We start from the raw sequence: 52,288 nt of genomic DNA, 5'->3' as shown, positions 1-52,288 counted from the left end.
CATTATACATGAAAAAGGGGGGTCATTGCTTTTTTATTCGTAAAAAGTGATGAAATCCTTGAAAATATAAGGTTTTAAAGAAAAATAGGACTGTAAAACTTTACAGTACCATAGTCTATGGGAGGATGAAATTATGAAAAAAAGACTAATGAGCATACTGTTGATCACTTCGATGATTGGTGTCATGCTTACCGGATGTGGCGGAAAGAGCGGAAGTGGTGACAGTGAACAAAAAGAAGAGGAAGGAACAGCCAAAGAAACGATTACCTTTATGGCACCGGATTGGGCAATCCCGACGGACGATCAGCTTGCGGCTTTCACAGAGGAAACCGGAATTGAAGTTGAGATTTCTGAAGTGGGATGGGATGATATCCGCGAAAAACTGGCGACTGCATCATCAGCAGGACAATGCGCAGCGGATGTAGTAGAGGTTGATTGGTCCTGGGTAGGAGAGTTCTATGCGGCAGACTGGCTGGAACCATTGGAAGTATCAGATGCGGACAAAGCAGACATGCCTACTCTTGAGACATTTACAAAAGACGGACAAGTCCTGGCGATACCATATGCAAATGACTATCGTCTTTCATACTACAACACGAAACAGTTTGAAGAGGCCGGTATCACTGAGGAGCCGCAGACATGGGATGACGTATTGGAAGCCTGCAGAACTTTGAAATCTACCGGAACGGCAGAGTATCCGTTTGCAATCGCTTTAAATGCGGAAGAAAAGACATCAACATGCCTGATGTGGCTTGCCTATACCATGAACGGCGTTGTATGGAACGAAGACGGAACCTTCAACGAAGAATCCGTAATGGAAGCTCTTAAGTATATGGAAACGCTTGTAAAGGAAGAGCTGGTTGCACCGGAAGACAAGACATCTTCAGGAATGGATGCTTACAAACGTATTTGCTCCGGAAGCGCAAGCTTTCTGACCGGACCGACTTCTTTTGTATCCAGAACAAATAATGAAGAAGAGTGCAGCGTTGTCGGTGAGATCGCGCCGATTCTTGTCCCGGGAAAAGATGCAAAAGCAACGCAGACAATGGCATTGCCGGAGGCTATTGGTGTAACAAAAACTTCAGAACACAAAGAAGCTGCAAAGAAATTTGTGGAATGGTATACCTCTGCTGATATGCAGAAGCAGTTAAATGAAACAAATAGTGCAATTCCAACACGTAATTCGGTTTTGGAAGAACTGATCAATGACGGAACGATTCAGAATGCGGGAGCAATGCTGGAACAGGCACAGTTGATCGCTTCTCCGTTCCCGAACGGTGTACCTTCTTACTATGCAGAAATGAGCAGTGCAATGTATAATGCAATCAACAAAATGGCACTCGGCGAACTTACAGCAGAAGAAGCTTTCAATGAAATGGAAACAGCGCTGGAAAAGTTAATTAACGAATAGTTAGGAAATAAATAATGAAAAAAAAGATATTACCTTATCTTTTACTAACACCCATGATTCTCATCATGGGTGTATTAGTATTTTATCCGATTATTGCGACATTTTCATATAGTTTAAAGAAATGGAAACTGACGGCCCCGGGAGATATCCATTTTGTGGGAATCAAGAATTATCTTGATATAATTCAGTCGGACTCATTCTGGTACAGTATGCAGAATACGATATTTATTCTGGTCTTTGTTGTGGTCTTTACTACTTTGATCGGATATCTTGTGGCATCATTTTTGAATGTAGATGTGAAATGGTCAGGCATTTTGCTATCATTGTCTATATTGCCATGGGCGTTGCCGCCGTATGTAAATGGAGTATTGTGGAAGTTTGTATTTTTCTCCGGATATGGATTCTTGAATAAACTTTTGATAGGCCTTGGGACCACTAGTAAACCAATCGAATTTCTTGGATCGAGATGGACGCTTCTGCTGGTGATTTCCATTGTGGTGGTCTGGAGGAGCATTCCTTTTATGGCCTTGGTTTGTCTGGCGGGAAGACAGTCGATTCCGGTGGACTTTTATGAGGCGGCTAAGATGGACGGCGGAACACTGGGAATGACTTTCAGATATATTACTATGCCTCTCATGAGACCGTTTATTGCGGTGGGTATCACATCGACATCCGTAACAGCGATCAATGTATTTGATGAAATTGTTGCACTTTCAGGATATAGCGATCTGGGGAAAAATATATTGATGGAGAGCTATCTTACGACATTTACGTTCCTGAATTTTGGAAAAGGAAGTGCCATGACCTATATCGTCATGTTTTTTGCGTTGATTCTTGGAGTATTCTACTTGCGCAGCCTGAATAAGGAGGTGGAATACTAGTGAAATATGTAAAAAGAGCAGGGTACTTTCTGGCAACGATTCTGTTTCTGATATTTACAGTCGGCCCATTCGTCTGGACATTCATGATATCTGTTACACCGGATTATGCGATTTTTGCTCCGACTTCTAAAATGCTGCCGGAGAGTATTACATTTGCTAATTATGTAGAATTGTTTTCAGGAAGTCGAAGAGGGAATGCGTTTTTTAAAGGAATGTATAATTCGATGAGGGCAGTAGGTATTACACTCGTTATTGGAATCCCGATTGCAATGATGAGTGCCTATGCTTTAAGCAGGATGGAGTTCAAGGGGAGAAAGGTGATCAAGAATCTTTTCCTGATCACGATGGTGATTCCGGTAATGGCAACGATCATTCCCCTTTATCGTATGTTTGCAGCAGGAAAAATGCTGGATCATATTTTCTGGCTCAGCATGGTGTATGTCAGTTCCTATCTGCCGATGGCTTCATGGCTGATATCCAACTATTTTGCGACGATTCCAAAAGAGCTGGAAGAGGCAGCTATGATAGATGGATGTGGAAGAGGAGCGGCATTTTTCCGGATCATCTTACCTCTTTCCCGCCCGATTATTCTTTCCGTGACATTGATTATGTTTTTGAATACATGGAGTCAGTTTCAGATACCGCTTATTCTGGCTTCATCCATGGAGACAAAGCCGATGGCGATTGTTGTGTCGGAATTTATGACGAAAGACTCTATTCAATATGGATTGATTGCCGCGGCCGGAATGACCGCATTGATTCCACCGGCGCTCACAGCTATGCTGTTCAGGAAATATCTGATTTCCGGAATGATGGGAGGGTCTGTGAAGGGATAAGCGAATATGATACATGCAAAAGGCTGCCGTTTGGCAGCCTTAATTCTATTCAACAATAATTGCATTTGGATAAATCCGTTCCATTCGCTCATCTGGGAAATGTTCATCCAGAAAATATTCGAGCCCTGTCGATGCTTTCACACCTTCGGTCTGCCGGATGGAATAGCGCGCCATCGCAAGCCCGGACATGATCATATCAAAAATCATAAAGACAATCATCACCCAAGTCAAAGTTACGCCGATTTTCTTCGGAATCTTTTCAATCCAGCCTGAGAACAGCGGGTAGAGGATTTTCAGCCACACAACGGCGGCGATACCCCAGAAAAAGCAGTACAGCAGGTTGATTCGGCCACCCAGATTGAACGGGATATGGCTGTAGTCCCAGAATACCGTGCCGAAAACAATCTCAGTGAAGACACTGCAGATGTATTCGTAGGCCCCGCCGAGTATAGTGCCGAATACGAAAATATAGCTGTCGCTGCGGGTCCGGTACTGATATAAAATGGCTGTAAGCAGCACGCATCCGAGTCCCCAGACAATGCTGAACGGGCCATAAACCACACTGCTTCGGCTCATTAGTTTCCCGGCAGTGATCAGACAGAAGATGGTTTCGGTGATATCCCCCAGGAAAGCCCCGAGAAAGAACAGGCATACCAGTTTATAGAACGAGCATCCAACGGCAAATACGCCGGCTTTCTCTTTGGCTGCTTCCAGTTCACGTTCTTTCTCAAGTTTCGCCTGCAGCAGAGCTTTTTCGTCCAGATTCGGATAGGCTTTTTTCAGATGCTTCAGTGTCCAGCCGGTCAGATCTTCTCCCAGTGTGTCCGCTGCATTCTGGAGGTCTTCAGAAATCCTGTATACAATAGACGCTTTATTTACACGGGAGCGCACGGTCAGAATGCCGCTGATGGTTCCGATCAGGTCAATGCCGAGAATGATTCCGGCTATGATCAAGATCAGTTCGCCGATGCTTCTTGGGATCAGATGCATCAGATCTGTAAGAAGCGGATTGGCAAATGAAACGCAGAATACAGCGATCAGTCCCCAGAGAACTGTGTAAGGAAGTGTGACGTAGCCTCCGAACTGGAAACGCTTTCTGGAATAGTCCCACCATTTTCTATGGAAAATACGTTCTAAGACAAAACCGGTTCCAATCGTTACGAAGAAAGAAAGGACGGTTCCTCCCAGAAACAGGAAGAACAGATTATTTTTCAGCTCCGACAGAAAGACCGCAAATAGTAGGGCGCTGATACCGTAGGACGGACAGTAGGGACCGAACAGAAAACCGATATCGACAAACTTCTTCTCTCTTACAGCAGCCGCGGCTGTGCCAAGCGTCCATCCTGCCAGGGAATACAGAATAAAAAACCATAGCAGTTCATACATTGAATAACTCATCTTTTGTGCCTCCATTTCTTCCTATCACTATAGCAGAAGAGAGAAGGAAGTGCAAGAAGCGGTGATTAACGTTCCTCCCGAATCAGTTTAAGAACAGCGGTATGTTCATAAGTCATTGCCTCATCGTGGACAAAAGCGACTGTCCCATGCACCGGAGCGCAAAGTGTGCTGCGCACCGTGCCAAGATATGGATCATGGATCCGTGCAAGAACTTGCCCTTTTTTGATTTCATCACCGGCTTTTACGAAAGACTCAAAGAAACCTGCATCCGCCGCCCGCACCGGTATAAAGTCCTCGCTTTCGATGACCTGTGAGAGATATCCGTTCTTTCCGTTGTAGCGAATGATGTGCTGCTTGGACATAAAGTTCAGGATGCCCTGCAGTGGATCGACGATCTGACCGATTTCGTCTCCCTTCCGGACAAAACCGCCATGAGAGCGTGTCTTTACGAAAATGCCGGATCATCTGCAATACCCCAGAACGCGAGGATATTGTCCATGACTTTTTGAAGCTCGATAAGCGGTGACTGTGAAACGCGCGCCTTGTTCAGCTCATAAACTGCAAGCTGAATATAAGAAAGTGTTTCGCTTCCGATGGATTCGCGCAATGTGATGCCATTGTCGTACGCGCGCATCAGATTGGAATAAATGGAATTCATATCATCTGCGTCAAAGCAGTAACGCTGGATGAAATTCTCGCTCATGGAATACGTTATTTTTATAAATACCAAACTTGACACCATACCGGGCGAGCAGTTCGTTTACCGTATCGGTGTGCCTGTAAAGATCCATTTCCTGCATAATTCTCCTCCTCCTTTGTAATTCCTAATAGAAAAGGCGCTTTGCATAATTATGCAAAACGCCTTTGTTTAATACAACTCTTATAGTACCGGAGAATGCCGGGAGTCAATCTGTTTTTTTCTTTTCTTATAATTTGGCAAAAACCGGTCGTTTCTTTATTCCTGAAGATCATGAATCAGGGCGTTGATCTGCATGCGGGCTTTCGTACGCTGCATGCCGTCGCAGTATTGTTCCGCCATACGCAGAAGATGTTCACGGCAGGCGGTTACGATTTCCGGTCTTTTCAGCTCTATGATCAGCGTCGGAGCAGTATTGCGGACAAGAAGAGCCATTCCTTCTTTTTTGACGAAGAGATTGTAATCATGTCTGGTGTCCGGTTTAGAAGGAATGAAATAGTAATTTTCATAGGTATCCATCAAGCGAAGAATGTTCTTTAAATGAAGCACATAGGTTTCCGGGGTATACATAGACTGCCCGTCGTATGTTTTGTAAGGCGCTGCAATCGGAATCATCCCGGAACGAATATCCTTCGGGTCGGACAGCTCGCATATGTCGATAAAAGGGGTATGCTTCAAATGCTCTTCAAAAGAGGATAGTTCGTTTAAATTCTTTTCATAAGCAGTCTTCCATAATACATGATCGGTCTTATCTCGAAGCTGTTCCAGAATCTCTCTCGGGATTGTAGTTGCTGAAATAGGAAAGACTTTCTGGACGATGGATCCCGGCTGTGAAAAGAAATCCTCAAAACAATCCATAAGTTCTTCCAAAGTGTTGTGTACAGTCAGTGCCGGCTGGCAGAGGGACAGATAATCGTTATACTGTCCGGTGTATGCGTAAACGAGAGACGGATTGGTGGTAAGTAGTGTGATTGGGTTGCTTGTCATCCCGACACACGTAGAGAAGATTGCAAAATGACCGGGCAAAACGATCATGGAATGACGGTACAGATTATCGCGCAGTCGGGGATAATAATATACCTTCGTCTGGCCTGTTACATAAAGCGGAAGCCAGTAACGCAGAGATTCGACATAACGATTCATATAATTGATAGATGGCATGATCTGGCATATCGTGAAGCCTCTGGTGATAATTTCCATTAAGCTGGACTGAAGTTCAAGGGTGAAGGAATAGTCCTCGAACAGCTATTCCAGATTGTTGTCATAAGCAAACAGAATCGTAGAAGGTTGCTCAAGCGTTTGCATGAGGCCGAGTAATCGATGAATGGTTTCTCTTTTTCCGCTGTTGCCATAAAAATATTCTGTTTCATCATTAGAAGACGAAATGTGGTTCGATGCTGAAATGTTGTGTTTTGGTTCAGGGACAGCCGGAGTGTGAGATATCCTGCTCAGTGTATTTTCAACAATATCGTAATCATCGGAAAGCCATTTAAAGATATATTCAGCCAACGCAGATGAGGGCATGGAAGAACGCAGAATACTCTGCTCCAGCATTTCAGAAAGCGCATGACGCTGAAAGTCAGCTACACAGTGTTTGGAAAAGAAATAAGCCATACGTGAAATGTGCTCGCGGTTTCGAGGCATTCCTCGTTTTCCTGTGCGAAGAAGGCTGATCAAAGAGCGATCCACCGAAATGGCGGCCGCAAGTTCTTTGTTTGAAGTCTGTGTGAGATTCATTAGAAAATTCAATTTATCCGAAAATAGCATAGTAGTACCTCCCGATTATAATTGTATTGTATCAAAATCGGGGATCCTGTGCCAGTGATTTGACGAGAATTTGTCAGATTATTAAAACGAACAATAACAAGCGCGGATCCGTGTAAAACACATTCAGTAGGATCCGCGCTGCTTTGCATTTCTTAGTTCAAATGCCAGATATCTTTGTTATATTGTTCAATTGTTCTGTCAGATGAGAAAAATCCGGCTTTCGCAATATTTACCAACATCATTTTGGCCCATGCAGTTCTGTCGCTGTAATCGGCGAGCATGCGTTCTTTGGTTTCGGTGTAATCGTTGAAATCAAGAAGGGTCATGAACCAGTCTTTGTGAACCAGCTCATCGTGAAGTCTGGTCAGGTTTTCTTCATTTCCAATCTTTTTCATTTCGTCTCCAACGATGAAATCCACACATGTCTTGATGCGTTCGTCAGAAGAGTAGATTGCGTAAGCATTGTAGTCACTCTTTGCATAGTGCTCAATCACAGCCTCGCTTGATTCTCCGAAGATATAAATGTTCTCAGGGCCTACAAGATCGCTGATCTCTACATTTGCACCATCCATGGTTCCGAGTGTGACAGCACCGTTCAGCATGAACTTCATATTTCCGGTTCCGCTCGCTTCTTTTGATGCAAGTGAGATCTGTTCGGAAATATCGCAGGCCGGAATTAATTTTTCGGCAGCGGTTACATTGTAGTTTTCCACCATAACGAGTTTTATGTATGGAGCAACTTCCGGATCGTTTGCAATCAGCTCCTGCAGGCAGAGGAGAAGATGAATAATGTCTTTTGCAATTACATAAGCCGGAGCAGCCTTTGCGCCGAAAATGAAAGTGATTGGCTGTTCGGGTTTGTTGCCTGCCTTAATATCCAGATATTTATTAATGATGTACAGAGCATTCAGCTGCTGGCGTTTGTACTCATGCAGACGTTTGATCTGAATGTCGAAGATGCTGTTTTCGTTAATTTCGACACCGGTATTTTCCAGAATAAAGTCTTTGCATACTTTCTTCGCATTTGTTTTGATTTCAAGAAGTGTATTTAAAACATCTTCGTTTTCTTTGTATTTCAGAAGGTTCTCGAGAGCGGAGGCATCTTTCTTATAATCTGTACCGATCAGGCTGGAAATATAATCGCTCAGTGCATGATTGCAGTGAAGCAGCCAGCGACGGAAAGTGATTCCGTTGGTTTTATTATTGAATTTTTCCGGGTAAATATCATAAAAAGCTTTTAATTCACTGCTTTTCAGGATTTCCGTATGAAGCGCAGCCACACCGTTAATTGAGAATCCATAATGAATATCCATATGTGCCATATGAACCAGATTGTTTTTGTCGATGATGGCAACGGCTTCCTGCGGATACTGCATCTTGACACGTTCATCCAGGCGGCGGATGATCGGCATCAGGTGAGGAACAACTTCTTCCAGATAGCTGATTGGCCATTTCTCCAGTGCTTCGGCCAGAATCGTGTGGTTGGTGTAAGCACATACGTGTGTCACGATATCGCAGGCTTCCTCGAATTCAATTCCCCTTTCGGTAAGGAGACGGATGAATTCCGGAATGATCATACTTGGATGTGTATCATTGATCTGGACAACAGCATAGTCCGCAAGATCGTGCAGGTTACATCCTTTACTTACTGCTTCATCGAGGATCAGCTGTGCAGCGTTGCTGACCATAAAATACTGCTGGTAGATCCGCAGTTTTCTTCCGGCATCGTCGCTGTCATCCGGATAGAGGAATAAGGTCAGATTGTGGAGAATATCATTTTTGTCAAATGTAATTCCATCGCCGACAATACTTTCCTCTGCGATGTCGATATCAAAGAGGCGCAGACGGATGGATTTGTTTTGATATCCGGCTACATCAATGTCATATAAAGATGATTTGAGCATAAAGCCGCGGTAAGGAACCATATAGGAAATGCCGGTCGGTGTTAACCAGCTTTCGTCTGTCAGCCATGGATTTGGAGTTTCTTTCTGCAGGTGGTTCTCGAATACCTGCTTGAAAAGTCCAAGGTGATAATTGAGACCGATTCCTTCACCCGGAAGTCCAAGTGTGGCGATGGAGTCAAGGAAGCATGCCGCCAGTCGTCCAAGACCACCGTTTCCGAGAGATGGCTCCGGTTCCACTTCTTCGATTTTTGAAATAGATTTGCCATTTTCTTCAAGGAATTTTGCAACCTCATCATAAATACCGAGATTGATCAGGTTATTGGAAAGCAGCTTTCCAATCAGAAATTCTGCAGAAATATAGTAAATTTTCTTTTTGCCATCCTGATAGCCTTTCTCAGAAAGTGCTTTTTTTGTATAAACTAATAATGCATGGTAAATTTCTTCATCTGAACACTGTGAACAGTCTTTTCCAAACATGTCAAAAATTAAATTTTCTAATGATTTCATTGTTGTATCTCCTTTCAGGGGTAAATGTCTGTTTACTGTGTATGTATAGACTATAGCACGCCCTGAAAGGTGAAAAATACAACAAAATTGTTCTGTTATGACATGTTCTTGCGAAATTTGTGGGGAGAGATTCCGTTTGCCTGCTGGAATTTCTTGATGTAGTAGCTTGTGTTGTTAAATCCGCATTCCAGCGCGATTTCTGTGACGGAGTCATCGGAATGCAGAAGAAGCGTCTTTGATTTTTCCAGACGCAGGTCATTGATATATTCAATCAGAGTTTTTCCGGTATACTGGCGGAATAGTTTCATGAAATAGTATTCGCTGTAGTTGGAAAGCCCTGCCAGTTCTTTGGCATTCAACGGTTCATTGTAATGTGAGTTGATGTAGTCCAGCACATTTTTTATAGAAGAAAGACTCTTATTCTGCTCAGCGTGGTCTGAGGTGATGATGTAATTTCCTGCGAGCATTTCATAGAAAAATGCGTAGAATAGTGCCTTGAGACGTACATAATAATAAGGTTCCTTTTTGTCAAGGCAAGAGTGGATTTGACCGAAAATCTCCATAAGGCGGTCGTAGCCGGAGACATCCGGCGTGATACGATGAACAAATTCCGCCTGATTTGCCGCCAGCGGAGCGATTAGACGCTCTTGACATAAGTCCCCGGCGGTTCCTGCAAGATAACTCAGATCAAAAACAATGCTTTTATAGTAGAGGATGTGGCGTGGATCCGTTTTCATGGAATGCAGGACCCCACGGTTCACAATCAGCAGATCACCTTCTCTGACACGGAGTGCCTCTCGGTTTAACCGTACCAGTCCGCTTCCGGATTCGATGAAGATAAATTCCATTTCTTCATGCCAGTGCAGGTAGAGAGAACGGAAGATCTCGCAGTTGTCGGTGTAGGTTTCTACTGGTAGTTCAAAGGATCCATGAGAGCCGAGCTCTTTTAAAGTATTGTCTACCTGCTGAGAGATGGTTCCTGACATAATTGCTCCTTTCTGTCACTTGATCGGCGGTATTTCAAAGGTGTCATCTGATATTGCCTGCGAAATAACCGGATGAAATATGAGTGATTTTCAAAACCGGTATTTTCAGAAATTTCAATCACGCTTAAATCGGTGGTAAGAAGCAGTTCGCACGCTTTTTCCAGACGATAATGGTTCATGTATTCAACCAGGGTCATTCCGGTAAATGACTTGAAGAACTTTGTAAAATAAGAGACACTGTAGCCGCAGAAATCAGCGGCTCCCTTAAGAGACAAGGGACTCGCATAATTCGAGTGGATAAAAAGAAGTAGTTCTTTTATCTTTTTAATCTGGGTGAGCTGTGAATGGTCGGGAGGAGCATGTAATGTTCGCCCTTCCAGTGATTCGAACAGCCAGAAAATCCGGTAAAGCTGAGACTTCACGAATAGTTCGTATCCATGGGAGGACTCGGAGATAGTCTGTGTAAGGGAAGTCAGTATCTCGGAAATCCGGTCGTGTTGTGGATGGTTGGAAGGAATCCGGAAAGGAAGGGAAATCTGCTCGTCCAGATAAGGCTTTATATATGTAGTGTAACAGTAGTCGGAAGGCGAATCTTGCCCCAACATCTTTAGATCAAATAAAATACTGAAGTACTCACAGGTTTCTTCATGGAGTTGTTCAATGGCGTGCAGCATCCCGGGAAGGATTGGCACGATATCCCCTGTGTGGACAGTAAAAGGCACTTTGTTCAGTGTAACGGTACAGCATCCGCTCTGAACAAACATCAATTCCATCTCATCGTGCCAGTGCATAGGGCAGGAATACAGGGAAACCGGAATTTGAAAATGATAGACAACATAAGGGAATTCCAGCGTTCCATGTTGTCTGTATTCATAGAGAGAGGAAATGTGCGTATCTGACATGATTCAAGAACCTCCTTTTATTGGTGTAAAAATACGAGAATCTTCCATATTATGTTACAGTGGGAAGATTCTCGTAATGTTTCTTATATATTAAAGTGTTTTGCCTGTAAGCATTTCGTAGCTCTGCAAATATTTATCGATTGTTTTCTGAACAATCTCATCCGGAAGAGTCCAGTCATTATCCGGATTCGCTTTCAGCCAGTCGCGGGCAAACTGTTTGTCGAAGGAGGGCTGACTATGGCCTGGTTCATATCCTTCAGCAGGCCAGAAACGAGAGCTATCCGGAGTCAGCATCTCATCACCGATCACCAGATTTCCTTCTTCATCCAGACCGAATTCAAACTTGGTGTCTGCAATGATGATTCCGCGGTTTAGTGCATAATCTGCACATTTCTTATAAAGTGCAATAGTGTTGTCACGAAGCTTTGCGGCATATTCTTCCCCTTTTCCCGGGAAATATTTTTCCAGATGAGTAATACTTTGTTCATAAGAAATATTTTCATCATGGTCACCGATCTCGGCTTTGGTAGATGGTGTGTAAATAGGTTCCGGAAGTTTATCGGATTCTTTTAAACCTTCCGGAAGTTTGATTCCGCATACGGTTCCGTTTTCCTGATAGCTTGCCCAGCCACTTCCGGTGATATATCCACGCACGATACATTCAATCGGGAGCATGTTCAGTTTACGGCACATCATGCTGTTACCGTCAAACTGTGGCTGCTGGAAGTATTCCGGCATATCCTTTACATCTACAGAAATCATATGGTTTGGAAGAATATCCTGAGTCAGATCAAACCAGAATTTGGACATCTGAGTCAGAACAGTTCCTTTCTTGGTCACTGTGTTGTTCAAAATCACATCAAAACAACTGATACGGTCTGTTGCAACCATAATCAGGCTATCGCCGTTATCATAAATCTCACGGACTTTTCCTTCTTTGATAGGTTTCATTTTTCTACACCTCGCTAAGTTGAAATTAATATGTATTCTACTTAATAGATAAACAGATTTTGAAACAAAATGCAATCCTATTTTGAAATTTTGTGCAATCCGTTATCTATTTGTATCCCGTTCCGGAACAAGAAAGATAAACACCAGGGAACTGATCAGCAGAAGATAGGGGTAATAAAGATTCGGCATAATGTCAAATGCTGAAATCTCATATCCTAGTCCTGCAGCTGCCGAGATTGCCACAAGCATCTGTGCACCGTATGGGATAATCCCCTGGAAGACGCAGGAAAATGTATCCAGTATAGAAGCGGCATTTTGGGGAGAGATCTGATAATCTTTAGCCATTTCGCGCGCAATCGGGTTAGCCATGACGATTGCCACGGTATTATTTGCGGTGGCAATGTCCATTGCACCAACAAGAAGCCCTATGCCAAGCTTTCCGCTTTTCCTGCTTTTGAATATGCGTTTGACCAGACCGAGAAGGGCGGTGAATCCTCCGTATTCGTGAATCAGAGCACAGAGGGTGGCAACGAGGATAGCGACCATGGTAGTCTCATACATGCTGGAAACACCGTCTCCCATGTGGCTCAGAAGTTCTGTGGCCTTTGTGGTGCCTGTCGCGAGCATGATGACGGAGCCGGATGCAATGCCAATCAAAAGGACAACAAATACATTGATACCGATGATTCCACCAATCAGGACGAGCAGATAAGGAATAACCTGGATCAGGTTGTAATCGGTATGAAAATTCGTAGATCCTGCATGCCCTGAGGTGCGGATAAAGAACACGAACAGAGTGATTAACGCCGCAGGAAGGGCAATGGCAAAATTGGCACGGAATTTGTCTTTCATTTCACAGCCCTGTCCATTGCAGGCGGCGATCGTGGTATCGGAAATGAAAGATAGGTTGTCACCGAACATGGCACCGCTCATGACAGAACCGATACAGAGTGGTGCGGCAAAACCGGAACCTTCAGCTACGGCGAGAGCAATCGGTGTGATTAAAGTGATCGTTCCGACGGAGGTTCCCATGGCAAGAGATACAAAACAGCTGACTATAAAAAGTACAATAACTGCATAGCGCGCGGGAATCAGTGAAAGCAGAAAATAGGCAACGCTTTCAGCACTGCTTCTGCCGACAACACCGACAAAAATTCCGGCGGTCATGAAAATAAGAATCATAGTGATGATATCCTTATCCCCGACTCCTTTTGCCATGACCTTCAGCTTTTCATCAAAACTCAGTTTTGGATTCTGAAGGCAGGCGACCAGAAGAGCAGCCAGAAAACAGACTACTATGGGAATATTATAGAAGCCCATTGTGATATGCAGCCCGTATTCAAAAAGAATTCCCAGGCCTAGATACATGATCAGGAAGACTCCGATCGGAAGAAGTGCTTTCCAATTTCCTTTTTTCATATAAAATCTCCTTTTTTGTGTTTTTGCGCAATACACCAATGGTGTAAGGCAACGCTATGCATAAGTATAACATATCTATACGAAAATGGGGAAAAGAGTTGAAGCAAAAAAATCTGTAGTGATATAATGATATTTCAGAAAGAAACAAAACGAAATATCAACAGAATGATGCCGAAAATATATAGATTAAGGGAGCATGTGATATGCTCCCTTAAATTATGTATTGAAATTAAGAATATCAGCTGCGTTTAATAAAGGTAGTCTGACATTTCGGACAGCGAATTTCAATCTTGCCCTTTCCTCTTGGAACACGGATTTTCTGTTTGCAGGAAGGACATTTATAGATATGATGCGTCTTACGCTGCTTGAAAAGTTTTTTTTGGTTCCACCAGAAGTTCCGAATGCCTGCGGTCGCTTTCAGAAAAGATTGATTCTCGGAGGATCTCTTGTAAATGTTTCTGGAGAACATTCTGAAATAAGTATAAATAAGTATTACCAACGCCAGATAGTACAAAAAGTTCCATCGAAAAAAGCCGGAAAGAAGAAACATGATAATTCCGGTCCACATCATAAATCTTCCAAAAGAATCGACCCCATAGCGACCATACATAAAACGCATAAATTTTTCTTTCATTTCTAATCATCCAATCTTTATAGTAGTGTTGTGGTAAAAGGTATATTATTATTTTACACAGACTTTCTGTGGAATCAATAAACTTCTTATTAAAAAAGTCTAAAAAGTGTGTTATACTTCTGGTTATAACAAGATTCCCGGGAGGCAGTAATGGAAGAAGAAAAAAATAGGGAAATAAAAAAAGAAGATATACAGAAAGAAAATAGAAAAAAGCGTCCGGAAGGGGCAGGAGAAGAACGTCGTAGGAAGCGTCCGGAAGGGGCAGGAGAAGAACGTCGTAGGAAGCGTCCGGAAGGAGCAGGAGAAGAACGTCGTAGGAAGCGTCCGGAAGGGGCAGGAGAAGAACGTCGTAGGAAGCGTCCGGAAGGAGCGGGAGAAGAACGTCGGCGAAAACATTCGGAAGGTATGATGAATGAACGCCCGAAAAGACGCCCGGAAGGAATGAACGAAGAACAGCGTAGAAAACGTCCGAAAAAAGAGTATGCGGAGCATACCGGCATACAGGAAAAAGAAATGCAATCAGAGCATATGGCTGGAAAAAGCACGGGACACAAAAAGAAAACGCACAGAAGAGGCCCAAGGAAACGGCACAGTAAAGGCTCAAAGGCGGCTGGAGTTATCAGCAAGATCATTTTGATTATTGCTCTGGCAGTTTTTGCATACTCAGCTTATCAGTTGTTTGATATTTATTATGGATATCACAAAGGAGAAGCAGAATATGACGAAATTGAGAAAACGGTTGTGAGCATTGATCAAGAGGAAGCGGATCGTTATCAGGTGGACTTTGACGCGTTGAAGGAAATCAACCCGGACGTCGTGGCATGGATTCGTTTCGATGAACCTGCGATTATAAATTATCCGGTAGTTCAGGGAAAAGACAACAGTGAATATTTGTCGAAGACGTTTAAGGGGTATGAGAATACGGTTGGAACGATTTTCGTTAATGTGGATAATAATCCGGATTTTACTGACAGAAATACAATTATTTACGGACATCATATGAATAACGGGACGATGTTTAATGAACTGGATGAATATGAAAGTGAAGAGTTCTGGAAGAAATATCCTTGCTTTTATATTTATACTCCGGATGGCGCACAGCTGAAATATCAGATCTATTCTGCGGGCATTGTAAAAGATATAGCTGAGAATTATACATATGAATTTGCGGATGATGAGGCGTTCCGGTCATTCCTTCAAATAACAAAAGAATCCAGCTTTTACGATACAGGTGTGGAACCGGATCTGGATTCCAAAATTGTAACGCTTTCAACCTGTACAAAGGCGAATAATGATGAACGTTTAGTCGTTCACGGGATGCTGGTTGAGGTCAAAAATTAGGAAACAAAATTGAAAAACAGGAGGAGAAGATGGCTATAGATGTAAAATTCGAAGTGGGAGACATCATCCGGATGAAAAAGCCACATCCCTGCGGAAACTCGGAGTGGGAGATCTTGCGTGTGGGAGCAGATTTCCGGCTGAAATGCCAGGGATGCGGACATCAGGTGATGGTTTCCAGAAAACTTGTGGAGAAAAATACAAAAGAAATTAGAAAAAAAGCTTGAAACGTGTGTTGATTTATGGTATCATACCAACTTGTGATATACTATTTTTATCCTTGTTCCCGGCGAATCCGGGAGCCAGAGACCATAAGGAGGTGCAGGACATGAGCAAATATGAATTAGCAGTTGTTGTCAGCGCAAAACTCGAAGACGACGCCAGAGCAGAAGTTATCGAAAAGGTGAAAGCACTTGTAACACGTTTCGGCGGTAACGTAACTGACGTTGATGAATGGGGAAAGAGAAGATTAGCTTACGAAATCCAGAAAATGAAAGAAGCTTATTACTACTTTGTCCACTTCGAATCTGATACAACTACACCGGGCGAAGTTGAGAAGAGAATCCGTATCATGGACGGTGTAATCAGATATTTATGCGTGAAAGACGAAGCTTAGAAAGAGGCAGCGTATGAATAAAGTGGTTTTAATGGGACGTTTGACAAGAGATCCTGAAGTAAGATATTCACAAGGTGAGAATGCTCTCGCTATTGCAAGATATACATTGGCTGTAGACCGTAGATTCAAGCGTGACGGAGAACAGAGTGCAGATTTTATCAACTGTGTTGTTTTCGGTAAGAGCGCAGAATTTACAGAACGTTATTTCCGCCAGGGAATGCGCGTTACGGTCTGCGGACGAATCCAGACCGGAAGCTATACCAACAGAGATGGTGTGAAGGTCTATACAACAGAGGTTGTTGTTGAGGAGCAGGAATTTGCAGAAAGCAAGAATGCGAGCGGCGCACAGTCTTATCAGAACGCCCCGGCTCCGGCACCAAGCGTAGATGCTGGTGACGGCTTCATGAATATTCCGGACGGAATTGATGAGGAATTACCTTTTAACTAGGAAAGGAGATGTGCAAAATGGCATTCGAAAAAGGAAACAGACCAGATTCTCCGATGAAGAGAAGAGGCGGACGCAGAAGAAAAAAAGTTTGTGTATTCTGTGGTAAAGAGAACAACGAAATCGATTATAAAGATGTAGCAAAATTAAAGAAATATGTTTCTGAAAGAGGAAAGATCCTTCCGAGAAGAATCACAGGAAACTGTGCAAAACATCAGAGAGCTCTTACAGTAGCAATCAAGAGAGCAAGACATATCGCTTTAATGCCATACGTTCAGGATTAATTAAAATATTAAGGCTGAATCTCGGGAAATTTTCCGGGAATTCAGCCTTTTTGTTTTGCGTGTATTCGGTTAATCATCAAAACTGCCGCCTGCCATGGCCTTGATCGAAGAGGCATATTCGGAAGGAGTCATCCCGGTGATTTTCTTAAACTGCCGGGAAAAATAATGAATCGAAGTATAACCGAGCTGTTCGGAAATCTGGGTGAAGTTCATGTGATTTGTTCGGATCATCTGCTTGGCCACATCGATTTTCATGGATGAGAAGTATTCGATGACTCCCTTGGAACATTTTTCGCGGAAAATCTTCTGAAGCTGCGAACGTCCGATCAGATTATCGCGGCAGATCTGCTCTATGGTCACATGCGAGTGAATATGGGCTTCCAGATAATTTACCACCCGGTTGAAAATCTCGGTATCGCTCCGGCTTGTGGTTGACTTGGGAGGGAGTTTTGGAAAATTTTTCTTAAAAACAATCGGATTGGTATTATGGCGGACCAGATGAATCAGCAGGTGCTCCAGATCAAGTCGTATCATCTGTTCTGCCCCGAAAGAATTTGGTGTTTTCTTTTCCATATGCTGCAGATACGGATTATCCAGGCGACACGCGAAGCAGTCTCTTGCTTCGATGATCGTATCTGCCAGAAGGTTTCGCTCCAACTCATCAATTCGCAGGATCTTACCGGCAAAAAAATTCATGGCTGGCGATTTCGATGCAAATGATACCACGACCAGATTGGGGGCAGAATCACCGGTTGCCTTTACTGCGTGGAACTCATTGGGCTGATGGAAAATAATATCGCCCTTTTTTAGCAGGTGGTAGGTCGTTTCCGTAATGACACCGACTTCTCCTTTGTCTACATAGAGAAACTCCCAGAAATTGTGGGATTCACCTGCAAAAGAAAAATTATTCATGTACTCAAAATAATGAACAGTGTATAATTCATCAATATGAATGGAATCTTCAAGTTGTACGCCAATATAACCCATATATTGCCTCCAGTGTGACGGTGCGAATGATAAATAATCAGAGTCATTGAACCGAAATATATATTCTCAATAAGTATATTAAACCAATGCTCGGAAAAAATCAATCATAAGTGGCTGATAGTGCAAAATGATAAAAAGATAATACAAATGAATTTTTCACATATGTGCAAATAATCGGAAATAATCTATATATAAGGATATAATAAGACAAATTTAGAGATTGATTATATAAAGACGAAAGAGAGAAAAAGTTATATTATGGACTTAGTTAAAGTAAGTAAAACGAAAATAAAAGTAGGGAGAGATGGAAAATGAAAAAACCAGTATTAGTAATCATGGCGGCAGGAATGGGAAGTCGTTACGGTGGACTCAAACAGATTGATCCGGTAGATGAGCAGGGACATATCATCATGGACTTCTCCATCTTTGACGCAAAGCGCGCAGGCTTTGAAAAAGTTGTTTTCATTATCAAAAAAGAAAATGAAGCAGATTTTAAAGAGGCTGTCGGAAATCGTATGGCAGAGCAGATGGAGGTTGCTTATGTATATCAGGATCTGCACAATATTCCGGAAGGATTTGAAGTGCCGGAAGGACGTGTGAAACCGTGGGGAACGGCTCATGCGGTTCTGAGCGCGATCGATGAGATAGACGGGCCATTCGCTGTAATTAATGCAGATGACTACTATGGAAGAGATGCGTTCCAGGTTATCTATGATTATCTTGCAACTCATGAGGATGATGATAAATATCGTTACACGATGGTAGGATATAAGCTGGAAAATACGGTTACGGACAATGGTCATGTGGCACGTGGAGTGTGTGATACGAATGAGGCCGGAGAACTGGTACGCATCACAGAAAGAACACGTATTGAGAAGAGAAACGGTGGAATCGCTTATTCTGAAGATGATGGAGCGTCATGGACCGAACTTCCGGGAGATACACTGGTGTCTATGAATATGTGGGGATTCACACGCAGCATTCTAGATGAAATCAAGGCTGGATTCCCGGCATTTCTGGAAAAGGGACTTGTATCAAATCCGATGAAGTGTGAATATTTCCTTCCGGCTGTCGTAAGTACACTTCTGGAAGAAGGACGTGCAACGGTTGCAGTTCTGGCTTCTGCAGATAAATGGTATGGAGTGACTTATAAAGAAGACAAACCGGTTGTAGTTCAGGCAATTAAGAAAATGAAGGCAGAAGGACGTTATCCTGAGAAACTTTGGGGGGAAGCATAATGGGAAAAGGAAAAATTGATGAAGCGATAGGCCAGTTCCGGTATGAAGGCGTGCTGATCGATGAAAGACCTTATGGTAGCGGGCATATTAATGATACATATCTGTTGACATTTGAAATCGCAGAAATGGGAACGATCAAGGTTATTTTACAGAGAATGAACAAGAACATTTTCACAAAACCGATAGAACTTATGGAGAATATCCTGAACGTGACTTCTTATCTGCGCAAGAAGATTATTGAAAACGGAGGGGATCCGGACCGTGAGACACTGAATGTGATCCGTACCGTTGATGATATGCCATATTTTGTAGACTCTGAAGGTGAATACTGGAGATCTTACAAATTCATTACGGATGCAACCAGTTACGATCAGGTAGAAAGTCCGGAAGACTTTTATCAGAGTGCAGTCGCTTTTGGTAATTTCCAGAGACTCCTTGCAGAATATCCGGCAGAAACGCTTCATGAGACGATTGAAGGATTCCATGATACAAAAGCAAGATTCCAGGTATTTAAGAAAGCAGTGGAAGATGATGTATGCGGACGTGCTGCTTCTGTACAGAAGGAGATTCAGTTTGTTCTGGAGCATGAACATCTGGCAAATGTGTTCGCGGATCTGCTGGAAAAGAAAGAGATCCCGCTCCGTGTTACGCACAATGATACGAAGCTGAACAATATCATGATTGATAACAAGACAAGGAAAGGCATCTGTGTAATCGACCTGGATACGGTTATGCCTGGACTTGCCATGAATGATTTCGGTGATTCGATCCGTTTCGGAGCGAGTACAGCTACGGAAGATGAACAGGATCTTTCGAAAGTTTCCTGCGATATGGAACTCTTCGATCTCTATGCAAAGGGATTTATTGAGGGTTGTGGAGGCAAACTGACAGAGAAGGAAATCGACCTGATGCCAACGGGCGCTATGGTCATGACCTTTGAATGTGGTATGCGTTTCCTGACCGATTACCTGCAGGGGGATACTTATTTTAAGATCCATCGCGAAAATCATAACCTGGATCGCTGCAGAACTCAGTTCAAGTTGGTTAAGGATATGGAAGCTAAATGGGATACCATGCGTGAGATTATTGATAAGTACAAATAAAGATAGAGAGCCCGTGCTTGTCCGGCAAGGGCTTTTATCTTATATAAAAGGATGGGTGTTTAGTAAAACGACCAATATTTTTAGTAAATATAATTGAAAAATTTAGTAAAAAGTATTCCCTATTTCAGAAAAGTATGATATAGTAAGTTTAGAAGAAATGATTCGAACATATAGGAGGATTAGATCATGGCAATTTTAGTAACGGGTGGAGCTGGATTTATTGGAAGTCATACATGCGTAGAACTTTTAAATGCAGGCTATGACGTAGTTGTTGTGGACAACTTATGCAATTCTTCTGAGGAAGCACTTAGACGTGTGGAGAAGATTACCGGGAAAAAGGTAACTTTCTATCAGGCAGATATCAGGGACGGAGCTGCGCTGGATGAGATTTTCTCAAAAGAAAGCATAGATTCCGTTATTCATTTCGCCGGACTGAAAGCAGTAGGTGAGTCTGTAGCAAAACCGTTGGAATACTATCAGAATAACATCGGCGGAACGCTCACTCTTTGTGAAGTGATGCGCAATCATGGCGTTAAAAATATTATCTTCAGCTCTTCAGCTACTGTTTACGGAGATCCGGCATTCATTCCGATCACAGAGGAATGCCCGAAAGGAACCTGTACCAATCCATACGGATGGACAAAATGGATGCTTGAACAGATTCTGACAGATTTGCATACTGCAGACCCGGAATGGAATGTAGTGCTTCTTCGCTACTTCAACCCGATTGGAGCACATAAGAGCGGTCTGATGGGAGAAGATCCGAAGGGAATTCCGAACAATCTGATTCCGTATATCACTCAGGTTGCTATCGGCAAGCTGGAGTGCCTCGGCGTATTCGGCGACGATTACGATACGCATGACGGAACCGGCGTGCGTGATTACATCCATGTTGTAGACCTTGCAATCGGCCACGTAAAAGCACTTAAGAAGATTGAAGAAAAAGCCGGTGTATGCGTGTACAATCTTGGAACCGGAACCGGATATTCCGTATTGGATATGGTTCATGCATTTGAAAAAGCATGTGGAAAACCGATTCCTTACCAGATCAAAGCAAGAAGACCTGGCGATATCGCAACCTGCTATTCTGATGCAACGAAGGCAAAAGAAGAACTCGGATGGGTTGCAGAGCGCGGACTCGAAGAAATGTGTGAAGACTCATGGAGATGGCAGAGCCAGAATCCAGATGGATATAATACAAAATAATAAAAAGTGTTTTTTTGAATAAGGGACGCCCGAAGAAGGGCGCATAGATTGATAGCGAACGTCGTGACGCTGCGGTGAACTAGTTGCTAACGCAGACTAAGGTGCTCGGGAATGCCCTCGCACCTAAGACTGCGTAAGCACCGGATTTCACCTCCGCTAAGCACGACTGGATTGTTCGATATCAATCTATGCGCCCTTCTTCGGGCTGACTTTTTCAAATGGGGAGGGAACTCTGAGAAGTCGCGGAGAAAAGAGGGGACATTACGTAGCATTTTATGGATTTTTTGGTGTGTGCCGTAACATGTGCTGAATACTACGTGCTAATTAACAATTGTTGTACTATTTGCCGTAAATGCTTATGATTTTGGCTATCGGAGCAGCCACGGAGGTGGAATTGTGGTGTTGGATACATGATGGCTGGAATTAGATGAGTTCATTGTGTGGATTATATAGACCATCCTGATACCAAACAAAACTTCACGCCAGCGCACTAGAATAAAGATACAAAATCATTTCTACTTCCCTAAACAAAAGAAAGGTGTTATAATGTTCAAGTAGGCAATGAGCCGTGCGAAAATCAAAGACAGCAAGATGCCTGCTGGCAGGCAAGCTTGCGGGCTATGATTTTCATAGGGCGAAAGCCCGTGAGCGAAAGAACGAAGTTCAACCAGTACAGCTGATTATGAGGAATGACTATTATGAAGCAGGATATCAAATTACAAGGACAATTAAAATTTTATATGCAGTGGCCGTCAATCATGACGCTATTTCTGATAGCGATGAATATCTGGATTTTCTGGATCGATAAGAAAGCCGGAATCGTCATGGGCGTATTTGTTCTCGTGTATGCTGCGTGTGTGACTGTCATGTACTTTTACAGTAAATCGCTGGTACTGGCGGACATGGTGGAGTTCGCTGCGCAGTACAGCGTAGTCCAGAATACACTGTTAAAGGAATTGTCTATACCATATGCAATATTGCAAAGTGATGGTAAGATTATCTGGACCAATACACAGTTTGACGATGTGTTGGGAGAAGAAAAGAGAAAAGATGCGTATTTGAGCAGATATATTCCGGAACTGAACCGAAGTGCTTTCCCGAAGGAAGAAGGGGAGACGGTCAATCTGGAATTCGGTTACAAGGACAAGGATTATCAGGCAGAAATCCAATATGTATCTGTGGAGGATTTTAATGAATCTGAACAGTTGCTGGAATTTCCGGAAGAGAAGGAATATTTCGTTGCAGTTCATTTGCAGGATGTAACCGAATTGAATGCTTATATTCGTGAAAATGAGGAACAGCGCCTTGTTGCCGGACTGATTTACATCGATAATTATGATGAAGTGATGGAGAGTGTGGAAGAGGTTCGTCAGTCTCTTCTGGTGGCTCTGATCGACCGTAAGATCAACCAGTATATTGCAAATCTGAATGGTATTGCAAAGAAGCTGGAGAAAGATAAGTATTTTATTGTAATTAAGAAGGAAAGTTTCAATCGGATGGAAGCGGACCGGTTCTCGCTTCTGGACGATGTGAAGAACGTAAATATTGGAAATCAGGTTCCGGCTACGCTCAGTATCGGATTGGGACTGAGCAAGGACACATATTCGGCGGGGTATAACTATGCACGCGTTGCAATTGATTTGGCTCTTGCCCGTGGTGGTGATCAGGCAGTTGTAAAAAATTGCAAAGGAATTACTTATTATGGCGGAAAACGTGAACAGACTTCCAGAAATACGCGTGTGAAAGCCCGTGTCAAGGCTGAGGCACTCCGGGAGTTTATCATTGCAAAAGAGCGTGTGATCGTAATGGGGCACAAGATACCGGATGTAGACTCTTTTGGCGCAGCAATCGGAATCTATCGTGCGGCATCTGCGATGGAGAAGAAGGTCAATATCGTGTTGGATGATATTTCGGTAACATTACGGCCATTGTATGAAGCATTTTCTAATAATACAGCATACCCGGAGGATCTGTTTGTCACCCCCCGAGAGGCGGAGGAACTGGCGGATGAAAATACGATGGTTGTTGTAGTGGATACGAATAAGCCAAAGATGACGGAATGCGAACGGCTTCTTCGCATGACGAAGACGATTGCGGTTCTGGATCATCACCGACAGAGCGATGAAGTGATTGAAAATGCGGTTTTGTCTTATATTGAGCCGTATGCTTCTTCTGCCTGTGAAATGGTTGCAGAGGTTTTGCAGTATATTGCAGACGATTTGAAGATGACTGTGATGGAAGCAAACAGTCTGTATGCAGGTATTCTGGTTGATACGAATAATTTTATGAATCGGACAGGAGTACGTACATTCGAGGCGGCAGCATATTTGCGAAGATGTGGAGCGGATATTACCTATGTTCGCAAACTTCTCCGGGACGACATGGCTTCTTATAGAGCGAAAGCATCGGTTATCAGCAGTACAGAAGTTTACAGGGATGTTTATGCAATCGCCAGAGGAGAACATCTGGGAATTGAAAGCCCGACGATCATTGGTGCACAGGCGGCAAATGAACTTCTCAATATTGAGGAAATCAAAGCGTCCTTTGTACTTACTGTATATAACGGAAAGATTTATGTCAGCGCAAGATCGATTGATGAGGTAAATGTTCAGATCATTATGGAACGACTGGGCGGAGGCGGACATATCAATACAGCCGGGGCGCAGTTCGAACATACCGATATGGTGAAAGCAATCGAGACACTTAAGAAAACAATTGATATTATGATTGAAGAAGGAGATATCTAGATGAAAGTTATTTTAATGCAGGACGTGAAGTCTCTTGGGAAAAAAGGAGAAATTGTAAATGTAAATGACGGATATGCAAGAAACTTTATTTTACCGAAAAAGCTTGGGGTTGAAGCAAATGGAAAGAATTTGAATGATCTGAAGCTGAAAAAGCAGAATGAGGAAAAAGTTGCTCAGGAAAATCTTGATGCTGCAAAGGAACTGGCAGCAAAACTTGGAGAAGGTAAAGTAGAACTGAAGATCAAAACCGGGGAAGGCGGCAAGACATTTGGTTCTGTTTCATCAAAGGAGATTGCAGTTGCTGTCAAAGAGCAGATGGGAATTGATATCGATAAAAAGAAAATTCAATTAAAAGAATCGATAAAAACACTTGGAATGCATCTTGTGCCGGTAAAATTGCATCCGAAAGTAACGGCAGAGCTGAAAGTACATGTAGGAGAGGCATAGGGGGAGCTGTGAATGGATGAAGCGCTTATCAAGCGGGTACCGCCGCACAGTATAGAAGCAGAACAGTCTGTTGTCGGTGCTATGCTGATGGACCGGGATGCGATCACAACGGCTTCCGAGATTATTTGTGGAGATGATTTCTATCAGACCGCTTATGGAGTGATCTTTGATTCGGTGGTGGAGTTGTTCAACGAAGGAAAGCCTGTTGATTTGATCACGTTGCAGAACCGTTTGAAAGAGAAGGATGTTCCTGAGGAAATCAGCAGTCTGGAATTTGTGCGGGATCTGCTCGCTGCTGTGCCGACTTCGGCAAATGTGAAGTATTATGCGGAGATTGTTGCTGAAAAGTCAACACTTCGCAAAATGATCAAGATGAATGAGGAAATCGCGAATGCCTGTTATCTGGCTAAGGAACCGGTAGAAGCGATTATGGAACGGACTGAGAAAAAAGTATTCGAACTGGTTCAGAATCGAAATAACGGGGATTTCGTACCAATCAAGCAGGTTGTATTAAATGCATTGGAGAAAATTGAAAAATCTTCGAAAAGCAAAGGTACGGTTACCGGAATCCCGACGGGTTTCATTGATCTGGATTACAAGACATCCGGACTTCAGCCGTCCGACCTGATTCTGGTTGCAGCCAGACCGTCTATGGGAAAGACGGCATTTGTCCTGAATATCGCGCAGCATGTTGCGTTCAGGCAGAATAAAACCGTAGCTATTTTCAGTCTCGAGATGTCAAAGGAACAGCTGGTAAATCGATTATTTTCTTTGGAATCCTATGTGGATGCACAGCTTCTGAGAACCGGTAATCTAAAAGATTCCGACTGGGAGAAGCTGATCGAGGGTGCAGGAATCATCGGACGATCCAATCTGATCATTGACGATACGCCTGGAATTTCTATTTCGGAAATGCGTTCCAAATGTAGAAAATACAAACTGGAACACAATCTGGAACTGATCATTATCGACTACCTGCAGCTTATGAGCGGAAGTGTAGGAGGAAGAAGTGAGTCGCGTCAGCAGGAAATTTCCGACATTTCCCGTTCACTGAAAGCTCTTGCGAGAGAACTGCATGTTCCGGTTATTTCGTTATCACAGCTCAGCCGTGCGGTAGAGCAGAGACCGGATCATCGTCCGATGCTCTCGGATCTTCGTGAATCCGGGGCGATCGAGCAGGATGCGGATGTGGTTATGTTTATTTACCGAGACGATTACTATAATAAAGATACAGAACATGTGAATGAGGCAGAGATCATTATTGCCAAGCAGAGAAATGGTCCGATCGGTACGGTTACGCTGACCTGGCTGCCACAATACACGAAATTTGCAAATTCACAGAGAAAACAGGATTATGACGAGTAAAAAGATTGCACCGTGGTGCAATCTTTTTGTGTAAGTGCCTAATATGAAAATAAGATTTAGGTTTCTCCAAAGATTTTGTGCAGATATCGTACAGGAGCAGGTCTTGCTGCCTCGCGTCGACTATTCTGCTGTTGCCGGATCAAGTGATCCAGTTTTCGAAACCGGTCTTCTTCCTGGCGCTCTTTCGCCTGAAGAAGAAAATCCATGTTTTTGTTTACTTTTTCAGAGACACTTCTGGTAATGAGTTCTTCCAGAACTTTATTGTTTCCGGTAATGATTTCCTGTACTACTGCGCGAAATGCAAGAGTTGGGTCCTGGACGGGAGTGCCGGTACCGCTTTCAGAAGGAAGTGGCTCAGAGGTTCGGCCTTTAAGATCCGGATCTTCTTTGGGGTGATTATTTTTGGCTTTCAGTATTTCCCGGGTACGAATCAGGTCAGGAATTAATCCTTTAAGATCCTTTAGTTGTATACCCTGATTTTTCAGTTCTTTGATACAGCAAAAAAGCTGTATATCCTCCTTCGTATAGTGTCGATGCCCCATATCAGTGCGTCCGATCGGGAGATTCAGTTCTTCTTCCCAATAACGCAGGACGTGGGATTCCACGCCTACTTGTTTTGCCGCTTCTGATATCATATAATGAACGTCGCCCATACGATACCCCCTTATTCTATTAATGACCTTCAGAAAACAAAAAAGTTTCTGAAGCTAGTACATGTAACACTTACATTGTAGCATAGAATATTGAAAATGGAGGAAAAATCGTTCGACAAATCCTGCAAAAAAGGCAGCGGATTCTAAAATCCACTGCCTTTTACTTTGCTACATCAGAGTTGCAGAAAGCTGATTATTCAGCGCTGATAGCTCCTGTAGGACAAGCTGCTTCGCAAGCGCCGCAATCAACACAAGCGTCAGCGTTGATCTGCATATGATCATCACCCATAGCGATAGCTCCTACTGGGCATTCGCTTTCGCAAGCGCCACAGCTTACACATTCATCAGAAATTACATGTGCCATAGTTATGTATCCTCCTTTTATATAAAAGTTTTGCTGTTCAGCATGATTCTATTCTAATACATCATTCGTAAATATACAAGGGAATTTATGCTTTAAATTATGAACATTGCATAACCTTGCTCATATTTTTGTAAATTATGCATAGAATCTTTACGAAATCTTAAGAAAAAATTTCTCCCCATTTTTAGGGTTTTGGTGTATAGTGGTTAGTATATGAACAAGCGGATTTACGGTTCTGCCGAGTCGAACTTGATATTTACACGAAGAGAAAGAATACTGGACAGACGAAATGGAGCGAGGTTATATGAGAAAACGATGGAATAGTTTAGCTGTGATCTTGTGCGTATCTTTGTTTGTAATGGGATGCAGTGAACAGGCGCAGAATACTGGAAATGACAGCAATACTGCTACGAATAAGACAGAAGTGCAGACCAATGAAAAGCAGAGCAATCTGGATGTATTGCAGCCGATGGCTTATGGAAATGTACAGGGGCTTACGCTTGAGAAGGGAACAAGCATTTCCATTATTGGAAGAGGCAGTTCATCTGCTTATTGGACAGAAATCAAGGCAGGAGCTCAGAGAGCCATTGATGATATGAACAGTATGTTGGGATATAAGGGTGATGATAAAGTCAAGCTGACGTATTCTGCACCGGCGACGGAAGATGATGTGGATGACCAGGTAAATATTCTGGATGAAGAACTGGCACGCTATCCGTCAGCAATAGGAATTGCGGCAGTTGACTCTGGGGCCTGTGAAGTACAGTTTGATCTGGCGGCTGAAAATGGAATTCCGGTAGTAGCATTTGATTCGGGGACAGATTATCAGGATATCGTATGTATGATCGATACAAATAACATGGAAGCAGCGGCCATGGCGGCGAATAAGCTTTGCGATATGATTGATAATGAGGGCGAAGTAATTGCTGTGATGCATGATAACAAATCAACCTCAGCAAAAGAGAGAGAAGAAGGATTCCAAAATACGATTCAGCAGAAGCATTCGAATGTGCAGGTGGTAGAAAAGTATCACCTGGATGATCTGGAAGATTTACAGAAGCAGATTGAACTGGAACAAAAAGAAGAAGATAAGACAGAGGACAATGGCAGCAGCGAGCCGGAGAAAGATGGTGAAGACAGTGATACTCCGGACGTGGACGAGGCTGCTGCAAGTATGACTCAGGAAGATGCAGTGAAGTATATATTGGAAAAACACCCGGATGTGAAGGGAATCTATACAACGAATGAAACGACGGCAAAACTGGTACTCAGTGTTCTGGAGGAGTTGGATGGAAATGATGTCAAAGTGGTCAGCTTTGATGGCGGAAAGGAACAGCTGGAGCGTCTGGAAGAAGGTTCATTGGATGGCTTGATTGTTCAGAATCCATACGGAATCGGTTACGCTACAGTCGTAGCCTGCGCACGCGCGATCCTCAGTCAGGGCAATGAAGCAGAAGTAAATGCAGGATTCACCTGGGTGACAAGAGATAATATGGACAGCGAAGCAATTCAGAAAATGATGTATTAACAATCAGAGAATCAGTCAGACATGATTAGCTATAGGAAAACCCGCCGTATCAAGACTCAGCGAGAAGCTGGATCGGGATACGGCGGGTTTCTTTATCCTTTCTGCAAAGAGAAAATAAATTCAGTTCCAACGCCTTCTGTACTGATCACGTTGATGTTTTCATTGTGAGCCTGGATGATTTCTTTTACGATGGAAAGACCAAGTCCGGTTCCTTTTTTGTCTTTCCCCCGTGAAGCGTCTGTTTTATAGAAACGTTCCCATATCTTATTCAGACTGGATCTGGGAATGCCGATTCCGTTATCTTTTACAGAAATGAACACTTTTTCTCCGCGCTCAGTGGTTTCGACGGTAATCGAGGAATCCGTGCCGCTGAACTTAATTGCATTGTCCAGAAGGTTGTAGAGTACCTGTTGGATTTTGCGTTTGTCAGCATAAACATGCAGTTTGCGAGAAGCAAACAGAAGCTCAATCGTAATTTTCTTTGCCGTGCAGGTCCCTTCGAAGGATTCGGCTGTGTTTCGTATGACTTTATGAATATCGAAAGATGTCTTATCCAGAAGAAGGTCTTTGGTGTCAAATTCGTTCAAGGTGAGCAAATCTCGGGTGAGATCTGTCAGACGTTCCGTTTCGAACAGAATGATCTTCAAGTATTTATCCTGCATTTCCGGAGGGATTGTGCCATCGGCCATGGCTTCCACGTAACCTTTGATGGAAGTCAGAGGGGAACGGAAATCGTGTGAGACATTCGCCACAAATTTTTTCTGGTAATCTTCCATATCTTTTAGTTGAGAAGACATGTAATTCAGGGAAGCGGACAGGTAGCCCATTTCATCCTGAGTATCAACCGGAATCACGACGTCCAGATTGCCGGAAGCATATTGCTTGGCGGCATCCGTGATTTTACAGAGCGGACGGTAGATGAAAAAATGTATTCCCATAAAAATCATGAAAGACAACAAATATACAACTAATACTATAATTGCGGTGTTCCGGGTAATGATGGAACGACTTTGATCTATGTCGCGATAAGGCTTATGGATCAGCAGATACCCCTTGGTAGAAAATTTCTGTGTTACAGGTGCGATCACAGTGATCATTTTCTGATCAAAATATCCGTGATAATCACCAATCAGATACTGACTGCTTCCCGCTTCAGCCGGATCAAAATCCTCAATGTAAGAAGGAATATAGGAAGCATCTTCGCTTTTGGCAGATGCGATCATGTTTCCTTCTTTGTCAACAAACCAGATCGTTGAATCCAGATAAGAGCGCATTCCGTTCAGCTGTGTGTAGACATCCGCGGTAGAAATCTGTTCCGAAAAATATCTTGGAAGATAGTCGGAGGTGACCAGATTCGCCTCCTGATATAAATTTCCCGATATCTCACGTTCCAGATAACTGGAAGTCAGTGTCGATGAAAGTGCACTTACCGTAAAAAGACTCAAAAATCCGAAAATAGCATATAAAAGCACAAATTTCATGTAGAGAGTACTTTTCATTCTTTCACCTCGAATTTATAGCCTATGCCCCAGACCGTGCTCAGTCCCCAGGACGGATGGTCCTTTATCTTTTCACGAAGACGTTTGATGTGTACGTCGACCGTGCGGGTATCTCCGATGTATTCATATCCCCAAATCTGATCCAGAAGCTGTTCCCTGGTAAATACCTGATTGGGAGAAGAAGCAAGAAAATACAGAAGTTCCAGCTCCTTCGGCGGCATGTCAACATTTACACCGTCCACCATGACGGAATAGTTGGTAAGATTGATCACGATGCCGGGGTATTCCACACATTTTCCACGGTCCGGAGTATTTTGTTCCGATTTTGCAGGGTGATAACGTCTTAAAACAGCTTTGATACGTGCGACCAGCTCTTTGGAATCAAAGGGTTTGAGTACGTAATCATCAGCTCCGAGTTCCAGACCGAGTACTTTATCGAAAACCTCCCCTTTTGCAGAGAGCATGATGATCGGTGTGCTGGATTTGCTGCGGATTTCACGACATACCTGATAGCCGTCAATTCCCGGAAGCATGAGATCCAGAAGAACTAAGTTCGGATGGTAGCTGTCAAACGCAGTCAGAGCATCTTCACCATCGTGTACCATCATTGTGTCAAAGCATTCCTTCGTCAGGTAGAGAGAAATCAGCTCTGCAATATTTTCATCATCATCTACAATTAAAATTTTCTGTTTTGTTACCATGATTTATGTCCTTTCAATGAGATAGCATACCTGTGGTTTACTGTTCGCACAGTCTTATTTGAATTCTACAATCGTTACACCGGCATCTCCCTCGCCAAATGCTCCGAGACGGAAGGATTTGACATGCTTTTGACGGCGCAGATATTGATGGATGCCATTGCGCAGTGCACCGGTTCCCTTTCCGTGTACAATGCGGACCGGGCTTAAATGGGCAAGATACGCATCATCCAGGTATTTGTCGAGTTCAGCAACGGCTTCATCCACCGTTTTACCGAGAAGATTAATCTCGGAACTGATGTGCATGGATTTGTTCATTTTCATTTTGCCGCTGGAAGTACGCCGCATCTGTTTTGCGGTAATTGTCAGTGGTTCTTCAATGATTTCAAGGTCCGACATGGATACCTGGGAGCGCAAGATTCCCATCTGTACGAAAAGATTACCTTTTGCGTCAGGAAGGGAGCTCACTGTTCCGGTAAGATTCATACTGAGTACCTTGACGGAATCTCCGAGGTGGAAATCAGAAGCCTTGTGCTCCTTTTTCGGTTTTGCCGGTTCGATACGGGAAGAATTCTGTGTCTTTGCCAGTTGTTTACGGATGCGTTCCCGTTCTTTCTCCATCTCGGCAGCAGACACATTTTCCTTGCCGAATTTGCGGAAATTTTTCATAGTCTCATCGGCAAAATCCTTCGCTTCTCTTACAATAGCGCTTGCTTTTTCGTTGGCTTCCCGGAGAATCTTGTCGCGCTGTGCGTCCAGTTTATCCTGCTTGATCTTCATTTCGGATTTCATGCGTTCCATCTCCCGACGGTAGGAAGCAACTTCATCCCGCTCTTTTTCAATGGTTTTGCGGCTTGCCTCCAGATCGGTCAGCAGATCCTCAAAGGATTCGTCCTCCTCACTCAGACGGCTTTTGGCATCCTGAATGATGTAAGAGGGGAGTCCGAGCTTCTCAGAAATTGCAAACGCGTTACTCTTTCCGGGAATTCCGATCAGTAGATGGTAGGTGGGACTTAAGGTTTCAACATCGAACTCGCAGCAGGCATTTTCCACGCCCGGTGTCGAGAGTGCAAATACCTTCAGTTCGCTGTAGTGTGTGGTAGCCATGGTGCGAATTCCCCGATTATGCAGATAAGACAAAATTGCAATGGCAAGTGCAGCACCTTCTGTCGGATCTGTTCCTGCGCCAAGCTCATCGAAAAGTACCAGCGAATCTTCATCTACGTGTTTCAAGAACGATACGATGTTCGTCATGTGGGAAGAAAACGTACTCAGAGACTGTTCGATGCTCTGCTCATCCCCAATATCCGCGAAAACCTGCCGGAATACAGAAAGTTCTGAACGGTCAAGTGCCGGAATGTGAAGTCCGGCCTGCCCCATCAGAGTAAACAGCCCAACCGTTTTCAAAGAAACCGTCTTGCCGCCGGTATTTGGTCCTGTGACGATGAGCAGATCAAAAGTATCTCCTAACGTAACACTGATCGGCACAACTTTTTTCTTGTCAAGAAGAGGATGTCGACCCTCACGGATTCGGATTCGCCCTTTTGTATTAAAAGTGGGACGACTTGCGTTCATATCCAGTGCCAGAGCACCTTTTGCAAAAATCATATCCAGTTCGGTCATGACGCGGTAATCGGTGCGGATCTCTTCGGTATATTCAGCCACATCCGCACTGATCCGGGCGAGAATGACCTGAATTTCCTCCTGTTCCTGGGCATAAAGCTCCTTCAAATCGTTATTCAATTTTACAACCGCCATTGGTTCGATGAACAAAGTAGAGCCGGTAGAGGATTGATCGTGGATCATGCCCTGTACCTGACTGCGGTACTCTGCTTTCACCGGAAGGCAATACCGGTCACCACGCATCGTGATGATGGCATCCTGCAAATAGGAACGAAGTGAGCCGTTTAACAGTCCGTTTAATGTGGAATGGATTTTGTCATTCATTCCAGAAATGCTGCGGCGTATCTGCTTCAGCTTTGAACTGGCATCATCGCTGATTTCGTCTTCGCTGATAATACAACGATCAATTTCGGCGCAGACCGGGGCAAGCGGAGAAATCTGTTCAAAGTATGCATCCAGGCAATCCGCGCATTCTTCCACAGTATCGTGTTTGCCGTAAACCTTCGCCCGTGCTGCCACTTTCAGAAGCTTTCCGATTCGAAGAAGTTCCGCTGCATTTAACGCACTGCCGATTTCCAGTCGTTTCAGGGAATCGGTCACAGCATAGCATCCGCTGAAAGAAAGATGACCTTTCTTGATGATTCGGGTAAATGCCGCGGCAGTCTGTTCCTGGGCGGTTTCAATCGCTCCGATGTCAGTCATCGGTTTCAGCTTCTGACAGGCCTGTTTTCCTCCCGGGGAGGAAGCATGTTCTGTGAGCATATTAATGATTTTATCAAATTCAAGTTTATATAAAGTTTTCTTATTCATAATTACACCTCATATTTTATCTGTTTCTATTCTACAGTATTTATATTGGAAATGAAAGTGAAAAGGATAAATTTATTATCATTGAACATTGAAGCAGAATCATGTATACTACTAAAGAGAGCATTGAACGAAACGCTTTGAATTGAAGGAGAAATAACATGTTCAAAAAGCGGGATGAAGATCAGAAAGTGCAAGAATCTATGTCACAGAATCCGGAAGCGTCCGATCATGAAGAAGAGGAACATTATTCTTTTCTTCAGGAGACGTTTAAAGATGAACAGATGACTGGGAAAAAGCTAAGAAATATAATCTGTAAAACAGCAGGCAAAGGCTTGATATTCGGTCTTACTGCCTGTCTGGCATTTTGTGCGGCAAGACCGTGGGCAGAAGTTATTTTTTCAGGAAAAAGCGGCACCGTTTCGCTTCCCGAAGATACGGATGAAGATGTGACGGAGAAGGATCCGACGGGGGAAGGAGAAGGAGACGTACAGCAGGAAGAAGCGGTTACATATCCTGCCCTGACGGTCGATAATTACCGGGAAATGAGCCGGGCACTCTATCAGGTGGCTTCTCAGGCAAACAAATGTGTCGTGGAGGTCAGTGCAGTAAAGAATGAGGATAACTGGGAAAATATTGTCTATGATGATGTGAACAGTGTTTCCGGCACCATTGTATGGGAGAATGCACTGGAAATCATAATTCTGGCACCTGCGAGAATCATGAAGGATGCCCAAAGCCTGAATGTGACATTTTCAGACGGTGTAACGTATCCGGCATCACTAAAGAAACAGGATCGAAATCTGGGAATGGCAGTATTCTCTGTTGAACGAAGGTTGCTTTCCAGTTCGACAGCAGGGCAGATTGTCGCGGCAACGCTTGGAAACTCCAACATTGTAGGAAAAGGAGACCCTGTAATTGCACTTGGCAAACAATTTGGATACGCGGGAGGTACCGGATATGGCATTATCAGTTCTGTGAAAAACCGGGTGGCCGTGGCGGACGGTGAGTACAGGCTGCTTACGACTGATATAGCGGCAGCTCCGGGAGGAAGCGGAGTTTTGTTTAATACGAATGGGGAAGTTATCGGGATTATCGATCAGAAGATTACCGATAATGAAAGCATGAATCTGGTTACTGCTTATGCGGTTTCTGATTTGAAACAGTATATAGAACAGCTCTCCAATGGGAAAGCAATTCCATATCTGGGAGTAAAGGGAGTAGAGGTACCTGACAGTGTTGCAGAGACGGATGGAATTCCGGAAGGCATTTACGTGAAGGAAGTCGAAGCAGATTCTCCGGCAATGAAAGCAGGAATTCAGAGCGGAGATGTGATCGTGGAGCTGAATAAGAATCAGATATCGACGGTCTCCGGATACGGAAAGCGTCTGATGGAATGCGAAGTCGGGCAGCAGATCAAGGTGAAGGGAAAGCGCCAGGGAGCTTCCGGATATGTGGATGTAGAATTTACTGTCACAGTAGGAAGCAAAGAATAAGATTGCCATAAGAATATGGCACCGGATGGGTCCGGAAAGTTTAAAGAAGTTAGAAAGAGGATAGACATGAGATACATCAATACATTACACGAAGGCGAGACAATTAGAACAATTTATCTTTGCAAAGGAAAAAGAAGCGCAGAGACGAGGAATGGGAAACCATACGATAATCTGATGCTGCAGGATAAGACGGGAACTCTGGATGGAAAGATCTGGGACCCGAATTCCAACGGGATTGCAGATTATGATGAGAAAGACTTTGTGGAAGTGTTTGGTGATGTGATCAGTTATAATGGAAATCTGCAGCTGAATATCAAACAGCTCCGAGTTGCAGGAGAAGGAGAATATAATCCGGTCGATTATATGCCGACCAGTGACAAGAGCGTGGATGGAATGTACGAAGAATTGATGCGCTACGGTGCACAGGTTAAGAATCCATATTTACAGCAGATCATTCAGTATTATTTTGTTAAAGATGAAGCATTTATCAAGAGATTTAAAGGCCATTCAGCAGCAAAGACAGTACATCATGGCTTTGCAGGAGGTCTTTTGGAACATACACTCAGCGTTGTGAAAATGTGTGAATACATGGCTGGGGCGTATTCCATTTTAAGTAAAGATCTGCTTTATACGGCAGCTATGTGCCATGATATCGGAAAGACTCGGGAACTTTCTCCTTTCCCTGATAATGACTATACAGATGACGGTCAGCTTCTGGGACACATTGTGATCGGTGTGGAGATGATCGATGATGCGATTCGCGAAATACCGGATTTCCCGAAAAGACTGGCAAGCGAACTGAAGCACTGCATTATCGCACACCACGGCGAGCTGGAATACGGATCTCCGAAAAAACCGGCACTTGCAGAAGCGGTGGCACTTAATTTCGCAGACTGCACAGATGCAAAGATGCAGACACTGACCGAGATTTTTAAAGATAAGAATACAACAGACTGGCTGGGATATAACAAACTGTTTGAATCGAACCTGAGAAAGTCCAGCATTTAACAAGAAGCAGAAGGGACGGAAGAAATATCTTTCGTCCTTTATAGATTGGATGAAGGAGAACATCATGTTAAAGAAAAATGATATGGCAGTTGTGACAATTTCGGATATGGGAGTGGATGGCGAAGGAATCGGAAAAGTAGATGGATATACACTTTTTGTAAAAGATGCCGTAATCGGAGATGTTGTAAATGTAAAAGTGATGAAAGCAAAAAAACAGTACGGTTACGCCCGTCTGATGGAAATCGTGGAGCCGTCTCCATACCGCACAGAACCGGTTTGTCCGGTCGCAAGACAGTGCGGCGGCTGTCAGATTCAAAGCCTTTCCTACGAAAAACAGTTGGAATTCAAGAAAAATAAAGTAAGAGGAAACCTGATCAGAATCGGTGGATTTGAAGAAAAACTGATCGATCGGATCATGGAGCCGATCGCGGGAATGGAAGAACCATTTCACTATCGCAATAAAGCCCAGTACCCGATTGGAAAAGACAAAGAAGGAAACTTGATTGCCGGATTTTATGCAGGACGCACCCATCAGATTATTTCCAATCACGATTGCGCACTTGGAGTTCCGATCAATCGTGTGATTCTGGAAAAAGTGCTGGCATTTATGAAAGAAAACCATATCAGCGCTTACGATGAGACTACCGGAAAGGGGCTTGTGCGCCATGTGCTGATCCGGTTTGGATTTATCACGAAAGAAATCATGGTCTGCCTTGTAATTAATGGAACGAAGCTTCCATGCGCTGAAAAACTGACCGAATCCCTGGCTCAAATCCCGGGAATGACCAGCATTACCTATAACATTAATTGTGAGAATACAAATGTAATTATGGGAAATGAAATTCGTTTACTATGGGGACAGGAATATATCACAGATTATATCGGAGATGTAAAATACCAGATTTCCCCGCTTTCTTTTTATCAGGTAAATCCGGTGCAGACGAACGTGCTGTATGGACAGGCGCTGGAATACGCCGGTCTCACCGGAAACGAGACAGTGTGGGACGTATACTGCGGGATTGGGACTATTTCGCTCTTCCTTGCACAGAAGGCGAAAAAAGTTTATGGTGTCGAAATCGTACCGCAGGCAATCGAGGATGCTAAGAGAAATGCCGAAATCAATGGAATTCAGAACGCAGAATTCTATGTCGGAAAAGCCGAAGAAGTCCTGCCGGATTATTATGCCGCGTATGCCAAAGAGCATCCGGGAGAAAATGCACACGCAGACGTAATCGTGGTGGATCCGCCGCGGAAAGGGTGCGAAGAGAGCGTGCTTTCGACCATGGTAAATATGGGACCGGACCGGATTGTGTATGTGAGCTGCGATTCTGCGACGCTGGCGAGGGATTTGAAATACCTGTGTGAGAATGGATATGGACTCGAGAAGGTGCGGGCGGTGGATATGTTTCCTATGACGGGGCATGTCGAGACCGTATGTTGTCTACATCGGGTGAATTCGTAGAAGTCCTTTGTTTTAGGCACTTTGCGAGATATATGAGTTTCGCACCTACAGGTAAACAGGGACGAAAAAAGCAGATTATGGACGGAATCGAGGTATCGGTAGTTCTGCATCTGGTATGAGTGGACACATGAAAAAGAAAATTTCATTTTTATTTGAATATCGTTAAAACAGTCAAAAGGACGCTTGTTTTTCAGAATTTCTGAGAGGTAAGAGTCCTTTTCTTTTATTCAGATTAAATGGAGGATAATTGAGATGACAAAGAAAAGAGTAATGTGTTCATCAAAGGATTACGAGTCGGGTGCCGGTATTGTTCTGGTAAAGGTTTCAGAACTTCATGATTTTAAAGACCATCCTTTTAAGGTGGAGCAAAATCAGAAATTGTTTGAATTACGCCAAAGCATGGAAAAGGAAGGGGTTTTGGTTCCGCTGTTAATCCGCCATAATACGGATGGTGACGGTTATGAAATTATCGCAGGACACAGAAGAAAGGCGGCAGCCATATGGGCAGGTATGGAAGAAGTGCCAGCCATTATCCGTGATTTGGACGATGACCAGTCAATCATTGCGATGGTAGACAGTAATCTCCAAAGAGAAAAAATTCTGCCGAGTGAAAAAGCATTTGCCTATAAGATGCGACTGGAAGCAATGAAACATCAAGGCAGAGTAGATGATATGACTTCGGACCCATTGGGACCGAAGTATATGGAAAACAATCGCAGCAATGAACAGCTTGCCCGGATGGTGGGGGAAAGTGTGACACAGATTAAAAGATATATCCGTCTGACAAAATTGATTCCAAAGATTTTGGATATGGTTGACCGGGAGCTGCTTGCAATTCGTTCAGCGGTGGAAATTTCCTTCCTGACGGAAGCAGAACAGTATGAACTTCATGCTGTGATGGAACTGGAACAGTGTGTCCCAAACATTTCGCAGGCGAACCGGTTAAAGCGGATGAGCCAACAAAAATGTCTTGATATGGATATGATTTACGAAATTTTGGAGGAAATCAAGCCGAACCAGAGGGAACAAATCAAAATCCCACTTGAGCGGATCGGAAAGTATTTCCCGGCAGATTATACGCCGGCTCAACAGGCAGACTTGATTGAAAAGTTACTCAAAGGGTGGGCACAGAAGAATAGGAAAAGTAATGTGCATTAGGTATTATAGAGAAAGACTTTTTCCAATTTTTGGGAGAAAGTTAACGTCAGACGATGGTGACGCAATATATGATTACGAAATGGAGTGTGAAGAAGCTATGGAACTGAATTATAGGAATGTAAACGGATATTTGCTTCCAGAACTGGAGTATAAATCCGGAGAACAGATGACACAACTTGGAAAATATGGATTTCTCCGCAGAGATTATTTGAAAAATCATAAACGGGCGAAATATCAGGTAATGCTTTTACAGGACACAATAGGAGAACATCTTCTGGAGATTGACCAGGCGGCAAGGAAACGGGAAGAGATTATCCTGAGAGAGCTGGAAAAAAGTGATCCATTGCCAGAGAAAGGGGTTGACCAGATGGCTTGGGTAAGGGCTGCTAACAAACACAGAGCAATCGCAGAGGAAATCATTTTAGAAGAACTGATTTACGTTTAATGAAATAATAAATAAACAGAATAAATGAAGGAAAAGGCACAGGTCATGAAAATTGATTTGTGTCTTTTTTCATAAGGAGGTGAGGAGCTTGGCACAGATTTTTCGTGTGGAGAGAACTAAGAATTATACGGTAATGAGTAATCACCATTTCAAGAATAAGAATCTGACATTGAAAGCGAAAGGCTTATTGTCGCTGATGTTAAGCCTACCAGACGATTGGAATTATAACATGCAGGGACTGGCAACATTGAGCAGAGATGGAATTGATTCTGTTCGTTCCGCAATTAAGGAATTAGAGCATCATGGATATGTGGAACGTCACAGATTGCGTAACGAATATGGCTTTTATGGAGATACCGAATATATTATCCGGGAAGTTCCATTAGGAGAAGAAAATGATTGAATGGAGATGAGAAGAGCCTAAAGGTGGATAGTCCAATTTGGGACAAGAATGCAAGTGTAGCCCTGGATCAGACGGAGCAGGCAGAGAACGAAAAGAAGCTCCGCACCATTTATGGTGAAAAGCATAGCCGATTTCAGGAACTGGAGGCACTCATCCAGGAGAAGAATGACACGAGGGAAATCGGCAGACGGTCAGTACATGGTTTTGAAATTCTGGAGCTACGAGACCTTTGATAAGGATGCCGTCAATCAGATGAAAGTTGGAGATGTCCTGCTCCTGCGGGGAGAGCCACGAAGGATTGATGCACTGAAGCGCAGCGAGAACAGCCTCGGGGAAACCACCTGTGCGGATATCAACGGCGACATGGCAGAAGATGGCATCACGCTGGCGGCGGATTTCCTGTATGCCGATCATTCCTCGGTGGCAAATCCCGGAGACCCGGAGCCGGAATGGGCCAGAGGCGATGCTGCTGCCTTCCCGGATTATATCGCAGGCAGAGAGCTGTATGGCAATAATTCCTACGCCCAGATTCGCGGCGGAGAACTTGCTGAGTTGAACATCGAGTAGGTGCCGTAAATAGAAAATGTGATTCAGGTCATCCCCGGAATATCATCTTCTGATCAGATGGTATTCCGGGGATTTTTGCGTTTTGGAATGCGTGCTCACAAAACAACACAACTGCATATCCTGCTGAACAAATGTCTTTGTAACCCCTCATGAATGAGGGGTGGGGCGTTGAAGTGTCGGAGACACTTTTTTGTATCGTTAATATTGAACAACAAGGATGAAAACTTGCTGTGATTCGTTTTCATGACATATTGACTTCCTAACGAATATTAGGTATAATATTCCTAACGACTATTAGGAATATGAAGATTGGAGAAAAGAAATGGAAAAGATAAAAACAAAGGACAGAATTCTTTTCGCAGCGCTTGATTTGTTTTCTGAAAAGGGATATGACCAGACATCCATTGATTTAGTTGCAGAAGCTGTGGGAATAAAAGGTCCATCCATATACGCACATTATAAGGGAAAGGAAGATATTCTCGATTCCCTGATTGCCATGATGGAACATAAATATGACGAGAATTTCGGAAATAGCTCTCATTTGGATAAGATTCCGGAGTCACTGGATGAATTCAAGGAAGATTGTCTGAGACGAGTTGGATTCACAATGAAGGATCCGCAGATACAAAAGGTCAGAAGATTTTGTACAAAGGAGCAGTATAGAAATGAAAAGATTGCGGCACTTACATCAAAGCACCAGCTGACCGGAAATCAGGAAATGTATGCTCTGATGTTAGAAAAAATGATGGAAAAGAATCTGATTCGCAGGTTTGATGCCAATCTGCTTGCTCTGGAAATCGTAGCACCGGTAACAGTGATGATAGAGATTGCAGACCGGGAGCCTGACAGGACGGACGAAATGTGGACGCAGATAGGTGTGCATCTGTCACATTTTGTTGAAATTTATGGGATGAAGTAAGTTGATCGTACAAACCATCACCAGTGAACAGATGAATGACAGAAAATTACGGAATGTGTAAAAGCAAATATAGGCATTGTGTAGATGAAAATGAAAAGATATTATGACACCACTTTATGCAATTTCAGCAGTATGTTTTTGGGTAACCGCACTGTAAAAAAGCAATTTCCCATTTAAGGAAGGAGATGCGTTCATGATTGGAATCTATTTTAGCGGAACTGGAAATACAAAACATTGTGTCGAAAAGTTAGTCAAACTGTTGGACGCGTCTGCTCAGAGTTTTCCGTTAGAACATACAGAGATGATTCAAATATTGACAAAGCATGACATCATTGTGCTGGGCTACCCGACGCAGTTTTCCAATGCCCCTATCATAGTGCGTGATTTTATTAAAAATCATTCTTCTCTATGGAATGGGAAAAAGGTCTTTTGCGTCAATACGATGGGGCTTTTCAGCGGTGATGGAACAGGATGTACGGCTCGAATTTTAAGAAAACGCGGGGTGACAATACTCGGCGGTTTGCAGATCAAAATGCCAGATTCCGTCTGCGACAGCAAACTGCTGAAGAAAACGCCAGAGGAAAACCGGGAGATCGTCCGTCAGGCCGACCAAAAGATAGAAGCTGCCGCACGGCAGATCAAGCAAGGAAACTACCCCCAGGACGGGCTGTCCTTCTTTTCCCACCTGAAGGGACTTTTTGGACAGCGGCTGTGGTTTTACGGCAAGACGGCGGGATACACAGACAAGCTGAAAATCAGCGAAAAATGCGTGGGCTGCGGGCTGTGCGTCTCTTTATGCCCCACGAAAAATCTCTCCCTGCGAGACGGGAAAGCCACCGCGGAAGACCGGTGTACCATGTGTTACCGCTGTATCAGCCGCTGCCCCCAAAAGGCCATCACGCTGCTCGGGGACGAGGTAATAGAGCAGTGCCGGTTTGAAAAATACGGCTCTGAGGAGTGAAAGTGCATGAGGGCGGAAAGCGGCTTATGGATAGAAAAATTGGGATGTCGATGCGTTTTCGGATGAGGGCAATGAAAAGCCGGTGTGTTTGCAATTTCAAGAGACGAGTGGCTCACCGGAGAATCAAAATTTGCGAGGATATGAAAATGGAGTATAGAACACTATCCGTGGATGAAGCAGAACAATTCTGGAGTTTGATGAACCAATTGGATTACTATATGGCAAGGGTAAGATAAATTCTTGTTTACACGACAATGACTTACGATATAAGCAGGTACAGAATAAAATGATAAATGCGCCCCGATGGGCAAGGAAGGAGTATATGAAAATGATCGTTTCGGAAAAAGAGCTTTGTAAATCGAACGAAGCGGACTCATCTTCCTCGGAAAGACTTGGAAAGGCGATAATCGCGCTTCTTGTTATTGCGGCTGTGCTGATTGCGGCCCTTGCGGGAGCGTGGACCATGTTCGGCACCCAGCTCACGGCGGCCATGACCATCGAGAAGCTGGATGATCATCTGTGGAGTATGGAATATAAGGGAGACTATGGCTTCGATGGCTTTCTGGAGCAGGGCGGGGCAAAAAGCGACGCCGAGATGGGAGACTACATCGCCTCATTCCTCTCTCACGGCTTCTGGAAGCCGGACACCTCCACCGCCGGGGAAAACTACGGCTGCTCCACCGTCGCGGTGACAAGTCCCGACGGTGCGGCCCTCTTTGGCCGCAACTTCGACTGGGAAGAATGTGACAAAATGCTGGTACATACCATCCCCAAGAATGGCTATGAGTCCATCGCCACCTGCAATTTGGACTTCCTGGGCTTTGGGGAGGACTGGAAGCCCGATGGAAGCATGGGCGATAAGTTCATGGCGCTGGCTTCCGTCTACGCTATCCTGGACGGCATGAACGAAAAGGGCCTGTGCGTGGCTGATCTCATGGTGAGCCACGAGGAGGGTGTCGACCAGAATACCGATAAGCCCGACATTACCATTGCCTCCGGTCTGCGGCTGCTGCTGGACAAGCTGGGCATTGACAAGGTGCACCTTCTGGCCACATCGGCAGGCGGCAGCGTCGCGATCCGATTTGCCCTTGATTATCCCCAGCGCACGAAGGGTCTGATTTTATACTGCTCCGCCATGCCGCCTGTGGAGAAGCCGGAGAAATATGCCGAATATGCCGGACCGCCCCCGTTCCTGTGCAACGATTACGTCATGTTCCTGTTAAGCCCTATGTTTGAGCCGATCATGGGGATGGAGCAGTCCACCATTTACAGTATGCTACCCATAAACGACAGAAAAGTCGGCGTGATACTGGACGCTTCCGTTACCAACCCCGATATGGCGAGGGACTTTGGGGAGTATCCGATTGAGGATTTACAGGTCCCCACGCTGATTTTCCACGCAAAGGACGATAAGCTGGCAAGCTACATCGAAACGGAGAGGGAGGTAGCAAGATTCCCAAATTGCACGTTCATTTCCTTTGAAAGTGGCGGGCATTTGCTGACAGGACACGCAGAGGAAATCAAAGAAGCGGTTTCCGATTTTGTGGAAGACAGATCGCATTGACAGAACTTCTTTTGGCACATTGCCGGGGAATGGGACAGGAGGCTCAAAATGAAAATGAAACGGAAAGACAGAATCGTACTGAAAACCGCCGGGGCAATGCTTGTGCTGCTGTTGTTCTTTTTCGCGCAAGGAGCAATCGTGGTGATCACGGGAATAGAGGGCATTCCCTCCGCGCTGATCAGGGGTGCTGTAATCTGGGGGCTTGTGATTATCACATTGGCGAATTCCATCATCCGATACAAAGGAATCTTAAAGCTGGGATTTCGCAGTGCGGAAAAAGGGGCAGCGAAGAGAATGCTCTATTTTTCGCCGCTTTTGCTCATTGCCCTTTCCCCTTTTACGGCGGGAATAAACTTTAACGGTGGTGCGGCATTGATTTTAGCAAACTTGTTTTTGACGCTTGGAATCGGTATGGCGGAGGAAATCTTCTTTCGGGGCATCATCTGCGGCCTGTGGTTGGAGCGCGGCGTACCGGGAATACAAGCGGCATACATTCCGCTATCTTGGGCGGCGATAAAGGATGGTGTATAACCATATTGATTGGACAGATTTTGTTGTAGAGTAAAGGCAACACCTCACAAAGCCGTCAGGCGGTCTTTGCGCAGTGGTGCCTTAAAAGAAAAAGGGAGTGAAAATTTATGCGTGACTTTATGATGGCGGCGCTGCCGCTGGTGGTGGCCGGGATCGCTTGGCTGTGTTCTTCGCCGGACTGGCAGAAAAGAAAAAGAAGCAGGAAAAGAAAAACGGCTATGAGGCCATGGGGATGAGCCTGGGGATGTGCTTCGGGGCCGCCGTTGGCACCATTTTCCCGGAGTACATCGGCGTCACCCTGTCTATGGGGATGCTCGTCGGACTGCTGGTCGGTATGTGCGTAAAAAAATTGTGAGGAGGATACCAATGAATTTTTGCCAAAAGGAGGATTGGAGCGCAGCCGTATGGGTTCTTTGCTGAAATCAACGAGGAATACGAGAGCGCTGCCCACGGGAACCTTGCGGTATATCAGAAGCGATTATCCGGGGTGCCTTTCGGATGAAGAAGTCAGCTGGCTGCGAAAAAATGGCGTTACTACAATCATTGACCTGCGAGATAAGACTGAATATGCAGAAAAGCCGTGCAGACTGGAGACGGAAAGCGGGTTTACCTACTATCATCTGCCTGTTACCGGGGGCGGAGCCGTACCAGAATCTCCGGATTCTGTTGCCGATGCTTATGTCAAGATGATAGATGGACAGATGGAGCGGATCATTTGTGCCATTGTGAAGGCGGAAAGCAATGTGCTGTACTTTTGCGGCGCGGGAAAAGACAGAACCGGCGTGGTTTCCGCGATCCTGCTGAAACAGCTCGGATTCAGCGACAGCGTGATCATCGAGGATTACATGAAAACGAAGGACAACCTGTTGGACTTCCTGAAAGCGTTCGCTGCGGAGCATCCGGAGGTAAACATTCATACCATTCTCCCAAGAGAGGAGAATATAAAAAAGGTTTTGGCTGCCCTTTCCCAAATCGAGGAGAAAGCGCAAAGCGTTTTTACCGGAGAAGCGGATATATAGAAACGAAATATCGGATCAAACCTGGAGGTATATAAGTGAGTATGGAGAAAAATGCACCGTTTATGATTACGCAGGCGCGGCCGGAGGACGCCGCCGCCCTGCTGGACTATTTGAAATGCGTCGGCGGAGAGACGGACAATCTCAGCTTCGGCCCGGAGGGCGTACCGCTGGATGTAGAGGCGGAAACGCAGTATCTGGCCGCGCAGGTCGCTTCAAAGGACAATGTGCAGTATCTTGCCTGGGCGGACGGTCAAATCATCGGAGATGCCAGTTTGAACCGCAAGCCGAGGCGCATGAGCCATCGGGGCGAGTTCGGGATCAGCGTGCGAAAAGCCTATTGGGGTTACGGGGCCGCCTCCGCGCTCATGGAAGCCGTTCTTGCGTTTGCTGTGGAAAACGGCTTTGAGCAGATCAATCTGGAGGTTCGAAGCGACAATCTCCGCGCCATCCGGCTCTATGAGAAGTTCGGCTTCCGCAAGCTGTGTACCTTCCCGGCCTTCTTTAAGCTGAACGGGCAGTACATTGACTTTGATCTGATGAACCGGGACATGCGCTAAGCAGTCATGAGTAAGATTTTTTGAAAGAGGAGAAAATGAAATGAAAAAAATATTGAATAAACTTTTCATCATAGCAAGTTTAGGTTTGATCGCAGCGGGTGCAATCTTTCTGTGCGTCAGCATTTTTGACGGAAATGAGACCACGACACCATTGGCAATCGCATTGGCGTGCATATTGCTGTCAAACCTTTTTAATGTGATTCGGATGAATATGGATAAGAAATAGCAACTTGATCATGTTCAATCAAACCAAATCTGAATCCTGAAAGGAAACCATTGTGAAACAGCAAAAATTTTTCGTTATTGTTATAACCGTCTGTGCCCTCCTGCTATCTCTGGCCGGGTGCGCATCCAGCTCCGCCTTTGACGGCAGCAGCGCAAAGAACGCGGATTCCTACCACTTGGATGTCAAAATCATGAACGGCACGGACACCCACACCCTGGAGCTGAAGCAGGGTGATACGCTCAAGATTTTATTCGAGACGGTGAAAGGGGCGCTGGAGATGAAGATTACGTCACCGGACGGAACATCGCTCTATCAGGGAGACGGAACCGTGACGGAATTTACCGTGGAGGCTCCTGTGGACGGTCCCTACGCAATCGTCGTTGCGGGGCAGAATGCAAAGGGCAGGATCCACGTTGATGTGGAAAAAGTGCCTGCGAGTACGGAACCGGCGGAGACACCGGAGCCGTCGAATTCCGCTGTGGAAGAAGAAATCCTTCCCGCTGAGGCTCCTACCAGGGAAACGACGGACACCTCCGTTTCCATCGCGCCACCGGTGCAGGAGCATAATAATCCGGATGCCGTGACAGCGGAACCGGTACATATTCGCTGAGTGGCGATATTCTCTCCGCCGACATGACCAATGACTTTGACCAAAGCTCCATGAAAATGGAGTTTACGACTGGGAAAACGGATGACGGGACTTCCCTGTACACAGAATATAAGGGGCTCTTGCTTTGCTGGTCGCAGGGCGAGGGCGAAACAGGAAAGGGTGGAGATGATGAAGCTGAGTCGGGTTATCCGGGAGCGGATGTGGTAGAGCTTGTGAATCTCCGCGGCGACACGACAACGGTATATAAATTAGCGGACGGCACCTATATGGAGCGTATTGAACGCCGTTTTATCTATAACGGTACGGATACTTGGACTGACGAGGACGGAGTGGAGTGGAAATTGTTAGTTTTGAAAATGTAAATATCACATATCCTGAACATACACATATTGAGCTGTGTGTGATATCAGGTGTCAGATTTTTCGAAATTATAAGCGTGAAAAGATGAGAGGAGTTGGTTGATGGATGAAAAAAGATCATGCAAAAAAGCGATATATTGGAAAGATAATCGTGGCGTTTCTATTTGGAGCTGCAATCATGGCATTCATAAGATATATATCTTATGGGGGCATGAACTCCGGAACACAGGTAAATAATGAAGAATTTCTGAAAGCTGCAGAGGAAATCGATGATATTGCGATACCGGAAAATGTAAAGATATTCGCTCTTGGAGAGGCGACCCACGGAAATAAAGAATTTCAGGAATTAAAGCTTGATATGTTTAGAAAAATGGTAGAGGAATATAACTGTAAGGCCTTTGCCTTAGAAGCAGATTATGGTGGATGCTTATTGGTAAATCAATATATACACGGTGAGGGGAAAAATACGGAAGATGATGCAGTGGAAGCACTTGCTTTTCATATTTACCAGACGGATGAAATGAGGGCATTGATTCGCTATATGGCAGATTATAATAAACACGCAAAACCGGAAGAGATGTTAAGCTTTTATGGGTTTGATATGCAAAACTCCGACTTGGATCAAAAATGTGTAGATGAAGCATTTTCAGAACTTAAGATGCAGTATACCGATATGGAAGATGCTGCGGAAACTTTAAAGAATATACCAGGGATGGAAATGTATGCGCAGGCAGCGAGATGTTATCTGCAAAATCAGGAGCTTAGTAATGCGTCAAATGTAGATTATGCAAAAATAAGGGATCATTATATGGCTGAAAACATCGACTGGATTTATGAGCATGTTCAGAAAGCAAACGAATCTATGCTTATGATTTCGGGGCATAACGGACATGTGGCAAAGAAGAGTACATATACTACATTCATGGGTGAAGAACTGTTTGAAAAATATGGTGATGATTATTTTGTCATTGGCACAGATTTTTACAAAACAGAATGCAATTTGCCTGGAAAAAATGGAAAAAGAATTACGCGAAAATTTTATTCTGCTGATCCTTTGGCAAATACAGCGTATGCCCTTGGGATGGATATGACGTATCTTGATTTTGATAAACTGCAAAAATCAGAAAAAATAAAGAAAATTATCAATCAGAGTATGCTGATGGGATCACTCGGAGAGGGTTATAGCTTTTTGAATAAGATCTTACCAAATAGCTATAGAATCAATGATGTCCCAGCAGAATTATATGACGGAATGATTATTGTGATAAATGCGACACCAACAGATATAAAGCATTAATGAAAAAATATGGAGGGAGGAACAAATGATGATATGATACAGAAAAGGTTTGGCTTGGATATTCCGGTTTTTGTTATTTTGCAGGAAAAGTTAGAAGATATATTAAGCAAGGCTCCCGATTGGTGGGGAACATCTGACAAAGATATATACGATAATCTAATTTTTGTGATGTCTCTTGCTACCGCTGAAATCATTGCGGAGAAAATTGGAGAACCGACAAAAGAATTGGAACAGAAACTTTGAATTTGTGGAGGAAACAAACATGGAAGATAATAAATCAATGACTGTCAAGAAAACGGTAAAATCAGGAATAACTTTTGGAAGTGCATTAGCTATGGTTATTAGTTATACAACGTGGAAGTCTGTCGGCTGGGCGATTTTTCATGGATTACTTAGTTGGGTGTATGTCATATATTTCCTTTTGCGCTATTAAATCGGGATTTCAGGAGGTGTTTTTATGCCACAAATGAATAAGGGAGGAAAATTTATTTTCGGGAAATCACTCATTCGGACGGATGGAACATTGCGGATTCCACCGCAGGCAATGGAAGAATATCACATTGCAGATGAAGGAAAAGCATATCTTTTTACCGGAAGTAAGATTACCGGTGGCTTCTGCGTCACCCGGAAAGGCCTTTTGCATCCGTCAAAACTTGGTCACATTTTGGACGATACTCCACCGTTGCTTGACTACTCAGCAGGTTCTGGCGAATTTATCAAATACAAGGGGCGTTCCTACTGCTGGGTAGAGATTTCACAGGAGGGGCAAATTCTTCTTACGAAGAAAATGATGGATTTTTTGAAGGTGAGACCCGGAATGGAGTTGCTCTCTATCCGCAGTAGCGACATCGCGTTTACGATGGGAGCTAAAGGACCGCTATTGGAAAAAGCAGAAAACTATGATGGTGAAATTCCGCTTTTTTAAGTGTAACAATTTGAATTTGTGGAGGATAACTATTGTGGATAAAGCAGTTATTTATATACATGGAAAAGGTGGTAATGCTGAAGAAGCTATTCATTACAAACCGCTCTTTAGTAATTGTGATGTGATTGGTCTCGACTATACTGCACAGTTTCCATGGGAAGCAAAAGAAGAATTTCCATTACTTTTTAATTCAATTTATAGAAACTACAAGACTGTTGAAGTAATTGCCAATAGCATTGGAGCGTATTTTACTATCAATGCCTTATCAAATCAGCAAATAGAGAAAGCATATTTTATTTCGCCCGTTGTAGATATGGAAAGGCTTATTGCTGATATGATGATTTGGGCAAATGTTACAGAGGATGAACTCAAAGAGAAAAAAGAAATTCAGACAACCTTTGGAGAGACTCTTTCATGGGATTATTTTTGCTATGCAAGAGAAAATCCTATTATATGGGAAATCCCAACGCACATTTTGTATGGTGAAAAAGATAATCTTACCGCTTATGGAACGATATTTGAATTTGTACAGAGGACTAATTCAACACTTTCTATTATGAAAAATGGAGAGCATTGGTTTCATACGGATGAACAAATGAAATTTCTTGATGAATGGATAATAAAATCTTCCAAATAAATTCAAGTTTACAGAACTGAATCAAAAGAGCTCGAAGGAGCTCTTTTTCCTTTTTTATAATAGTATCATTATGATATTGGGGTCAAAAGCCCCTCTATAGTACCTTGAAAAGTTCATATATTTTGCAGTAAATACAAGCCTAAATGGTTTACTTGCTGTATAATAGAGATATCTTAGGAAGGAAGGTAATCTCTATGTCATTCAAAGAAAACGCTTACCAGCAAATGTCTTTTACAGATAGTTTTTCCGGATTAACTGCCAGGGAACAGAAAGCACTGGAAAAATCCTGGGCAAAAGTTTTTGCCGATGAAATATTTCCTGCCATTGATGAAAAGCGTTTTTCTGTCTTATACAGTGATAAGGCATCCAGACCGAATACTCCGGTCAACGTGATTGTTGGTGCGCTCATCATCAAAGAGCTTTTTGATTATTCCGATGATGAGATGGTTGAAAATCTTATGCTGGATTTTCGAATTCAGTACGCACTGCATACAACAGGTTTTGAAGAACAGCCTTTGAGTGACAAGACATTGAGCCGTTTCCGCAAGAGGTGTTATGATTATGAAACTCTTCACAACAAAGATCTCTACCACGATTGTGTGAAAGATCTAAGTGCTTCCATTGCAAAACTGATGGGAATCAGCGGTAAAGTCAGGCGTATGGATTCCATGATGATTGAATCCAACATCCGCAAACTCAGTCGGATGGAACTGATATACACCTGCATCGCGAAGCTGGCGGTGTATGTGAATAAAATCAATGGTTCCGCTTTGTCTGACGATTTAAAACACTATATCGATCCTAACGATTTTAACAGAGTGATTTATCGTCAGCGCAGTACCAATGCAGATGATCGTATAAAGCAACTCTTAACGGATGCAGATAAACTCCTTGCCTTGTGTGAGTCTGATTACAATGATTCAACAGAGTATGATCTGTTTGTTAGATGCCTTTCAGAACAAACCATTGTTAAAAATGAAAAGCGCAGACTCCGGACAAAAGAAGACGGCGGCATGAAATCATCCATGATGCAAAATCCTTCTGATCCGGAAGCTACATTCCGAAGCAAGGCAGGAAAAGAGCATCGGGGATATGTAGCCAATCTTGAGGAATCCGTTGGAGCCAATGGTTCTGTTGTAACAGAGTATCAGTATGAGCAAAACAACCACAGTGACAGTCAGTTTATCCAAGAACACCTTGAGCAGATGAGTAAACAGGAAGAACGGACTGTTATAGTCGCAGATGGAGCATACAGCGGAACAGAAAACACACAACTTGCAGCTGATAAAAACGTAGAACTGATTACCACAAGCCTGACAGGGAAACCAGCTCCGGATATCCTTGCTGATTTTGAATTTAACGAAGAGGGAACAAAAGTCCTCCGATGTCCAGCCGGCCATTCACCGAAAAGCTGTTCTTATATGAAACAAAGCAATCAGTGTGCCGTTTCCTTTCTGCATGAGCAGTGTGTAGGCTGTCCGTATCAGGATCAATGCAAGCCGAAGATTTATAAGCGGGTTGCAAAAATAGTAACATCCAAAGCAGCTCATGAACGTGCAAAAATCCAGAGGAACATGAGCAGCGAAGAATTCAAAAATTATGCAAGGCTCCGTAATGGAGTGGAAAATGTTCCGTCAAATATCCGAAAGAATTACCATTTGGAAAAGATGCCTCGTGGAAAACAGCGTGGCAAGTTCTTTTTTGGTTCCAAAATAGCAGCGTTGAATTTCCGAAAACTCTTCAATTATGTGAAGGGTCTGGGAAACTATGCCCAAAATCCGGTACTTGCATAAAACAAGGGAGGGGATATCCAGCATATATCCCAAAAAGTCCGGCGATATACTACAAAATATGAATTTTTCAAGGTACTATAGGAATAGGGGCAAATTTGTTTATGGTTTTGACCCCAATATCATCATTATGGTATAATAGAGGCATTAAAATCGGAAGTTGGAGGATACACGCATGAAAATTGTAATCATTAATGGAAGTGCCAGAAAAGGAAATACGCTGGCAGCAATCAATGCATTTATAAAAGGAGCGTCAGAAAAGAATAAAATTGAAATCATTGAACCCGACAAACTCAACATTGCACCATGCAAGGGATGTGGTGTCTGTCAATGCTCTAAGGGATGCGTCGATAAGGACGATACAAATTCTACCATTGATAAAATTGCTGCCGCAGATATGATTCTTTTTGCTACACCAGTTTATTGGTGGGGAATGTCAGCACAATTGAAACTTATCATTGATAAGTGCTACTGCCGTGGATTGCAGTTAAAAAACAAAAAAGTTGGCACAATTGTTGTAGGTGGTTCTCCCGTAGGCAGCATCCAGTATGAGCTGATTGATAAGCAGTTTGACTGTATGGCAAAATATCTTTCATGGGATATGCTTTTCAAAAAATCATATTATGCAACAGCCAGAGATGAACTTGAAAAAAATAAGGATTCCATGAACGAACTTGAGTGGATTGGAAAAAATTTATAAAGCACACACCAAATTCCAGTCTTGCACTCTGTTGATGTGCTGATTTTTCTGCACTATACTCCTTCAAAAAGGGGTGTGTTTTTATGGGTAAAGAAATCTATAACATTATCAATGATATGGCAGAGGTACTAAATGCATCACAGATGCAGAAATTGCAAGAAGTTTTAATAAATCGTTTGTCAGAGAATAATACAGTTGACTATTTACAAACCGGTAATGAGGAATTTCTTGATATGTTTTTAACAAGATATAGCAAGAATTCTCCCACCTCTTTAGGTGGCGAGATGAATTGCAAAAAAATACGAGAGAACACTTGTTCTAATGTGCCGGATGTGGTACAATATAATCAGTCGAATAAAAGAAAGGATTGATTATAATATGGATTTGGATAATAATGCACATTCAGTATTTTT

Annotated in this window: 59 protein-coding genes; 43 read left to right on the top strand and 16 right to left on the bottom strand. The window is 43.7% G+C overall.

Going from position 1 to position 52,288, the window contains the following annotated elements; translation table 11 throughout:
• Nucleotides 1–133 precede the first annotated feature (133 nt).
• Genes ACTNBR_RS10465 through ACTNBR_RS10455 form a run of 3 tightly spaced genes read left to right on the top strand, consistent with a single transcriptional unit; the run spans nucleotide 134 to nucleotide 3,128 of the window.
• Nucleotides 134–1,411, top strand: coding sequence for a sugar ABC transporter substrate-binding protein (locus ACTNBR_RS10465; protein ID WP_427806903.1), 1,278 nt, complete (start codon nucleotides 134–136; stop codon nucleotides 1,409–1,411).
• Nucleotides 1,412–1,425: 14 nt separating this feature from the next.
• On the top strand, nucleotides 1,426–2,292 hold the full coding sequence (locus tag ACTNBR_RS10460) for a carbohydrate ABC transporter permease (RefSeq protein ID WP_441042705.1): 867 nt from the start codon (nucleotides 1,426–1,428) through the stop codon (nucleotides 2,290–2,292).
• Nucleotides 2,292–3,128 (top strand): carbohydrate ABC transporter permease, encoded by an 837-nt coding sequence (locus ACTNBR_RS10455; RefSeq protein WP_427819944.1) that lies wholly within the window; start codon nucleotides 2,292–2,294, stop codon nucleotides 3,126–3,128. The genes ACTNBR_RS10460 and ACTNBR_RS10455 overlap by 1 nt, the downstream gene beginning before the upstream one ends.
• Nucleotides 3,129–3,173: 45 nt before the next feature.
• Here ACTNBR_RS10455 and ACTNBR_RS10450 read toward each other — a convergent pair whose 3' ends face one another.
• From ACTNBR_RS10450 to ACTNBR_RS10405, 10 genes are all read right to left on the bottom strand, one after another.
• Nucleotides 3,174–4,526, bottom strand: a complete 1,353-nt coding sequence (locus tag ACTNBR_RS10450; protein ID WP_441018224.1) for a putative ABC transporter permease — start codon at nucleotides 4,524–4,526, stop codon at nucleotides 3,174–3,176.
• 65 nt (nucleotides 4,527–4,591) lie between these two features.
• On the bottom strand, nucleotides 4,592–4,888 hold the full coding sequence (locus ACTNBR_RS10445) for a hypothetical protein (protein WP_427806896.1): 297 nt from the start codon (nucleotides 4,886–4,888) through the stop codon (nucleotides 4,592–4,594).
• 83 nt (nucleotides 4,889–4,971) lie between these two features.
• Nucleotides 4,972–5,256 carry an alpha-E domain-containing protein gene (locus ACTNBR_RS10440; protein WP_427819946.1) on the bottom strand — a complete coding sequence of 95 codons (285 nt, stop codon included), beginning with the start codon at nucleotides 5,254–5,256 and terminating at the stop codon, nucleotides 4,972–4,974.
• A gap of 225 nt (nucleotides 5,257–5,481) precedes the next feature.
• Nucleotides 5,482–6,384, bottom strand: coding sequence for a hypothetical protein (locus ACTNBR_RS10435; protein ID WP_441018222.1), 903 nt, complete (start codon nucleotides 6,382–6,384; stop codon nucleotides 5,482–5,484).
• A gap of 84 nt (nucleotides 6,385–6,468) precedes the next feature.
• Nucleotides 6,469–6,990, bottom strand: coding sequence for a hypothetical protein (locus tag ACTNBR_RS10430; RefSeq protein WP_441018220.1), 522 nt, complete (start codon nucleotides 6,988–6,990; stop codon nucleotides 6,469–6,471).
• Nucleotides 6,991–7,142: 152 nt separating this feature from the next.
• Complete coding sequence (locus ACTNBR_RS10425; RefSeq protein ID WP_441018218.1) at nucleotides 7,143–9,401, bottom strand: glycogen/starch/alpha-glucan phosphorylase; 2,259 nt, start codon at nucleotides 9,399–9,401, stop codon at nucleotides 7,143–7,145.
• 95 nt (nucleotides 9,402–9,496) lie between these two features.
• The gene (locus tag ACTNBR_RS10420) at nucleotides 9,497–10,387 is read right to left on the bottom strand and encodes an AraC family transcriptional regulator (RefSeq protein WP_441018216.1); all 891 of its coding nucleotides are present in this window, start codon (nucleotides 10,385–10,387) and stop codon (nucleotides 9,497–9,499) included.
• Nucleotides 10,360–11,289 carry an AraC family transcriptional regulator gene (locus tag ACTNBR_RS10415; RefSeq protein ID WP_441018214.1) on the bottom strand — a complete coding sequence of 310 codons (930 nt, stop codon included), beginning with the start codon at nucleotides 11,287–11,289 and terminating at the stop codon, nucleotides 10,360–10,362. The genes ACTNBR_RS10420 and ACTNBR_RS10415 overlap by 28 nt, the downstream gene beginning before the upstream one ends.
• Nucleotides 11,290–11,379: 90 nt before the next feature.
• Nucleotides 11,380–12,240: a phosphoribosylaminoimidazolesuccinocarboxamide synthase gene (locus tag ACTNBR_RS10410; protein ID WP_427806888.1), complete on the bottom strand. Its 861-nt coding sequence runs from the start codon at nucleotides 12,238–12,240 to the stop codon at nucleotides 11,380–11,382.
• Nucleotides 12,241–12,342: 102 nt separating this feature from the next.
• Nucleotides 12,343–13,659 (bottom strand): Na+/H+ antiporter NhaC family protein, encoded by a 1,317-nt coding sequence (locus tag ACTNBR_RS10405; protein WP_441018212.1) that lies wholly within the window; start codon nucleotides 13,657–13,659, stop codon nucleotides 12,343–12,345.
• A gap of 346 nt (nucleotides 13,660–14,005) precedes the next feature.
• Between ACTNBR_RS10405 and ACTNBR_RS10400 the strand changes: the two genes are divergently transcribed.
• The 6 genes from ACTNBR_RS10400 to rpsR all read left to right on the top strand — a co-directional run bounded on the left by ACTNBR_RS10400 (nucleotide 14,006) and on the right by rpsR (nucleotide 16,976).
• Nucleotides 14,006–14,299 carry a hypothetical protein gene (locus ACTNBR_RS10400; RefSeq protein ID WP_427819949.1) on the top strand — a complete coding sequence of 98 codons (294 nt, stop codon included), beginning with the start codon at nucleotides 14,006–14,008 and terminating at the stop codon, nucleotides 14,297–14,299.
• A 144-nt stretch (nucleotides 14,300–14,443) separates the two neighbouring features.
• Nucleotides 14,444–15,634 carry a class B sortase gene (srtB, locus tag ACTNBR_RS10395; protein ID WP_441018210.1) on the top strand — a complete coding sequence of 397 codons (1,191 nt, stop codon included), beginning with the start codon at nucleotides 14,444–14,446 and terminating at the stop codon, nucleotides 15,632–15,634.
• A 29-nt stretch (nucleotides 15,635–15,663) separates the two neighbouring features.
• Nucleotides 15,664–15,858 carry a DUF951 domain-containing protein gene (locus ACTNBR_RS10390; RefSeq protein WP_427806882.1) on the top strand — a complete coding sequence of 65 codons (195 nt, stop codon included), beginning with the start codon at nucleotides 15,664–15,666 and terminating at the stop codon, nucleotides 15,856–15,858.
• Between the two features lie 101 nt (nucleotides 15,859–15,959).
• Entirely contained in the window at nucleotides 15,960–16,247 is a 288-nt protein-coding gene (rpsF, locus tag ACTNBR_RS10385; RefSeq protein WP_427806881.1) for a 30S ribosomal protein S6, read from the top strand.
• Between the two features lie 13 nt (nucleotides 16,248–16,260).
• Complete coding sequence (locus ACTNBR_RS10380; protein WP_427806880.1) at nucleotides 16,261–16,695, top strand: single-stranded DNA-binding protein; 435 nt, start codon at nucleotides 16,261–16,263, stop codon at nucleotides 16,693–16,695.
• Between the two features lie 17 nt (nucleotides 16,696–16,712).
• Nucleotides 16,713–16,976 (top strand): 30S ribosomal protein S18, encoded by a 264-nt coding sequence (rpsR, locus tag ACTNBR_RS10375; protein ID WP_178037364.1) that lies wholly within the window; start codon nucleotides 16,713–16,715, stop codon nucleotides 16,974–16,976.
• A gap of 69 nt (nucleotides 16,977–17,045) precedes the next feature.
• On the opposite strand, the gene ACTNBR_RS10370 is transcribed toward rpsR, so the two are convergent.
• Nucleotides 17,046–17,963: an AraC family transcriptional regulator gene (locus ACTNBR_RS10370; RefSeq protein ID WP_427806879.1), complete on the bottom strand. Its 918-nt coding sequence runs from the start codon at nucleotides 17,961–17,963 to the stop codon at nucleotides 17,046–17,048.
• A 311-nt stretch (nucleotides 17,964–18,274) separates the two neighbouring features.
• Between ACTNBR_RS10370 and ACTNBR_RS10365 the strand changes: the two genes are divergently transcribed.
• The 7 genes from ACTNBR_RS10365 to dnaB all read left to right on the top strand — a co-directional run bounded on the left by ACTNBR_RS10365 (nucleotide 18,275) and on the right by dnaB (nucleotide 26,069).
• Nucleotides 18,275–19,201 carry a nucleotidyltransferase family protein gene (locus tag ACTNBR_RS10365; protein WP_427806878.1) on the top strand — a complete coding sequence of 309 codons (927 nt, stop codon included), beginning with the start codon at nucleotides 18,275–18,277 and terminating at the stop codon, nucleotides 19,199–19,201.
• Nucleotides 19,201–20,304: a phosphotransferase enzyme family protein gene (locus tag ACTNBR_RS10360; protein WP_427806877.1), complete on the top strand. Its 1,104-nt coding sequence runs from the start codon at nucleotides 19,201–19,203 to the stop codon at nucleotides 20,302–20,304. Before ACTNBR_RS10365 ends, ACTNBR_RS10360 begins: the two co-directional genes overlap by 1 nt.
• A gap of 186 nt (nucleotides 20,305–20,490) precedes the next feature.
• Complete coding sequence (galE, locus tag ACTNBR_RS10355; RefSeq protein WP_427806876.1) at nucleotides 20,491–21,510, top strand: UDP-glucose 4-epimerase GalE; 1,020 nt, start codon at nucleotides 20,491–20,493, stop codon at nucleotides 21,508–21,510.
• Nucleotides 21,511–22,078: 568 nt separating this feature from the next.
• The gene (locus ACTNBR_RS10350) at nucleotides 22,079–22,318 is read left to right on the top strand and encodes a hypothetical protein (RefSeq protein ID WP_441018228.1); all 240 of its coding nucleotides are present in this window, start codon (nucleotides 22,079–22,081) and stop codon (nucleotides 22,316–22,318) included.
• Nucleotides 22,209–24,257, top strand: coding sequence for a DHH family phosphoesterase (locus tag ACTNBR_RS10345; RefSeq protein WP_427806874.1), 2,049 nt, complete (start codon nucleotides 22,209–22,211; stop codon nucleotides 24,255–24,257). The genes ACTNBR_RS10350 and ACTNBR_RS10345 overlap by 110 nt, the downstream gene beginning before the upstream one ends.
• The gene (gene rplI, locus ACTNBR_RS10340; RefSeq protein ID WP_427819954.1) at nucleotides 24,258–24,704 is read left to right on the top strand and encodes a 50S ribosomal protein L9; all 447 of its coding nucleotides are present in this window, start codon (nucleotides 24,258–24,260) and stop codon (nucleotides 24,702–24,704) included.
• Nucleotides 24,705–24,716: 12 nt separating this feature from the next.
• Nucleotides 24,717–26,069 carry a replicative DNA helicase gene (gene dnaB / locus ACTNBR_RS10335; protein WP_427806872.1) on the top strand — a complete coding sequence of 451 codons (1,353 nt, stop codon included), beginning with the start codon at nucleotides 24,717–24,719 and terminating at the stop codon, nucleotides 26,067–26,069.
• 56 nt (nucleotides 26,070–26,125) lie between these two features.
• Here dnaB and ACTNBR_RS10330 read toward each other — a convergent pair whose 3' ends face one another.
• Both ACTNBR_RS10330 and ACTNBR_RS10325 read right to left on the bottom strand, forming a co-directional pair.
• Nucleotides 26,126–26,722, bottom strand: a complete 597-nt coding sequence (locus ACTNBR_RS10330; RefSeq protein ID WP_427806870.1) for a helix-turn-helix domain-containing protein — start codon at nucleotides 26,720–26,722, stop codon at nucleotides 26,126–26,128.
• A 193-nt stretch (nucleotides 26,723–26,915) separates the two neighbouring features.
• Nucleotides 26,916–27,086, bottom strand: a complete 171-nt coding sequence (locus ACTNBR_RS10325; RefSeq protein ID WP_427806869.1) for a DUF362 domain-containing protein — start codon at nucleotides 27,084–27,086, stop codon at nucleotides 26,916–26,918.
• 304 nt (nucleotides 27,087–27,390) lie between these two features.
• Between ACTNBR_RS10325 and ACTNBR_RS10320 the strand changes: the two genes are divergently transcribed.
• Nucleotides 27,391–28,614, top strand: a complete 1,224-nt coding sequence (locus ACTNBR_RS10320; RefSeq protein ID WP_441018208.1) for a substrate-binding domain-containing protein — start codon at nucleotides 27,391–27,393, stop codon at nucleotides 28,612–28,614.
• Between the two features lie 92 nt (nucleotides 28,615–28,706).
• Here the strand turns inward: ACTNBR_RS10320 and ACTNBR_RS10315 are convergent, their stop codons facing one another.
• The 3 genes from ACTNBR_RS10315 to ACTNBR_RS10305 are packed head-to-tail and all read right to left on the bottom strand — an operon-like array spanning nucleotide 28,707 to nucleotide 33,244.
• Complete coding sequence (locus tag ACTNBR_RS10315) at nucleotides 28,707–30,113, bottom strand: sensor histidine kinase (RefSeq protein WP_441018206.1); 1,407 nt, start codon at nucleotides 30,111–30,113, stop codon at nucleotides 28,707–28,709.
• The gene (locus ACTNBR_RS10310) at nucleotides 30,110–30,814 is read right to left on the bottom strand and encodes a response regulator (protein ID WP_441018204.1); all 705 of its coding nucleotides are present in this window, start codon (nucleotides 30,812–30,814) and stop codon (nucleotides 30,110–30,112) included. The genes ACTNBR_RS10315 and ACTNBR_RS10310 overlap by 4 nt, the downstream gene beginning before the upstream one ends.
• A 54-nt stretch (nucleotides 30,815–30,868) precedes the next feature.
• Entirely contained in the window at nucleotides 30,869–33,244 is a 2,376-nt protein-coding gene (locus ACTNBR_RS10305; protein WP_427819956.1) for an endonuclease MutS2, read from the bottom strand.
• Nucleotides 33,245–33,402: 158 nt separating this feature from the next.
• On the opposite strand from ACTNBR_RS10305, the gene ACTNBR_RS10300 reads away from it, so the two are divergent.
• The 26 genes from ACTNBR_RS10300 (at nucleotide 33,403) to ACTNBR_RS10175 (ending at nucleotide 52,246) form a co-directional block, all read left to right on the top strand.
• Complete coding sequence (locus tag ACTNBR_RS10300) at nucleotides 33,403–34,737, top strand: S1C family serine protease (RefSeq protein WP_441018202.1); 1,335 nt, start codon at nucleotides 33,403–33,405, stop codon at nucleotides 34,735–34,737.
• A 66-nt stretch (nucleotides 34,738–34,803) separates the two neighbouring features.
• A complete protein-coding gene (locus ACTNBR_RS10295; protein WP_320856181.1) occupies nucleotides 34,804–35,745 on the top strand; it encodes a 3'-5' exoribonuclease YhaM family protein in 942 nt (313 codons plus the stop codon).
• Between the two features lie 64 nt (nucleotides 35,746–35,809).
• A complete protein-coding gene (gene rlmD, locus ACTNBR_RS10290) occupies nucleotides 35,810–37,207 on the top strand; it encodes a 23S rRNA (uracil(1939)-C(5))-methyltransferase RlmD (RefSeq protein ID WP_441018200.1) in 1,398 nt (465 codons plus the stop codon).
• Between the two features lie 252 nt (nucleotides 37,208–37,459).
• Nucleotides 37,460–38,365, top strand: coding sequence for a ParB/RepB/Spo0J family partition protein (locus tag ACTNBR_RS10285; RefSeq protein WP_441018198.1), 906 nt, complete (start codon nucleotides 37,460–37,462; stop codon nucleotides 38,363–38,365).
• A gap of 97 nt (nucleotides 38,366–38,462) precedes the next feature.
• The gene (locus ACTNBR_RS10280) at nucleotides 38,463–38,810 is read left to right on the top strand and encodes a TnpV protein (protein WP_291805709.1); all 348 of its coding nucleotides are present in this window, start codon (nucleotides 38,463–38,465) and stop codon (nucleotides 38,808–38,810) included.
• Between the two features lie 88 nt (nucleotides 38,811–38,898).
• Entirely contained in the window at nucleotides 38,899–39,213 is a 315-nt protein-coding gene (locus ACTNBR_RS10275) for a helix-turn-helix domain-containing protein (protein WP_055260427.1), read from the top strand.
• Nucleotides 39,210–39,446, top strand: coding sequence for a hypothetical protein (locus ACTNBR_RS10270; RefSeq protein ID WP_441018196.1), 237 nt, complete (start codon nucleotides 39,210–39,212; stop codon nucleotides 39,444–39,446). The genes ACTNBR_RS10275 and ACTNBR_RS10270 overlap by 4 nt, the downstream gene beginning before the upstream one ends.
• The gene (locus ACTNBR_RS10265; protein WP_441018194.1) at nucleotides 39,379–39,780 is read left to right on the top strand and encodes a hypothetical protein; all 402 of its coding nucleotides are present in this window, start codon (nucleotides 39,379–39,381) and stop codon (nucleotides 39,778–39,780) included. The genes ACTNBR_RS10270 and ACTNBR_RS10265 overlap by 68 nt, the downstream gene beginning before the upstream one ends.
• 322 nt (nucleotides 39,781–40,102) lie before the next feature.
• Nucleotides 40,103–40,699, top strand: a complete 597-nt coding sequence (locus ACTNBR_RS10260) for a TetR/AcrR family transcriptional regulator (protein ID WP_154431767.1) — start codon at nucleotides 40,103–40,105, stop codon at nucleotides 40,697–40,699.
• 193 nt (nucleotides 40,700–40,892) lie between these two features.
• A complete protein-coding gene (locus tag ACTNBR_RS10255; RefSeq protein WP_427819974.1) occupies nucleotides 40,893–41,660 on the top strand; it encodes an EFR1 family ferrodoxin in 768 nt (255 codons plus the stop codon).
• 322 nt (nucleotides 41,661–41,982) lie between these two features.
• On the top strand, nucleotides 41,983–43,224 hold the full coding sequence (locus ACTNBR_RS10250) for an alpha/beta fold hydrolase (RefSeq protein WP_441018192.1): 1,242 nt from the start codon (nucleotides 41,983–41,985) through the stop codon (nucleotides 43,222–43,224).
• Nucleotides 43,225–43,272: 48 nt separating this feature from the next.
• Complete coding sequence (locus tag ACTNBR_RS10245; protein ID WP_427819979.1) at nucleotides 43,273–43,755, top strand: hypothetical protein; 483 nt, start codon at nucleotides 43,273–43,275, stop codon at nucleotides 43,753–43,755.
• 157 nt (nucleotides 43,756–43,912) lie between these two features.
• Nucleotides 43,913–44,110, top strand: coding sequence for a hypothetical protein (locus tag ACTNBR_RS10240; protein ID WP_441018190.1), 198 nt, complete (start codon nucleotides 43,913–43,915; stop codon nucleotides 44,108–44,110).
• 19 nt (nucleotides 44,111–44,129) lie between these two features.
• Nucleotides 44,130–44,774 carry a tyrosine-protein phosphatase gene (locus ACTNBR_RS10235; RefSeq protein ID WP_441018188.1) on the top strand — a complete coding sequence of 215 codons (645 nt, stop codon included), beginning with the start codon at nucleotides 44,130–44,132 and terminating at the stop codon, nucleotides 44,772–44,774.
• A gap of 41 nt (nucleotides 44,775–44,815) precedes the next feature.
• Nucleotides 44,816–45,331, top strand: coding sequence for a GNAT family N-acetyltransferase (locus ACTNBR_RS10230; RefSeq protein ID WP_427819996.1), 516 nt, complete (start codon nucleotides 44,816–44,818; stop codon nucleotides 45,329–45,331).
• A 40-nt stretch (nucleotides 45,332–45,371) separates the two neighbouring features.
• Nucleotides 45,372–45,557: a hypothetical protein gene (locus ACTNBR_RS10225; RefSeq protein WP_427806826.1), complete on the top strand. Its 186-nt coding sequence runs from the start codon at nucleotides 45,372–45,374 to the stop codon at nucleotides 45,555–45,557.
• A 52-nt stretch (nucleotides 45,558–45,609) separates the two neighbouring features.
• Nucleotides 45,610–46,167 carry a hypothetical protein gene (locus ACTNBR_RS10220; RefSeq protein ID WP_441018186.1) on the top strand — a complete coding sequence of 186 codons (558 nt, stop codon included), beginning with the start codon at nucleotides 45,610–45,612 and terminating at the stop codon, nucleotides 46,165–46,167.
• Between the two features lie 56 nt (nucleotides 46,168–46,223).
• Entirely contained in the window at nucleotides 46,224–46,529 is a 306-nt protein-coding gene (locus ACTNBR_RS10215) for a hypothetical protein (RefSeq protein ID WP_441042704.1), read from the top strand.
• 103 nt (nucleotides 46,530–46,632) lie between these two features.
• A complete protein-coding gene (locus ACTNBR_RS10210; protein ID WP_441018182.1) occupies nucleotides 46,633–47,823 on the top strand; it encodes an erythromycin esterase family protein in 1,191 nt (396 codons plus the stop codon).
• A 33-nt stretch (nucleotides 47,824–47,856) separates the two neighbouring features.
• On the top strand, nucleotides 47,857–48,066 hold the full coding sequence (locus ACTNBR_RS10205; RefSeq protein WP_427819986.1) for a DUF1697 domain-containing protein: 210 nt from the start codon (nucleotides 47,857–47,859) through the stop codon (nucleotides 48,064–48,066).
• 19 nt (nucleotides 48,067–48,085) lie between these two features.
• Nucleotides 48,086–48,256: a hypothetical protein gene (locus ACTNBR_RS10200; protein WP_015535374.1), complete on the top strand. Its 171-nt coding sequence runs from the start codon at nucleotides 48,086–48,088 to the stop codon at nucleotides 48,254–48,256.
• 24 nt (nucleotides 48,257–48,280) lie between these two features.
• Entirely contained in the window at nucleotides 48,281–48,748 is a 468-nt protein-coding gene (locus ACTNBR_RS10195; RefSeq protein WP_427806821.1) for a hypothetical protein, read from the top strand.
• A gap of 34 nt (nucleotides 48,749–48,782) precedes the next feature.
• Nucleotides 48,783–49,385 carry an alpha/beta hydrolase gene (locus ACTNBR_RS10190; RefSeq protein ID WP_441018180.1) on the top strand — a complete coding sequence of 201 codons (603 nt, stop codon included), beginning with the start codon at nucleotides 48,783–48,785 and terminating at the stop codon, nucleotides 49,383–49,385.
• 194 nt (nucleotides 49,386–49,579) lie between these two features.
• Nucleotides 49,580–51,178, top strand: a complete 1,599-nt coding sequence (locus tag ACTNBR_RS10185) for a transposase (RefSeq protein ID WP_441042703.1) — start codon at nucleotides 49,580–49,582, stop codon at nucleotides 51,176–51,178.
• 172 nt (nucleotides 51,179–51,350) lie between these two features.
• Entirely contained in the window at nucleotides 51,351–51,875 is a 525-nt protein-coding gene (locus tag ACTNBR_RS10180) for a flavodoxin family protein (protein ID WP_055176454.1), read from the top strand.
• Nucleotides 51,876–51,958: 83 nt separating this feature from the next.
• On the top strand, nucleotides 51,959–52,246 hold the full coding sequence (locus ACTNBR_RS10175) for a hypothetical protein (protein WP_441019260.1): 288 nt from the start codon (nucleotides 51,959–51,961) through the stop codon (nucleotides 52,244–52,246).
• Nucleotides 52,247–52,288: the final 42 nt, after the last annotated feature.

The sequence above is a fragment of the Bariatricus sp. HCP28S3_F11 genome (genome assembly GCF_052065395.1).
Lineage (GTDB): Bacteria > Bacillota > Clostridia > Lachnospirales > Lachnospiraceae > Allocoprococcus.
This window is presented reverse-complemented; position numbering and strand designations above follow the sequence as displayed.

What these genes read in the sequence shown, in the direction of transcription:
- ACTNBR_RS10465 (WP_427806903.1), top strand. Translation starts at nt 134, where the DNA reads ATGAAAAAAAGACTAATGAGCATACTGTTGATCACTTCGATGATTGGT.
- ACTNBR_RS10460 (WP_441042705.1), top strand. Translation starts at nt 1,426, where the DNA reads ATGAAAAAAAAGATATTACCTTATCTTTTACTAACACCCATGATTCTC.
- ACTNBR_RS10450 (WP_441018224.1), bottom strand. Translation starts at nt 4,526, where the DNA reads ATGAGTTATTCAATGTATGAACTGCTATGGTTTTTTATTCTGTATTCC.
- ACTNBR_RS10445 (WP_427806896.1), bottom strand. Translation starts at nt 4,888, where the DNA reads ATGTCCAAGCAGCACATCATTCGCTACAACGGAAAGAACGGATATCTC.
- ACTNBR_RS10435 (WP_441018222.1), bottom strand. Translation starts at nt 6,384, where the DNA reads ATGCCATCTATCAATTATATGAATCGTTATGTCGAATCTCTGCGTTAC.
- ACTNBR_RS10430 (WP_441018220.1), bottom strand. Translation starts at nt 6,990, where the DNA reads ATGCTATTTTCGGATAAATTGAATTTTCTAATGAATCTCACACAGACT.
- ACTNBR_RS10425 (WP_441018218.1), bottom strand. Translation starts at nt 9,401, where the DNA reads ATGAAATCATTAGAAAATTTAATTTTTGACATGTTTGGAAAAGACTGT.
- ACTNBR_RS10420 (WP_441018216.1), bottom strand. Translation starts at nt 10,387, where the DNA reads ATGTCAGGAACCATCTCTCAGCAGGTAGACAATACTTTAAAAGAGCTC.
- ACTNBR_RS10415 (WP_441018214.1), bottom strand. Translation starts at nt 11,289, where the DNA reads ATGTCAGATACGCACATTTCCTCTCTCTATGAATACAGACAACATGGA.
- ACTNBR_RS10410 (WP_427806888.1), bottom strand. Translation starts at nt 12,240, where the DNA reads ATGAAACCTATCAAAGAAGGAAAAGTCCGTGAGATTTATGATAACGGC.
- ACTNBR_RS10405 (WP_441018212.1), bottom strand. Translation starts at nt 13,659, where the DNA reads ATGAAAAAAGGAAATTGGAAAGCACTTCTTCCGATCGGAGTCTTCCTG.
- ACTNBR_RS10400 (WP_427819949.1), top strand. Translation starts at nt 14,006, where the DNA reads ATGATGCGTCTTACGCTGCTTGAAAAGTTTTTTTTGGTTCCACCAGAA.
- srtB (WP_441018210.1), top strand. Translation starts at nt 14,444, where the DNA reads ATGGAAGAAGAAAAAAATAGGGAAATAAAAAAAGAAGATATACAGAAA.
- ACTNBR_RS10390 (WP_427806882.1), top strand. Translation starts at nt 15,664, where the DNA reads ATGGCTATAGATGTAAAATTCGAAGTGGGAGACATCATCCGGATGAAA.
- rpsF (WP_427806881.1), top strand. Translation starts at nt 15,960, where the DNA reads ATGAGCAAATATGAATTAGCAGTTGTTGTCAGCGCAAAACTCGAAGAC.
- ACTNBR_RS10380 (WP_427806880.1), top strand. Translation starts at nt 16,261, where the DNA reads ATGAATAAAGTGGTTTTAATGGGACGTTTGACAAGAGATCCTGAAGTA.
- rpsR (WP_178037364.1), top strand. Translation starts at nt 16,713, where the DNA reads ATGGCATTCGAAAAAGGAAACAGACCAGATTCTCCGATGAAGAGAAGA.
- ACTNBR_RS10370 (WP_427806879.1), bottom strand. Translation starts at nt 17,963, where the DNA reads ATGGGTTATATTGGCGTACAACTTGAAGATTCCATTCATATTGATGAA.
- ACTNBR_RS10365 (WP_427806878.1), top strand. Translation starts at nt 18,275, where the DNA reads ATGAAAAAACCAGTATTAGTAATCATGGCGGCAGGAATGGGAAGTCGT.
- ACTNBR_RS10360 (WP_427806877.1), top strand. Translation starts at nt 19,201, where the DNA reads ATGGGAAAAGGAAAAATTGATGAAGCGATAGGCCAGTTCCGGTATGAA.
- galE (WP_427806876.1), top strand. Translation starts at nt 20,491, where the DNA reads ATGGCAATTTTAGTAACGGGTGGAGCTGGATTTATTGGAAGTCATACA.
- ACTNBR_RS10345 (WP_427806874.1), top strand. Translation starts at nt 22,209, where the DNA reads ATGAAGCAGGATATCAAATTACAAGGACAATTAAAATTTTATATGCAG.
- rplI (WP_427819954.1), top strand. Translation starts at nt 24,258, where the DNA reads ATGAAAGTTATTTTAATGCAGGACGTGAAGTCTCTTGGGAAAAAAGGA.
- dnaB (WP_427806872.1), top strand. Translation starts at nt 24,717, where the DNA reads ATGGATGAAGCGCTTATCAAGCGGGTACCGCCGCACAGTATAGAAGCA.
- ACTNBR_RS10330 (WP_427806870.1), bottom strand. Translation starts at nt 26,722, where the DNA reads ATGGGCGACGTTCATTATATGATATCAGAAGCGGCAAAACAAGTAGGC.
- ACTNBR_RS10325 (WP_427806869.1), bottom strand. Translation starts at nt 27,086, where the DNA reads ATGGCACATGTAATTTCTGATGAATGTGTAAGCTGTGGCGCTTGCGAA.
- ACTNBR_RS10320 (WP_441018208.1), top strand. Translation starts at nt 27,391, where the DNA reads ATGAGAAAACGATGGAATAGTTTAGCTGTGATCTTGTGCGTATCTTTG.
- ACTNBR_RS10315 (WP_441018206.1), bottom strand. Translation starts at nt 30,113, where the DNA reads ATGAAAAGTACTCTCTACATGAAATTTGTGCTTTTATATGCTATTTTC.
- ACTNBR_RS10310 (WP_441018204.1), bottom strand. Translation starts at nt 30,814, where the DNA reads ATGGTAACAAAACAGAAAATTTTAATTGTAGATGATGATGAAAATATT.
- ACTNBR_RS10305 (WP_427819956.1), bottom strand. Translation starts at nt 33,244, where the DNA reads ATGAATAAGAAAACTTTATATAAACTTGAATTTGATAAAATCATTAAT.
- ACTNBR_RS10300 (WP_441018202.1), top strand. Translation starts at nt 33,403, where the DNA reads ATGTTCAAAAAGCGGGATGAAGATCAGAAAGTGCAAGAATCTATGTCA.
- ACTNBR_RS10295 (WP_320856181.1), top strand. Translation starts at nt 34,804, where the DNA reads ATGAGATACATCAATACATTACACGAAGGCGAGACAATTAGAACAATT.
- rlmD (WP_441018200.1), top strand. Translation starts at nt 35,810, where the DNA reads ATGTTAAAGAAAAATGATATGGCAGTTGTGACAATTTCGGATATGGGA.
- ACTNBR_RS10285 (WP_441018198.1), top strand. Translation starts at nt 37,460, where the DNA reads ATGACAAAGAAAAGAGTAATGTGTTCATCAAAGGATTACGAGTCGGGT.
- ACTNBR_RS10280 (WP_291805709.1), top strand. Translation starts at nt 38,463, where the DNA reads ATGGAACTGAATTATAGGAATGTAAACGGATATTTGCTTCCAGAACTG.
- ACTNBR_RS10265 (WP_441018194.1), top strand. Translation starts at nt 39,379, where the DNA reads ATGACACGAGGGAAATCGGCAGACGGTCAGTACATGGTTTTGAAATTC.
- ACTNBR_RS10260 (WP_154431767.1), top strand. Translation starts at nt 40,103, where the DNA reads ATGGAAAAGATAAAAACAAAGGACAGAATTCTTTTCGCAGCGCTTGAT.
- ACTNBR_RS10255 (WP_427819974.1), top strand. Translation starts at nt 40,893, where the DNA reads ATGATTGGAATCTATTTTAGCGGAACTGGAAATACAAAACATTGTGTC.
- ACTNBR_RS10250 (WP_441018192.1), top strand. Translation starts at nt 41,983, where the DNA reads ATGAAAATGATCGTTTCGGAAAAAGAGCTTTGTAAATCGAACGAAGCG.
- ACTNBR_RS10245 (WP_427819979.1), top strand. Translation starts at nt 43,273, where the DNA reads ATGAAAATGAAACGGAAAGACAGAATCGTACTGAAAACCGCCGGGGCA.
- ACTNBR_RS10230 (WP_427819996.1), top strand. Translation starts at nt 44,816, where the DNA reads ATGGAGAAAAATGCACCGTTTATGATTACGCAGGCGCGGCCGGAGGAC.
- ACTNBR_RS10225 (WP_427806826.1), top strand. Translation starts at nt 45,372, where the DNA reads ATGAAAAAAATATTGAATAAACTTTTCATCATAGCAAGTTTAGGTTTG.
- ACTNBR_RS10215 (WP_441042704.1), top strand. Translation starts at nt 46,224, where the DNA reads ATGGAGTTTACGACTGGGAAAACGGATGACGGGACTTCCCTGTACACA.
- ACTNBR_RS10210 (WP_441018182.1), top strand. Translation starts at nt 46,633, where the DNA reads ATGAAAAAAGATCATGCAAAAAAGCGATATATTGGAAAGATAATCGTG.
- ACTNBR_RS10205 (WP_427819986.1), top strand. Translation starts at nt 47,857, where the DNA reads ATGATACAGAAAAGGTTTGGCTTGGATATTCCGGTTTTTGTTATTTTG.
- ACTNBR_RS10200 (WP_015535374.1), top strand. Translation starts at nt 48,086, where the DNA reads ATGGAAGATAATAAATCAATGACTGTCAAGAAAACGGTAAAATCAGGA.
- ACTNBR_RS10195 (WP_427806821.1), top strand. Translation starts at nt 48,281, where the DNA reads ATGCCACAAATGAATAAGGGAGGAAAATTTATTTTCGGGAAATCACTC.
- ACTNBR_RS10185 (WP_441042703.1), top strand. Translation starts at nt 49,580, where the DNA reads ATGTCATTCAAAGAAAACGCTTACCAGCAAATGTCTTTTACAGATAGT.
- ACTNBR_RS10180 (WP_055176454.1), top strand. Translation starts at nt 51,351, where the DNA reads ATGAAAATTGTAATCATTAATGGAAGTGCCAGAAAAGGAAATACGCTG.
- ACTNBR_RS10175 (WP_441019260.1), top strand. Translation starts at nt 51,959, where the DNA reads ATGGGTAAAGAAATCTATAACATTATCAATGATATGGCAGAGGTACTA.